General features: G+C 56.3%; 50 protein-coding genes, 3 tRNA genes and 1 pseudogene (1 of these 54 running past the window's edge). 24 read left to right on the plus strand and 30 right to left on the minus strand.

All coding sequences use genetic code 11. The features are described from left to right. Positions 1–490: 490 nt before the first annotated feature. Positions 491–1,255 carry an SDR family oxidoreductase gene (locus JRJ26_06245; protein MBW2057081.1) on the minus strand — a complete coding sequence of 255 codons (765 nt, stop codon included), beginning with the start codon at positions 1,253–1,255 and terminating at the stop codon, positions 491–493. A gap of 1,587 nt (positions 1,256–2,842) precedes the next feature. Between JRJ26_06245 and JRJ26_06250 the strand changes: the two genes are divergently transcribed. Beyond that, a complete protein-coding gene (locus tag JRJ26_06250) occupies positions 2,843–3,943 on the plus strand; it encodes a DSD1 family PLP-dependent enzyme (GenBank protein MBW2057082.1) in 1,101 nt (366 codons plus the stop codon). Between the two features lie 277 nt (positions 3,944–4,220). Here JRJ26_06250 and JRJ26_06255 read toward each other — a convergent pair whose 3' ends face one another. The 5 genes and pseudogenes from JRJ26_06255 to JRJ26_06275 all read right to left on the minus strand — a co-directional run bounded on the left by JRJ26_06255 (position 4,221) and on the right by JRJ26_06275 (position 10,178). After that, positions 4,221–5,600 carry an amidohydrolase gene (locus JRJ26_06255; protein MBW2057083.1) on the minus strand — a complete coding sequence of 460 codons (1,380 nt, stop codon included), beginning with the start codon at positions 5,598–5,600 and terminating at the stop codon, positions 4,221–4,223. A gap of 241 nt (positions 5,601–5,841) precedes the next feature. Then, positions 5,842–6,651: an SDR family oxidoreductase gene (locus JRJ26_06260; protein ID MBW2057084.1), complete on the minus strand. Its 810-nt coding sequence runs from the start codon at positions 6,649–6,651 to the stop codon at positions 5,842–5,844. Positions 6,652–6,715: 64 nt separating this feature from the next. Further along, positions 6,716–7,764, minus strand: a pseudogene (locus JRJ26_06265) (AAA family ATPase). A gap of 141 nt (positions 7,765–7,905) precedes the next feature. Further along, positions 7,906–8,199 (minus strand): hypothetical protein, encoded by a 294-nt coding sequence (locus JRJ26_06270; GenBank protein ID MBW2057085.1) that lies wholly within the window; start codon positions 8,197–8,199, stop codon positions 7,906–7,908. Positions 8,200–8,354: 155 nt separating this feature from the next. Next, on the minus strand, positions 8,355–10,178 hold the full coding sequence (locus JRJ26_06275; GenBank protein MBW2057086.1) for a hypothetical protein: 1,824 nt from the start codon (positions 10,176–10,178) through the stop codon (positions 8,355–8,357). A gap of 347 nt (positions 10,179–10,525) precedes the next feature. On the opposite strand from JRJ26_06275, the gene JRJ26_06280 reads away from it, so the two are divergent. The 3 genes from JRJ26_06280 (at position 10,526) to JRJ26_06290 (ending at position 13,298) form a co-directional block, all read left to right on the plus strand. Next, positions 10,526–11,638, plus strand: a complete 1,113-nt coding sequence (locus JRJ26_06280) for a diguanylate cyclase (GenBank protein MBW2057087.1) — start codon at positions 10,526–10,528, stop codon at positions 11,636–11,638. A gap of 70 nt (positions 11,639–11,708) precedes the next feature. Further along, on the plus strand, positions 11,709–12,920 hold the full coding sequence (locus JRJ26_06285) for a hypothetical protein (protein MBW2057088.1): 1,212 nt from the start codon (positions 11,709–11,711) through the stop codon (positions 12,918–12,920). A 3-nt stretch (positions 12,921–12,923) separates the two neighbouring features. Then, the gene (locus JRJ26_06290) at positions 12,924–13,298 is read left to right on the plus strand and encodes a hypothetical protein (GenBank protein ID MBW2057089.1); all 375 of its coding nucleotides are present in this window, start codon (positions 12,924–12,926) and stop codon (positions 13,296–13,298) included. Between the two features lie 32 nt (positions 13,299–13,330). Here JRJ26_06290 and JRJ26_06295 read toward each other — a convergent pair whose 3' ends face one another. The 15 genes from JRJ26_06295 to JRJ26_06365 form a co-directional block, all read right to left on the minus strand. Next, positions 13,331–14,677: an insulinase family protein gene (locus JRJ26_06295; protein MBW2057090.1), complete on the minus strand. Its 1,347-nt coding sequence runs from the start codon at positions 14,675–14,677 to the stop codon at positions 13,331–13,333. 11 nt (positions 14,678–14,688) lie between these two features. After that, on the minus strand, positions 14,689–16,050 hold the full coding sequence (locus JRJ26_06300; protein ID MBW2057091.1) for an insulinase family protein: 1,362 nt from the start codon (positions 16,048–16,050) through the stop codon (positions 14,689–14,691). A 153-nt stretch (positions 16,051–16,203) separates the two neighbouring features. Next, positions 16,204–16,662 (minus strand): universal stress protein, encoded by a 459-nt coding sequence (locus JRJ26_06305; GenBank protein ID MBW2057092.1) that lies wholly within the window; start codon positions 16,660–16,662, stop codon positions 16,204–16,206. 141 nt (positions 16,663–16,803) lie between these two features. Next, on the minus strand, positions 16,804–17,922 hold the full coding sequence (locus tag JRJ26_06310; GenBank protein ID MBW2057093.1) for a site-2 protease family protein: 1,119 nt from the start codon (positions 17,920–17,922) through the stop codon (positions 16,804–16,806). A 493-nt stretch (positions 17,923–18,415) separates the two neighbouring features. After that, positions 18,416–19,450, minus strand: coding sequence for a hydrogenase expression/formation protein HypE (hypE, locus tag JRJ26_06315; protein ID MBW2057094.1), 1,035 nt, complete (start codon positions 19,448–19,450; stop codon positions 18,416–18,418). A 10-nt stretch (positions 19,451–19,460) separates the two neighbouring features. Continuing rightward, positions 19,461–20,546, minus strand: a complete 1,086-nt coding sequence (gene hypD, locus JRJ26_06320; protein ID MBW2057095.1) for a hydrogenase formation protein HypD — start codon at positions 20,544–20,546, stop codon at positions 19,461–19,463. Next, positions 20,533–20,784 carry a HypC/HybG/HupF family hydrogenase formation chaperone gene (locus JRJ26_06325; protein MBW2057096.1) on the minus strand — a complete coding sequence of 84 codons (252 nt, stop codon included), beginning with the start codon at positions 20,782–20,784 and terminating at the stop codon, positions 20,533–20,535. The genes hypD and JRJ26_06325 overlap by 14 nt, the downstream gene beginning before the upstream one ends. Before the next feature lie 16 nt (positions 20,785–20,800). Beyond that, a complete protein-coding gene (gene hypF, locus JRJ26_06330) occupies positions 20,801–23,077 on the minus strand; it encodes a carbamoyltransferase HypF (protein MBW2057097.1) in 2,277 nt (758 codons plus the stop codon). Further along, positions 23,074–23,724: a hydrogenase nickel incorporation protein HypB gene (hypB, locus tag JRJ26_06335; GenBank protein MBW2057098.1), complete on the minus strand. Its 651-nt coding sequence runs from the start codon at positions 23,722–23,724 to the stop codon at positions 23,074–23,076. The genes hypF and hypB overlap by 4 nt, the downstream gene beginning before the upstream one ends. Before the next feature lie 33 nt (positions 23,725–23,757). After that, the gene (gene hypA, locus JRJ26_06340) at positions 23,758–24,099 is read right to left on the minus strand and encodes a hydrogenase maturation nickel metallochaperone HypA (GenBank protein MBW2057099.1); all 342 of its coding nucleotides are present in this window, start codon (positions 24,097–24,099) and stop codon (positions 23,758–23,760) included. 91 nt (positions 24,100–24,190) lie between these two features. Next, complete coding sequence (locus tag JRJ26_06345) at positions 24,191–24,721, minus strand: HyaD/HybD family hydrogenase maturation endopeptidase (GenBank protein MBW2057100.1); 531 nt, start codon at positions 24,719–24,721, stop codon at positions 24,191–24,193. Then, complete coding sequence (locus JRJ26_06350) at positions 24,721–26,289, minus strand: nickel-dependent hydrogenase large subunit (GenBank protein ID MBW2057101.1); 1,569 nt, start codon at positions 26,287–26,289, stop codon at positions 24,721–24,723. Before JRJ26_06350 ends, JRJ26_06345 begins: the two co-directional genes overlap by 1 nt. 23 nt (positions 26,290–26,312) lie before the next feature. Beyond that, positions 26,313–27,281, minus strand: coding sequence for a hydrogenase small subunit (locus JRJ26_06355; protein MBW2057102.1), 969 nt, complete (start codon positions 27,279–27,281; stop codon positions 26,313–26,315). A gap of 164 nt (positions 27,282–27,445) precedes the next feature. Beyond that, positions 27,446–28,078, minus strand: a complete 633-nt coding sequence (locus JRJ26_06360; GenBank protein MBW2057103.1) for a response regulator transcription factor — start codon at positions 28,076–28,078, stop codon at positions 27,446–27,448. Then, positions 28,053–29,864 (minus strand): HAMP domain-containing protein, encoded by a 1,812-nt coding sequence (locus tag JRJ26_06365; GenBank protein ID MBW2057104.1) that lies wholly within the window; start codon positions 29,862–29,864, stop codon positions 28,053–28,055. The genes JRJ26_06360 and JRJ26_06365 overlap by 26 nt, the downstream gene beginning before the upstream one ends. A 371-nt stretch (positions 29,865–30,235) precedes the next feature. Between JRJ26_06365 and JRJ26_06370 the strand changes: the two genes are divergently transcribed. Both JRJ26_06370 and JRJ26_06375 read left to right on the plus strand, forming a co-directional pair. Next, complete coding sequence (locus JRJ26_06370; protein MBW2057105.1) at positions 30,236–30,745, plus strand: hypothetical protein; 510 nt, start codon at positions 30,236–30,238, stop codon at positions 30,743–30,745. A 270-nt stretch (positions 30,746–31,015) separates the two neighbouring features. After that, positions 31,016–31,591: a PilZ domain-containing protein gene (locus JRJ26_06375; GenBank protein MBW2057106.1), complete on the plus strand. Its 576-nt coding sequence runs from the start codon at positions 31,016–31,018 to the stop codon at positions 31,589–31,591. Positions 31,592–31,747: 156 nt separating this feature from the next. On the opposite strand, the gene JRJ26_06380 is transcribed toward JRJ26_06375, so the two are convergent. Further along, positions 31,748–31,823 (minus strand) — tRNA-Ala (locus tag JRJ26_06380). 164 nt (positions 31,824–31,987) lie between these two features. On the opposite strand from JRJ26_06380, the gene JRJ26_06385 reads away from it, so the two are divergent. Further along, positions 31,988–32,386, plus strand: a complete 399-nt coding sequence (locus tag JRJ26_06385) for an FHA domain-containing protein (GenBank protein ID MBW2057107.1) — start codon at positions 31,988–31,990, stop codon at positions 32,384–32,386. A gap of 49 nt (positions 32,387–32,435) precedes the next feature. Here the strand turns inward: JRJ26_06385 and JRJ26_06390 are convergent, their stop codons facing one another. Then, positions 32,436–32,768, minus strand: a complete 333-nt coding sequence (locus tag JRJ26_06390) for a PilZ domain-containing protein (GenBank protein MBW2057108.1) — start codon at positions 32,766–32,768, stop codon at positions 32,436–32,438. 193 nt (positions 32,769–32,961) lie between these two features. On the opposite strand from JRJ26_06390, the gene JRJ26_06395 reads away from it, so the two are divergent. From JRJ26_06395 to JRJ26_06420, 6 genes are all read left to right on the plus strand, one after another. Continuing rightward, positions 32,962–33,046 (plus strand) — tRNA-Leu (locus JRJ26_06395). Positions 33,047–33,263: 217 nt separating this feature from the next. Then, entirely contained in the window at positions 33,264–33,716 is a 453-nt protein-coding gene (locus tag JRJ26_06400) for a universal stress protein (protein MBW2057109.1), read from the plus strand. A 140-nt stretch (positions 33,717–33,856) separates the two neighbouring features. Further along, entirely contained in the window at positions 33,857–34,120 is a 264-nt protein-coding gene (locus JRJ26_06405) for a KH domain-containing protein (GenBank protein MBW2057110.1), read from the plus strand. Between the two features lie 105 nt (positions 34,121–34,225). Continuing rightward, complete coding sequence (gene sixA / locus JRJ26_06410) at positions 34,226–34,714, plus strand: phosphohistidine phosphatase SixA (GenBank protein ID MBW2057111.1); 489 nt, start codon at positions 34,226–34,228, stop codon at positions 34,712–34,714. Positions 34,715–35,029: 315 nt separating this feature from the next. After that, positions 35,030–35,317 (plus strand): hypothetical protein, encoded by a 288-nt coding sequence (locus JRJ26_06415; GenBank protein MBW2057112.1) that lies wholly within the window; start codon positions 35,030–35,032, stop codon positions 35,315–35,317. Positions 35,318–35,507: 190 nt separating this feature from the next. Continuing rightward, positions 35,508–36,425: a branched-chain amino acid transaminase gene (locus JRJ26_06420; protein ID MBW2057113.1), complete on the plus strand. Its 918-nt coding sequence runs from the start codon at positions 35,508–35,510 to the stop codon at positions 36,423–36,425. Between the two features lie 14 nt (positions 36,426–36,439). Here the strand turns inward: JRJ26_06420 and JRJ26_06425 are convergent, their stop codons facing one another. Both JRJ26_06425 and plsY read right to left on the minus strand, forming a co-directional pair. Beyond that, a complete protein-coding gene (locus JRJ26_06425) occupies positions 36,440–36,967 on the minus strand; it encodes an NYN domain-containing protein (GenBank protein ID MBW2057114.1) in 528 nt (175 codons plus the stop codon). 26 nt (positions 36,968–36,993) lie between these two features. Further along, positions 36,994–37,596: a glycerol-3-phosphate 1-O-acyltransferase PlsY gene (plsY, locus tag JRJ26_06430; GenBank protein ID MBW2057115.1), complete on the minus strand. Its 603-nt coding sequence runs from the start codon at positions 37,594–37,596 to the stop codon at positions 36,994–36,996. A gap of 1,109 nt (positions 37,597–38,705) precedes the next feature. Here plsY and JRJ26_06435 point away from each other — a divergent pair. Next, positions 38,706–40,163 (plus strand): sigma-70 family RNA polymerase sigma factor, encoded by a 1,458-nt coding sequence (locus JRJ26_06435; GenBank protein MBW2057116.1) that lies wholly within the window; start codon positions 38,706–38,708, stop codon positions 40,161–40,163. A gap of 220 nt (positions 40,164–40,383) precedes the next feature. Here the strand turns inward: JRJ26_06435 and JRJ26_06440 are convergent, their stop codons facing one another. From JRJ26_06440 to JRJ26_06460, 5 genes are all read right to left on the minus strand, one after another. Then, a complete protein-coding gene (locus tag JRJ26_06440) occupies positions 40,384–40,650 on the minus strand; it encodes an RNA-binding protein (GenBank protein ID MBW2057117.1) in 267 nt (88 codons plus the stop codon). A 748-nt stretch (positions 40,651–41,398) separates the two neighbouring features. Beyond that, positions 41,399–42,388 carry an aminopeptidase gene (locus JRJ26_06445; GenBank protein ID MBW2057118.1) on the minus strand — a complete coding sequence of 330 codons (990 nt, stop codon included), beginning with the start codon at positions 42,386–42,388 and terminating at the stop codon, positions 41,399–41,401. Beyond that, the gene (locus JRJ26_06450; protein ID MBW2057119.1) at positions 42,385–43,560 is read right to left on the minus strand and encodes a pyridoxal phosphate-dependent aminotransferase; all 1,176 of its coding nucleotides are present in this window, start codon (positions 43,558–43,560) and stop codon (positions 42,385–42,387) included. The genes JRJ26_06445 and JRJ26_06450 overlap by 4 nt, the downstream gene beginning before the upstream one ends. A gap of 395 nt (positions 43,561–43,955) precedes the next feature. Next, the gene (locus JRJ26_06455; GenBank protein MBW2057120.1) at positions 43,956–44,690 is read right to left on the minus strand and encodes a GntR family transcriptional regulator; all 735 of its coding nucleotides are present in this window, start codon (positions 44,688–44,690) and stop codon (positions 43,956–43,958) included. A 371-nt stretch (positions 44,691–45,061) separates the two neighbouring features. Then, positions 45,062–45,135 (minus strand) — tRNA-Pro (locus JRJ26_06460). Between the two features lie 141 nt (positions 45,136–45,276). On the opposite strand from JRJ26_06460, the gene JRJ26_06465 reads away from it, so the two are divergent. The 10 genes from JRJ26_06465 to fliG form a co-directional block, all read left to right on the plus strand. Next, entirely contained in the window at positions 45,277–46,656 is a 1,380-nt protein-coding gene (locus JRJ26_06465) for a sigma-54-dependent Fis family transcriptional regulator (protein MBW2057121.1), read from the plus strand. A gap of 165 nt (positions 46,657–46,821) precedes the next feature. Then, a complete protein-coding gene (locus JRJ26_06470; protein ID MBW2057122.1) occupies positions 46,822–48,201 on the plus strand; it encodes a sigma-54-dependent Fis family transcriptional regulator in 1,380 nt (459 codons plus the stop codon). Positions 48,202–48,499: 298 nt separating this feature from the next. Further along, positions 48,500–51,157, plus strand: coding sequence for a tetratricopeptide repeat protein (locus JRJ26_06475; GenBank protein MBW2057123.1), 2,658 nt, complete (start codon positions 48,500–48,502; stop codon positions 51,155–51,157). An 11-nt stretch (positions 51,158–51,168) separates the two neighbouring features. Beyond that, positions 51,169–52,506, plus strand: coding sequence for a PAS domain-containing protein (locus JRJ26_06480; GenBank protein ID MBW2057124.1), 1,338 nt, complete (start codon positions 51,169–51,171; stop codon positions 52,504–52,506). 2 nt (positions 52,507–52,508) lie between these two features. Further along, positions 52,509–53,885, plus strand: a complete 1,377-nt coding sequence (locus JRJ26_06485) for a sigma-54-dependent Fis family transcriptional regulator (GenBank protein MBW2057125.1) — start codon at positions 52,509–52,511, stop codon at positions 53,883–53,885. Between the two features lie 352 nt (positions 53,886–54,237). Then, positions 54,238–54,642, plus strand: coding sequence for a flagellar basal body rod protein FlgB (flgB, locus tag JRJ26_06490; protein ID MBW2057126.1), 405 nt, complete (start codon positions 54,238–54,240; stop codon positions 54,640–54,642). A gap of 5 nt (positions 54,643–54,647) precedes the next feature. Then, entirely contained in the window at positions 54,648–55,085 is a 438-nt protein-coding gene (flgC, locus tag JRJ26_06495; protein ID MBW2057127.1) for a flagellar basal body rod protein FlgC, read from the plus strand. 23 nt (positions 55,086–55,108) lie between these two features. Then, entirely contained in the window at positions 55,109–55,399 is a 291-nt protein-coding gene (fliE, locus tag JRJ26_06500; protein MBW2057128.1) for a flagellar hook-basal body complex protein FliE, read from the plus strand. A 27-nt stretch (positions 55,400–55,426) separates the two neighbouring features. Further along, positions 55,427–57,013: a flagellar M-ring protein FliF gene (gene fliF, locus JRJ26_06505; GenBank protein MBW2057129.1), complete on the plus strand. Its 1,587-nt coding sequence runs from the start codon at positions 55,427–55,429 to the stop codon at positions 57,011–57,013. Continuing rightward, positions 57,001–57,671 carry the 5' portion of a flagellar motor switch protein FliG gene (fliG, locus tag JRJ26_06510; GenBank protein MBW2057130.1) on the plus strand. The gene runs 316 nt beyond the window's last position, so only the first 671 of its 987 coding nucleotides appear in the window; it begins with the start codon at positions 57,001–57,003; its stop codon lies beyond the right edge, outside the window. The genes fliF and fliG overlap by 13 nt, the downstream gene beginning before the upstream one ends.

A 57,671-nucleotide genomic window follows, 5' to 3' on the forward strand; every position in this document is an offset into this window, starting at 1 on the left:
ACCCGTTCTCTCACCGATAAGGTGCCCCTGACAAACTCTCTGTAACTGACATAGGGCTTCAGCCGGGAACGGTTTTCACGTTCCTCCTTTGTCATCTTAGAACGATACATCATGGCCCCCTTTCTGATATATAACTACTATACCAGAAAAAGGGGAAAAATCAAGCCCCGCTGCCAATACGAATCTGCTCGGTAATTATTCGGAAGAAAAAAGATTATAAAATTGAAAATTTAGGCGTGTTTGAAATTTCAGTTGCGGAACCGCTGCCTCACAACAGATGGGGCTACTCCGCCTCCGCAGTCTTTCGCTCAGTAATTCCCACCACCCCTACATCGAGGGTGAAGATCGGTCGTTTCGATTTCTTCGAGGGCGTACTCTCGCCGAGTGGCCCGTTCATATCCATCGCAAAATATTCCGCAACCACTACCTTTCTGCTACCAGCTGTGGTAAGTGTCATATCCTCAAAAACTCGTCGATTTGAGGGAGAGCTTCAATAGGTTTTCTTTCCGCCACCATCTAATTTGATCACTGCACCGGACATAAAGGAGGAGTCATCCGAGGCCAGGAAAAGCGCTGTTTTTGCAACATCTTCCGGTTGACCGATGCGACCCAAGGGGCGGCTCGAGGAATCTTTCAGGTAGCTTTCCCACGTCACACCGCGGAGCTTGGCATCTTCAAAGAGCATGGGAGTTTCAGTGTCTCCAGGACAGATACAATTTACCCGAACGCCCTGGTGGCCGTGGTCTTTGGCCATCGTCTTCGTAAGAGTGATTACACCGCCTTTTGCAGCACAATAGGCGGCTCCCTTGTCTTCCCCGACCAATCCACAAGCGGAGCTGATATTGATGATGACACCGCTTCCCTTCTCGATCATTAAGGGTAAGGTATATTTTGACATTAAAAAGGTGCCCTTGAGCATTATATCGACCTGCAGGTCCCATTCTTCTTCTGTGCAATCCACCACCGAGTTACGGTAATAAACACCGGCATTGTTGCAAAGAATATCGATGCTCTCAAAGGCATTGACAGTTTCTTCAACGGCGCGGCGGCATTCCTCCGCAAATCGGACATCTGACTTGACAAAAATGGCGCTCCCGCCCGCCTGTTCAATTTCCGAAACGACTTTTCGCCCCCGCTCCTCGTTCCTTCCTGTAACGGCTACCCTGGCTCCCTCTTGTGCAAAGAGTAACGCCATTGCCCGACCGATCCCGGAGGTCCCGCCTGTTATCACAGCTACTCTTCGATTCAAACGCATAAGCTAACCCCCTCTTTCACAATTTTTCTCAGGTACGTCAAGCAGAAATACAGTTAACGTATAAATTTATCATTATATCAGATTTTTGTCAAATTCTAAGATCTGCGGACATTCCCCATATTTTTGATCAGAGGCGGGATAAGTTATTGAAAGAATGGGCGTAGTGGGGAAGATAGAGGAGGCTTTCCAATGTCTCCAGGAGTCTCAACTAGAGGATTGGTCTGACTAAGGCCGAGGTAGGCTATCGAGGCATATGGACAAGTAGGATCTGAGTGGATGGATCAACCAGGCTCGACATCCTTCTCAAAAAGATATTCGAGAACGCAAAGCGGTTCTTTGAAATACCGAAATTTCACCAGCACCCCATGGCCGTCCCACCGCTTCCGCAATGTCGCCCGGGGACAAGGGTGTTCTCCAAAGGTCAGGAAACTCCACTAACCTTGGCCCTTGAACTATCTTGAGAATTTTGGCAATATCCTACTGATGATTTCACGACGTGTGTCTACTTTTGAAGTGGACAATCCGTTTTGAGCTTAAGATGAATGAAGGTGGGCAGAGAACTTCTTAACAGAACACACATTGTCGACATGGCTATATTGGTGATAAAGACAAACCTCAAAGAAATGGTCTAGGAGAGTATAAGGACCTCAATTGTCAATTTTGAGATTCTGCCAGGTATCGAGGTTTCAGATAGGCAGAGCGCCCAGGCGACGGGAATCAGCCAAACGTCGGTCGGTCAGAGAGACTCTCGTTCGATCGAAAAAACCGGGGATGAGCAACCTCAAGGTTAAGTTCCATATGGCGGATCAAGCCTTTCCCAGCGCCGTCAACGAGGCCATGCTTTAAGGGTGCCCACCCAGATTGGAGACACCGGATACAAGGTGAATCTGAGGGGCGGAGGCTGGCCACTGGACAAATCGTGACAGAGGATCCCGGTTTAATCCGCCTACGGCTGATCGTAAAGCGATATTGGACTGGGCAGACGACAATAGCCCTTAAGAAGTAGACAGTATGCAGTAAATAACTGTCAGCAACTGGTTTCTGAGGTGATGTCCTAAAATTGCTGCAAAAATGGTCTTTGGGGGCTGGGCCTTAGCCGGAATGCGATAAGCTCTGCCAGGCAACAAAAACAAAGGAGGCCCCTCTCGATGTAGAGAGTACGACTGCAAGATGATACAAGGAAGAGGATTCGTGAGGTGATCAACCAAGGAACGGCTGGGCCCGAAGATCCCAGAGCGCATTGATTAGGTTAGGCATTTAGAGTTTAGCTGAGGAGGCCTTGGAGGATCTTGTGGTTGAGATGTTCGCCCGGGGATGTTCGACCCAGCACAATGAGCCAATCTTTTGGGGGTCTTTTATTAAGGACAGCGCTCTATGAATTCACCGAGAGGCCTTTGCCACCACCCGAAATCTATCGGAGGCCAAGCCGCTCTATCCGTTTCTGGAAAGGCTTTCAGCAAAGCTCACTCCTAGCTACAGGCGGGAGGCGGTTCTCGTAGTAAAGATGGGATTTGGCCCGTTAACAACGCATAAGTATAGAACGAGGTAGTGTCAAAGATAGAACAATGATTTTTCGAGGAGATTCGAATGATACAACAAATCGGATGTTCTATAAATGAGTTGGACACACCATTTCTTTGGGTCGACCTAGACACTATGGAGAACAACATCTCGTACTTATCAGGGTATTTCAAAGATGCCGGTGTGGCATGGCGGCCACATACAAAGGGAATCAAAGTACCTTTAATAGCTCATAAATTGCTTGAGAATGGAGCCATAGGAGTCACATGTTCAAAGCTAAGCGAAGCCGAAGTTCTGGTATCTGCAGGCATAAAAGATATCTTGATAGCCAACCAAATAATAGGCCAGAGCAAAATCACTCGGCTTGGCCATCTACAATATCGAGCAAATATCATTGTCGCAATAGATAATTTTCAAAACGCCAGGGATATTTCCAAAATTGCTAATGAAATAGGAGTCAGAATAGGAGCCTTGGTTGAGGTCGATATCGGTATGCATCGGTGTGGAAAAGTGCCTGGCGAACCTGCAGCAGAGTTAGCAATGCAGATCAATGATCTGTCTGGAATAGAACTGTTAGGTGTTATGGGCTGGGAGGGACACGTAGTTGATATACTCGATAAAGAACTGAAAGAAAAAACATGTTTGAGAGCCATCGAATCTCTGGTGAATACTGCCGAAATGATCCGTATGAAAGGCATAGACGCTCCTATTGTGAGTTGTGGCGGAAGTGGATCCTATATGGTCACTGCACATATTCCAGGCGTAACTGAAATCCAAGCTGGTGGCGCAATCTTTGGTGATTTGACCTATGTGAAATGGGGAGCTTGTACCGAATGCTCGCTGTTTGTTCAGTCCACAGTTATCAGTCGCCCTACGCCTGCTCGCGCGATCGTAGATGCTGGTTTCAAGGCGATGAATGGTAAGGTGTCCACGGTGTCGATGCCAGAGGTGGCAGACATCTCCGGCGTAAAATTGTTAGGTCTAGATTCCGAGTATGGATATCTGGAAATAGAATATGAAAGACTGCAATTAATGGTAAATGATCGTGTAAACTTTATTGTCGGATATGGGGACGCGACGCTTTTTCTTCATGATTATTTGATTGGTGTTCGCGGTGGAAAAGTGGAAGCTGTTTGGGAAATTCAAGGGCGAGGAAAGCTAACTTGAGAGTGAATTTCTCCATCGGGAAACGAGCTGTCCAGATAGGGACGGTCACAAGAAGCTTGAGCCGCCTGTTCGAACTCCACCCGGATGTCCTGGGGCAGCTTCGATGCCAGATTGGGCATCTGACGAGTCGAAAGCTGGCACCGTGCCCTTAGGCCGACCCTATCGATTTCCCTGCCCTTTGAGTTGAAGGGATGGAGATAAATGTTCGGCAAAAGAGGGCTCAGCACACTGCGCCGGTAACTTGACCAGGAATCGAAGTTTTGGCACTGGCAAGTCTTTACGGATCTTCAGATTTCCATGTCTCCGCCTCGTAAACCTCTGTTCTGAACAATTTTTGCTGACGCTCCAGGTACTCCGGTTTGGTCATAGCGGGCCGATGCTCAGCTAAAATCCCTATAGCCTTTTCGGCATCTCCCCAGAGCAAATCCACCGCCGCCATAGCTAGTGACTTGGCCGGAGCTAGGTACGCCATCTCCTTGTCTGAAATATGCCATTCGGCACTGTGATACGCGCCTTTCGCCCCGCCCATGGAGGCGTGTAGGGCCGGCATCAGCTGTGAGATATCGCCCAAATCAGTTGACCCTGGATCGTGTCCCGCTTCTATATACTCACCCTCTCCGAACAGCTCCACGCAGTTTGCCTGAAACACCCGCTTAAGCCCTGTATCGTTCCTCAACGGCATGTATCCCGGAAACGTTTTTATGACCACCCTTGCCCCTAAAGCCATTGCTCCTGCACGCAGCCCTCGATCCACTTTCGCATTCGCGTCTATAATAGCCTCATTTGTCTTCGCCCGTACATACGTCTCCATCCGTACCTCCGAGGGTACCACGTTCACCAAATCGCCACCACTGCTGATAATCGGATGCACACGGATCGTGTCCCTATCCTGGAAAGTTTCTCGCTGCGCGTGGATTGCCGCGAGCGCCACGTGCGCCGCATTCAGGGCGTTTATCCCCATGTGCGGTGCTGCGCCAGCATGAGCGGCTCGTCCGATGAACCGAATCATCTTCACGACGGCGCCGTTGGAGGATTGGGCAACCGCTGCCTTTTTCAGCTCCGTTTCGCTGTGCGTATGAATCATCATTGCCATATCGATGTCATCGAAATGTCCCAGCCGCACTAGCTCAGGTTTTCCACACAGAAATGCAAGCCTTCCCTCACTCACAAGCCTAGCTCGGTACTCAAGATCCACATATTCCTCTGCGGGTACCGCAAAAAACACCACCGTCCCGGCTAGTTTTTCAGCAACCTTCGCTTCCACCATTCCGATCATTGCCCCCAGCAGCCCTGCTATCTGTGCATTGTGACCGCACGCATGAGCCGCCCCCGTCTCAGGTTTTGCCGCCGGGTGGTCTCGTACGATCAAAGCATCTAGCTCACCCATCAGTGCGACCGTCGGCCCGGGCTTTTTGCCCTCGAGCACCCCTTTAACGCCTGTAATTGCGAGCCCTGTCTGACAGGGGATCCCGAACTCCTTCATCCTGTTCACCACAAGTTCTGCCGTCCTAAACTCTTTGAAACCCAGCTCAGGGTTGGCCATAATATGATCGCCGAATTTCTTGATCTGGCCCTGCCAGCAGTCAATCACTTTGCATATGTGCTGCTTGTATTCCTTTTTTGTTTTCATCCGTACCTCCCAGAAGAGAGCCTGCATTTCCTACTGACGCATTAAGCCATTGGATTGAAGATATTTGATCGTCAGCTTCAGTATACATTTCCGTATAAGCTTGCGAAAGATAAATCAAGTCAAATATCTCTCTCAGACCTTCTTGTTTCAGCAACATATGAACGATCAAATTTTTTTGACCTTAGCAGATCATTTTGTATACGAAATACCAATCTGGATCTATTCTTTTCCTGTAAAATGGATCCCACTTCAGGGACCACTCAATCTATCACTTTATATATTCTTCAATTTCTTCTCTTGAGAACAGGACTCTTCCTTCCATTCCCCCAGCCACAGTAATTGTCTGTCCACTCACGTGTCCTGCCAATTTGTCGGAAGATAAGTACATGATTGCATGTGCAATGTCGGAAGGCGTTGCGACCTTGCGAAGAGGAATTGTCTGCAAGATTCTTGACACATCTGCTTTATTGGATAAATCCTTTTCTGTCATTGGTGTAACGGTCCATCCTGGATTGACCAAATTGACGCGTCCGCGTACGGCAAGACCAACAATTTCGTTCTTCAGGGCCATCATTAGACCTCTCAAACCCGCTTTGGAAGCAGAATAGTCACTATACAATGCTTGGCCAATTTCACCTGCAGTTGAACCCACAAAAACCAGTGATGCGTCATCTCCTGGATATTTCTTTAGGTTAATAAAGAAATATTTTGCACAGAGAAATGCCCCAGTCAGATTTACCGCTATCGTTTCTTGCCATTGTTTCATCGACATCTCATATACAGTTACTCCATCGGCAAAAGCTATTCCGGCGTTTACGACGCTGGCATCTACTCTTCCGAAAACCGCGTTTGCTTCTGAAAAAAGGGAGGCCACTTCAGAATCGTTACGAACGTCAACTTTCACAACGTTCAATCGTTCAGAGTATGAGTCTTTCAGAGTTTCCAAATTACTCGGGTTACTTTTATAGCAAGCTGTGACCCATGCACCTTCTGCAAGGAAGAGTGATATTGACTGAAACCCGATTCCGCTTGATGCACCCGTAACCAGAACATGTTTGCGTTGAAACCCGGTATTCATCTGCAAACTCTCCGTGCTTTTATAATCATACAGCTTTCAAATACCGGCTGGTTCTTAATAAGAGTTACAATATGTGGGTGTGCTTGAAGCATGGTAAGCGGATGAATTCCCACCCCATACGATTCGCAATGATATTCCGATACAAGAACATGGCCCCTCTCCTCTCCGTGGAGCCCCTTCTTAACCCAACCTCAAAACCCGCCGTCCCCAAAAAGCCCGAGGTCATTATACCCGGCCGCTCTTTGGTGTCAAGGGAGACATCAGGTGGAGTTTCCTGACTTTTGGAGTACGCGCTTGTCCCTGAGCGACATTGCGGAAGCGGTGGGGCATCCATTGGGAGTGAGCGGGGAGGGAAAAGCCCGCCCTTTAGAGGCGGGAGGGGGTTGGTGAAGCAGGGGCGAAGCACGATCACCTGGCAGGTGGCTTCCAGCACGGAGAGCCACGCTTTGGCCGTGTTGACAGCCAAGCCCAGATCCCGGGCGACATCCGTCAAATTCAGCAGCTGAGGGCTTCTGGCCGCCAGGGCCCGGAGGAAATTCTGGAACTGGGAGAGGTCCCCGACCCCGCCTGAGTGTACGCAGGTTTCGTTCCAGGTACGTCTGGACGTAATTCGTATGCCACAGGCTTGCATCCCGCCTGGGATGTTCGGCAAGCTCGGGATATCCACCTTTCAGGAATCCTTTCCAAAGCTCACGATACGCGAGGGGGTTTCCCGTGGACGGCTGGTGTTTGGACTCCCACGGTAAAGCGAGCTTTGGCCTTCCCTCGGCCTCCCGCCTTGATAGCGGAAGAAGGCGAAGCATCGCGGCGCGATCTGCCAATGACTCGGTCACGTTCTCCGTGAGCAAAAGGTTGTGCGAGCCGGTCGACAGGAATTGCCCGCTCTTGTGGCGGTTAGGGTCAATCCTCTCTATTGATATAGGGAAGCAGATCCGGAGCGTACTCCATCTCATCGAATATCACGGGAGGTGGATACATTTCCAGGAACGTGCGTGGGTCCACCTCGGCCGACGCCCGAACATCCGGCGGCTCCAGGGAAACATAACGGTAACGCGTTCCGAAGAGGTACTGCAGAAGCGTCGTCTTGCCGGATTGGCGTGCTCCGGTCAGCACTACGGCAGGGAACTAGGCAGCTGCATTACTGAGAACCTCATCATTTCCACTCACAAATTCATCGGCCTCCTGAGACCAAAGCCGCTGGACCAATGGGGTGATCTTAGAACGACCCACCTCTGCCCCAACCACCTCGTATAATCAACACCCCTTGCCTAGCTTCTTCTCACTCCCATCACGCACCTCACCCAGATGCTCCATCTTGCGTGCACACTTTTTGATCAGATCCGATATGTCTACAACCAAAAGCCTCTCCTGCCCAACCCACTCGGCCCGTTGCTCAAGCAAGACCTTGTTAGCCCTCCCCCTGATCGCTCCCTTTGCCAGATTCCGACTGAGACGCTTGTGGGTGTCACGAAGACTGATCCCCTCCTCCAGGGATCGTCCTATCCTCGTCAAAACCACCGAACCACTCGCCCAAATTCCAACGATCATCTCTTCCACAAATCGACAAGCTACCTTGCCCAACCCCGTACAAATTTCCCCCGAAAATCGGTGAATCTGCTCTCGCAATCTGTCCCCAACCAGATGTACCATAACACAGGCAGGTATTCCCCTCAGGCCCTGCCCCATACCCGTACCTGTTCTCCTCAAAGAGGGGATGCCCTTTGTCGGAAAATCCTCGATGAGGATGATTCGACCCTTACTACCATGGCGTCGATGAAGCGGGGGTCGATCTCACCGCCGGGACGAATCCGCCCCATCGACGATTCCAGCTTCCCGGCGAGCACGTCCACCCACCAGTGGAGTTCCTCTTCTTGGTCTCCGGAGAGGCCTCGGCCGCCCTTAATCGACTGGTCCAGGAGGATTTGACGGATTGCCGGTCTCAGCCCTCCCCGGGGTCTTCCCCGGATTCTTCCGACGAAGAGTTCATGGACCCGGCCCAGAGAGTCCCTTTCAAGAGGATCCATGGTGTTTTTTCCATGGAGTACCCTGTTGGCCAGGACGGTCAGACAGATGGTGCTGAGAGTCGGGCTGTGGGGCCAGCACGAGGCCGGGTCCAGTCGATTGATGGCGTCAGCCGGTATGCCCATATATTCGTGGACTATCCTGCCAAGAGCGGCGACTCTCCGGAGCCGTTCCTCGACCAGGGCGAGTTCCTCGAGTCGTTCAAAAGGCCGCAGGTTGCCGCCCTCTTGTTCGGAGTAGAAGAGGGGCCTCTTGCGAAGTAGCCCCTTCATCGTCTCTCTGAGAGGCGAGTCGAGCACCTCGATGCCTCTGGTGATGGCTCGCAACCAGCCCTTGCGGACGATGTGGTCTGCTTTTCTGCGCAACCTGAGGGCGAGGCTGAATCCGGTCTGAAAGATCCTCACCACCGGAACCGTCTTCAAGACACGGAGAGCCTCCTGCCGGTCCTCGTGGCTCAGGTATCTGAGGCCCAGATCGAGGGTCTGGAAGGCCTTGCGCACCGATCGATGGACAGCCCCGAGATCGGCCGGATCGGCCGCGTCGGCCACGAGAACCCGGTTGGCAAGGGCCATGATCTCCCACTGGACCCTCTCGAGTGAGGTCTGGTCGAGGCCTTCCTGGAGGGCGAGGGAGAAGAACCATCCCTGCTTGCCTGCCAATTGGATCTGCACCGGGGGGTAGAAGCTCTGGTTCGGAGGCGGCAGGGCTTCGAATCTCTCCTGCCTCACCCTTTCCGGGTCTATATAGCTGTAGATTTCAAGGGCCTGTTCAAAGTCTGGGAATCCCCTGTCGGCAAGCCTTCCGTTCCTCCACCGGAGAGCCAGGGCCTCGGTCTCTGCCGGGATGTCCCAGAGGATCGATTCCATCAAGGACTGATAGAAGACGAGATCATGGGAACAGAGAAAATCGAGGATCCTTGTCAGCGGCACCTCTGCCCCCTTGTCGAGGAACTCGAGGTAATAGACGCGATCAAACGTGAGAAGACTCTGCCCTCCCGGACCATGGGGTTCCTCCTCCCTGGTTTCCGTCTTTATGACCCTGATGAGCTTGCCAAACAGGGAGACCAGCAGTTCCGGATCGGCTGTCTTGAGAAACTCGGCTATCTTGGCCTCACCACAGGTCTCGAGTATCTCGAGCCAGAGAGCCCCCTTGTCCCTGTCGATCTGGTCCTTGCTCCAGAGTTCGAGATCGAGGATATAGGTGAGTTGGCCCGGTGTCGTCAGCTTGATCAGCTCGACGGCGTCCTGTTCGCCCACCTCCTTGATGGTGAAGAATACCTCGCTTTCGGGCAGGCTCCTGACGACCGCGGCAGGATCGGATGAGCGGATGATCATTTCGAGCCGTTCCTTCCCCCTCAGGGCCAGAGCAGCCCGGGTCTCCTTTTGGACCAAGCCGGTCGTCGATTCCCCGGGCGGCCCGCCCCTGGTGGATCCGGGACCTCTTGCACCCCTCTTCCCCGCCCTTCTCGTTTCCGCACTCCGTGCGTCTTGAAAAGTCCCTTGCAATGTCTACCCTCCCGGGAAGCCCTTCTTTCAACTATAGAATAATCACCCCTCCTTATCGGTTCAAGTGAGAGCATCGAGCTTCCCCCCGGCCGATTCCGAGAGGGCCGCCCCGTGAACTCACGATCGAAACAAACAGGTGTTTCCCCTTGGGAATCGAAAAAAACCACCCCGGAAATCAAGACGGTCGGAGACATCCGCTTCATGAGCCCGCGAGCTCCTGATGGCCCTGTCCGGCGGACAAGGTGGGACGGCGCCTGTGAAAGCCTGGCTTGACAACAGAGGGTCCTGGACTTACTTTTTTTTGAAGGCGGGTGTTTCAGTCAACCGGGATGTGGAGCACTGGAACCATGAAGGGATACTACTATCCGGAGGGGGCCGAAGGGATTCACTCTGACTATGAGATCCTCAAAGACCTGATCGGTCCACTGGAGGATCTCAACAGGGACCTGAAGATCGACCTTGCCAAGTACAAGCGGGCTTACGAGTCGATAGTTCAGCTCCACCGATCACTCAATTCGGCCCTTGTCGTGAGGAGCCTCCTGGAGAGCGTGGCTTCGCTGTTTTTCATCGAGAGCGCGGCAGTGATCCGTTTTGAGCCTGGTGACAGGATGCGCGTGCTCGGGGGACACAACATCTCCAAACAGAGAGTAGAGGAGATATTGGACCAGGCAAAAGGGATGGTGGAGGAAGCCCGGTTTACCCGACGCCCGGTCATCGTGGCGGATGCACTCAAAGAGAGAGGCCGCCACCTCACGGGCCGAGAGCTGCCCTCCATAGCGCTCATACCTATGATCGTGGGCCATGAGGCCATCGGTGCGATCCTGATCAACGACTGGGCTGAGGGGGGACTGTCGGGCTCGGTTCTCGACGTACTCAATCTGATAGCCTCTTCTGCCGCCGTGGCTCTGCGAAACGCCGAGACATACGAGGCGACCAAGAGGTGGACCTTCATAGATCCGGATACGGAGATCTACAACAGGAGATACTTTGAAGACTATACCAGGCACCTCATCGACCAGGCCGGAATCTGCCCGTTAGAAACCTCGATCCTGGTGATCGGACTCCGCAACTTCAGGGAACTGGAAAACACCATGGGCAAGCCTCACGCCACCGGTCTTCTGAAGGGGATCGTGGCTGAGATCGACAGGAGATTGAAAAGACCCCACATCCTGTGCCGGTACAATACCTCCAGTCTCTCCCTCATACTGCCCGGTGTGGATGAATCCGCTATTGCCGGCCTCTGTGCCGAAGTGGAGCAGATCCTGGAGAGCGGGAGGAAAGGGGACCTGCGCACCAGGCTCGAGACCAGGGTTTCAGGGTTCGTTATCCCGCCCTCGTTGAGATCACCCAAGGAGATCATTCGCCTGACCGACCGGAGCCTGAGCCCCCAGCCGAGGAGGGCCAACAGCGTCTTCCACGGCCTGGAGAGCGCCTCTGGAGGTGGGCCTGCCGGGGCTTGAACCGGGTGGTCTGTTCCATAGGAGAAAAGAGAGGCAGGGAAGACCGCCCTCAGGGCCGAAAGTGGAAGAGTTGACGAGCACAGGCCGTTTTCTTGTGGGTATCAATTACTGGCCCAGGGAGACCGCCATGTTCTGGTGGAGGCGGTTCGACCTTGCCTGTGTGAGGCGGGATTTTTCTCTCCTGGCCGACTTCGGCTTCGATCTCGTACGTATTTTCCTTCTCTGGGAGGATTTCCAGCCTGAGATAAGGCGCGTGTCGGTGTCCTGTCTCGACCGCCTGGTCCAGGTGGCAGAGACGGCCCATGAATCGAGGATCAAGATCCTCCCCACCTTCTTCACGGGCTACATGAGCGGGATGAATTGGCTTCCTCCCTGGATGCTCGAGTCGAGCGGCGAAAAGGGGCGGTTCTCCATCTTCTCAGGCGGGCAGGTCCTTCAGGCGGGTATCCGAAACATGTACGGCGAAAAGGAGGTGTTGAAGGCGCAGAAACTTCTCCTCCACGAAACAACGGGTGCACTTCAGGGGCATCCCGCCGTGTGGGGATATGACCTGGGTAATGAACCCTTAAACCTGGTGATCCCTCCCTCAAAAGACCGGGCCAGGGCATGGCTCGAGGAGATGGTTCTCGAGCTGAAGAGGTACGATTCGGATATCCCCGTGACCCTAGGGCTGGGCCAGCAGGATCTGGAAGAGGATAGGGTCCTTGGCCCCGGTGAAGTTGCCTCTGCCTGCGATCTTTTGGCCGTCCATGCCTACCCGTGCTATGCGGCGTGGGCGGAGGGCCCCCTGGATTGGAGGGCATCTCTCTTTGTGGCCCTGCTTGCATCATGGCTCGGGGGGAAGAAGGTACTTCTCGAAGGGTTCGGCGTTCCCACCGACCCGGGCCGGACGGCGCTCCCCGAGGAGGAAAGGGAAAGGCTCGGTGGAGTCGAGCTCGTACCGGAAGAGGATGCGGCACTCTACTACGGAAAGGTCCTGGAGGTTCTCTCCGCGTATGGGTTCCCGGGAGGCATGGCCTGGTGTTTTTCTGATTTTGAACCGAGGCTCTGGGAGGTGAGCCCCCTGAGGGAGCATGTACACGAGAGGTACTTCGGCCTCTTTCGGTGGGACGGTTCGCCCAAGGAGGGGGCCGGCCGGATCGCCGGTGCCGGGCGCGGGCCGGCCTCAACAGAGGCTTCCCTGGATTGGATAGACCTGAGGCCGGATGACTACTACGAGCGCCCTGGAGAACATCTGGAGCGGCTGTACCAGCGGTTCAAAGAGCGCTTTCAGGAGGTCTGAGAAATGGAGGCGGGTGAGTCGAAAAGGGAAGAGGAAGATCTTCTCCACGATCTGGAGGAGGCCGTGAACAGGCGAAACTATCTTCTTGCCGAGGAACTGGCGAGACGTCTCAACCGGCCTGAATCGGAGATACGAGACCTCCAAGAGAAGGCGATCTGCCAGTACGTGCTCGAGTTCCGGAACCCGGAAGGGGCGGTTGCCCTGGCAGATGAATTCAACTTTTCCCAGGAGGACCTGCGCCGGCTTTTCACCGCCGTGCTCGAGGAAGTCAAGGAGAAAGCCGACAAGGAGAAGAGCGTGGTTACGGCCAGGTTCGACGTAAAGGCCATGGGCTACCTGAGCCTGGAACAGTGGTTGAAGAGGTATTTCAAGGTATAGATCAAACCGCGATCTCCCCTGGTATCACAGGATCACTCCATGCCCGCTTCCTTCAGGTCTGCCACCACAACGAGGACGATCCTGTCAGGGTGGAGATGGGTCCGTGCTACCCGGAGTACCTCCCCAGAGGTGACGGATTCGATGAGGGAAGGGTATCTGCTCGCATAGTCGAGTCCGAGGCCGTAGTACTCGGCCTGGGTGAGAAAGGCGGCCAGCTTTCTCTGGGTATCGAGGCGCAAGGGGAAGCTCCCTGTCAGGTATTTTCTGGCCCCTTGGAGTTCTTTTTCCGAGACAGGCTCGCTGCGGATTCGCTCCATTTCGTGAAGAGAGAGGGAGATCGCCTCGCGGGCCGAGGAGTTTTTTGTCTGGAGAGAGATCTGGAATGAACCCGGATACTTCCACGCGTCGAAGAAACTCGCGACAGAGTATGCGAGGCCCCTCTTGTTTCGGACCTCTTCCATGAGGCGTGAGGCGAAGCCCCCGCCTCCGAGGATGTAGTTCATCACCCTGAGGGCGTAGAAGTCCGGGTCGGCGCGGCTCACGCCGCCGTGGCCGAGTATGATATTGGCCTGCGCGATCTTTCGGTCGATCTTGACAACCTTCGCTTCTGTGGCAAGGGGGGGCGTAAACGGCGTTTCAGGTATCCGGGCCTTCCCCCAGCCTGTGAGGCGTGAGAGGACCGCCTTTCGTATCTCCCCGGCCTTCACATCCCCCACGACAGTGAGAATCGAGTCGTTCGGCCGGTAGAAGCTCTTGTAGAATCGGACAAGGCCGTCCCGGGTCACCCGGGGAAGCGAGCGCTCGGTCCCCCTTACCGGATGGCCGTAAGGGTTGTCGCCGAAGAGGGCCCTCCGGAAGGCCTTACGGGCCACCACCCCGGGGTTGTCTTCAGCGGATCGGATGGATGCCAGGGTCCTGTCCACCTGGTGTCGTATCTCCTCCTCGGGGAAGGAGGGCTTGGTGAGAATCTCGAAGAAGAGATCCAGCCCGCGGCCGAGATCCTTCTTCAGTATTTGGAGTTTCAGGGTCGCATAGTCCCTGCCGCATGCAGCACGGAGAACCGCACCCATGAAATCCAGCTCCTCGTCTATCGCGTCTGCGTTCCGCTCCGAGGTTCCTGCGAGAATGCTCTTCGCGGTCAGGTATGCAAGCCCCTCCTCCCCGGGGGGATCCCTCCTCGACCCGCAGTCAACGAGGAGCTCGAGGGTGGCAAAGGGGAGTGAGTGCTGCTCGGAGACGAGGAGGACAAGACCGTTTGCGAGGACGGTCCGCTCGACGGGAGGCATGGCCCGGACGTGGCCTTGCCAGGGCGTTGCCGGCAGTATGAGGAGTACAAAGGCGACGATACTGGAACAGAACCTCTTTTTTGCGAAAGACATGGTACCCCTTCCTATCTGACCGTCTGTTCTCCGGTGCAGGATCCGGGGGGTCGGGCTTTTCCCTCCTCCGGGTGCAGTGGGACGAGGATACCCACTGTACGGTTGTCCTGAATCAGATAGCGCCTGGCAACCCGCTTGATCTCTTGAGGTGTCACACTCCGGATGGAGACGAGATAATCGTCGATCGCCCTCCAGGTGAGGGCTATCTCGTACCATGCCAGGAGCATGGCCTGGAAAAAGGGCGAGTCCTGCCCGAACACGAAAGAGGCTTCGATCTGATTCTTTGCTTTCTCCAGCTCACGGTCTTCCACCGTCTCTGCCTGGAGTCGCTCTATCTCTCTGGCCAGAGCCTCTTCTACCAGGGCGGGTTCCTTGCCCGGAAGAGGCTCGGCCGAAACATAGAAGAGATTCGGATCCCGGGAGAGAAGGGAGTGATCCGTTTCCACACTCAGGGCGAGCCTCTCTTTGCGGACGAGAGTCTGGTAGAGCCTCGAGCTCTTGCCTTCCGAGAGGAGGGCCGAGATGACCTCCAGCACGTAGCTGTCCCGCTCCCGGAGGTTCGGCACGTGATAGGCCATTACGACAAAGGGGGTCCGGGCCTCTCTCTTTGCAATGACTCTCCTCTCCCCGGTCTGTGGAGGATCGATGCCCCTCTCTTGGTCAGGGACGACACCTCCGGGAATGGGTCCAAAGGTATTCTCGATTTTCGGAAGAAGCTCGGCCTTCTCGAAATCTCCCACCACGACCAGGAACGCGTTGGCAGGATTGTAATAGGTCCGGTAGTGCTCCTCGAGATCGGAGAGAGTGAACCGGGTGATGTCCTGCATCCAGCCGATGACCGGCCAGTGGTAGGGCTGTGTCTGAAAGGCCGTGGCTTCGACCTGCTCGAGAAGGTAGGCACGTGGATTGTCCTCGGTGCGGAGTCTCCTCTCCTCCATCACGACCATGCGCTCCGTTTGGAAGTCCTTTTCTCGGAGAATGAGGTTCTGCATCCGGTCCGATTCCAACTCCAGTGCCACCTGGATACGATCAGCACCGAGATTCTCGAAGTAGGCGGTGTAGTCCCGGGATGTAAAGGCATTGGTGTTCCCACCGTTCTCCTGGATGATCCTGGAGAACTCCTCCGGCCCGACCTTCCCCGTCCCCTTGAACATCATGTGCTCGAGCATGTGGGAGAGCCCGGTCTTCCCCCATGCCTCGTTTCTCGATCCCACCCGGTACCAGACCTGGAATGTGACAAGGGGGGCCTTGTGGTTTTCAAGAAGGATCACCTTGAGCCCGTTGGCGAGGACCTCTTCGGAGACTCTCTCCTGGAGGCCCGCCCTGGAGACGGCCGGTGTCAGAAGGCTCCAGAAGAGAAGCAATAGGGCCATACCCCACAGCAATCCGGTCCTGCGCCGCCATCTGATCCTCATCACGCCTCCCTGTGGTTGAATGTTCGGTTTTAGGGGCACGGTTCCGAGCAGAAGCCCCCCGCTCTCACTCTCAGGTGTTGATCGCCTTGGCCTTGGGGCAGTTTCCCCGCGTCAGGCCGGTTCCTCTTTCACGAGAAGAATCGAGCAGGGCATCGTCCTGATCAGTTTCTCCACGTCCCGGCTGAACAGCAGGTGCTCGATCCGGCCCTCCTCGTGGGCCGGAATGACGACCAAGTCGATTTTCTCCTTTGTAACAATCCGTAAAGTCTCCTCGACAGGATCCCCTTCCTTGATGATTTCCCGAATGGGCATCCCCTTGGCCTTCTCGAGTTCTATCAGCGCGTCGAGTTCCGCCTTTGCGACCTGTTCCATCTTCTTATACCCGTCCTGCAGGGACCGGAGATTCGGTATGGGTAGGTTCCATCTGTCCGCCCTGAAGTAGTCATAGATCACGTGGACCACGAACAGTTCGGCTTCATACTTTCTTGCCAGAGAAACACCGTAGTGGAAGGCTTTGCGTGAGGCCCCGGTCGATCGGCTCACAACGAGAATACGCTTGACGTCATCCACAGTTTCTTCCCCCCTTCATCTGTTTTGCCTTGTCCTGTCTGCCCGGACCTCGTCCAGCAAGCGCTCCGGTCTTCTTCTTGACGCCGTTTCCGGGCAAAGGGCCACGCCTCCCAGTGCCCTCCCTTCCCGGGAGACGGCCCCTCATATGCCGAGATCGGACCGGAGCTGCATGAAGTGGAGAATGTCCGTCCTGCAAACGATTCCCAGGATCTTGCCGTCTTTCACTACAGGAAGCTGGCGCACTTTCCTGGTGGTGAGTCGGGCCAGAACCTTGTTGCCGTCGTCCCTGGGAGAGGCGGTCACCAGCTTCTCCCTTGGGGTCATGATCTGGCTGACCATGGTCGAGGCCCACTCGTCTTTGGGAATCTTCTTCACATCTTCAAGACAGACGATACCCTGGAGCTTCCCCTTGTCGGCCACGATAAAGGCGCGTTCTCGGCCCTTGAGGATGAAGTCCTCGACCAGTCGCTCCACAGAGAGGTCACTCGGAACGGTCTCGATCTGTCTCACCATCAGGTCTTCGGCTCTGACATCCTTCAACATCTCTCTCATTATGACCTGATGGTAACCCTGGCCTGCAGCGCTGTGAAGAAACCACCCGATCATCATGATCCAGACCCCGTTGATGAAGTATCCGCGGAACATCATGAGAAACCCCATGGCAATAAAGACAAAGGCAAACCCCTGGCCGAGGGAGGAGGCGATGCGGGTCGCCTTTTTCAGGTCTCCCGTGAACTTCCAGATCAAAGCCCGAAGTATGCGTCCGCCGTCCATGGGAAAACCCGGCAGGAGGTTGAAGACGCCGAGAAGGATGTTTATGAACCGGAGGTATTTGGCAGTTGCGGCGAGAGGTTCGCTGATAGGGAGGAGCAGAAAGGTGAGGAGATAGCAGACAAGGGCTATGGCAAAGCTCGCCAGGGGGCCGACAACGGCCATGTAGAATTCCTTCGAGGCCTCCTTGGGCTCTTCGGATATCTGGGCCACTCCTCCGAGGATAAAGAGGGTGATCCGCCTGACCTTCTCTCCCTGTTTGACGGCCACCAGGGAGTGTGCCAACTCATGGGCCAGGACCGAGGCAAAGAAGAGCAGCGACGTGAGCACTCCCACCGCCCAATACTCCCACCTGGGCCAGTCGGGATAGCCGCCGGGGAAATAGTAGGACGCCATGATCCATGTCAAAAGCCCGAAGATGACGAGCCAGCTTGCGTCCACACAGATGTCTATACCGAGGATACTACCGATTTTCCATGATACCTTCATGATGACTCCGTCTCGGTTCTTGGAAGTGGCTCCCTCCGCCTTCTCGCCTGGAGAGCCCTGTCTATCTCCTCATAACTAATAACAATAAGACGCGCTTTTGGCCAGTCTTTTCTTCCTGGTGCTCCTGAGTTTTAGAGAACACCCATAACCTGAGTGGAACCGGGGAGGACGTGTACGAGTACATCGCAGAATGCCCCGACTTTCGGTTAGGGATGGACGGGACGGAGCAGCGTTCGAGCAACCGGTGTTCGCCGGCAAACATCCAGGTGCGATTCTGAGCGAAGCGAAGAATCCCGGAAGAGAAGAATCCAGATACGATCGAAGTTCCGGCTCTGACCGGTCGATTTCGGAAAGGGGTAAGGGTGCCCTCCTTTCAAGGGTGGATCGAAGCTAGACCCGGAAAGACCCTGACTCGGGAGGCCCGGCATGTGGGAAGAGACTCCCGGATTCCTTCACACCAGGGGCTCTTGGCGGATTGGGAAGACCATGAATGCTAGCAGATTCTCGGAAGCTGCTCGCCGAGGGGCATGTCGATGATGCGTGTTCCCCCTGCACGGGTTCGCATGACCACCCGGCCGGGGTGGTCCGCCACAACCTCGCCTATGATCCGGCCATCCCGGCCGTAACGGTTCAGGCGTATCTTCTCAAGAACACCCGAGGCGTCTCGGGAGTCCAGGATGACCAGGAGTTTTCCCTCGTTGGCCACGTACAAGGGGTCGAGCCCGAGTATCTCGCACGCTGACCTGACCCCGTCCTTCACCGGAATGGCCGCCTCGTCGATCCGGATACCTACACCGGACTGGGTCGCAATCTCGTTCAGGGTGGCCGCGACGCCTCCTCTGGTTGGATCCCTCATGGTATGGATCCCGTCCGTCGTCGAGAGAATCTCGCGGACCAGCCCGTTGAGGGGCGCAGAATCGCTCTTCAGGTCCGTATCAAAGTTCAATCCCTCTCGCCTGGAAAGCACGGCAATACCATGATCCCCTATGGACCCGGTAAGGATCACTGCGTCCCCGGGCCTTGCTCCGGTTCCGGAGACATAGATGCCCTCCTCGATCAGCCCGATCCCGGTGGTGTTGATATAGATCTTGTCGCCCTTTCCTTTGGGCACAACCTTTGTATCCCCGGTTACAATGGAGACGCCGGCCTCCCGTGCGGCGGACGCCATGGAACCGAGAACGATCTCCAGGTCACGGATTTCGAATCCTTCTTCGAGGATGAAAGCGGCGGACAGGAACAGGGGACTGGCACCCTGGGCCGAGAGATCGTTGACGGTCCCGTTGACGGCAAGAGCACCGATATCGCCGCCTGGGAAGAAGATCGGATCGACCACATAGGAATCGGTGGTCATGGCCAGCCGCCGGCCGGGAAAATCGACGACCGCGCTGTCGTCCATCTTTTCGAGAATTTTGTTGAGGAATCTTGGAAGGAAGTAGCGGTGGACGAGCTCCCGGGAGGCTCTGCCTCCTCCTCCGTGGTCAAGTGTCACCCTCCCGGTCTTCACGTGGGGCATCGCTCTGTCAGCCATTCCCGTCTCCTCAGCGCCGGTAGTACTTGTAATAGGCGGCACAGGTCCCTTCGGAGGAGACCATGCATGCCCCGACGGGACTGTCCGGCCTGCAGGTGGTTTGGAACAACGGGCAGTCCGGAGGCTGCCTCAGTCCCCTGAGGATATCCCCGCAGATGCATCCCTCCGGTTCCCTCGGGTTCACGGGGGCTATCTCGTACTTGCGGGTAGCGTCGAAGTCGGCGTATGAGTCGGAGATCCTGAGGCCGCTCTTGGGGAGCAATCCGAAGCCCCGCCAAACCGAGTCACAGGGTTCGAAGACCTCCTCCATGACGGCCCTGGCTTTCGGATTCCCATCGGGTGAGACCCCTCTCCGATATTGGATCTCGACCCTTGCCTCTCCCATTTCGATCTGCCGCACAAGCAGGCCCACGGCCTCGAGCACATCGAGGGGCTCGAAGCCGGCGACCACACAGGGGACGTGGAAATCATCGGCTATGGTTTCGTACGGCTCGATACCGATGATCGTGGTTACATGGCCGGGACAGATGAAACCGTCGATGCCGAGCTGCGGCGATTCGACCAGGGCCATGAGGGCCGGGGGCAGAACCTTGTGCATGGACAGTACCGCGAAGTTGCGGACGCCTGTCTCTTTTGCGCGGCGAATCACCGCCGCCACGGTAGGGGCGGTAGTCTCGAATCCGATGCCGAGAAAGACCACCTGGCGCCCCCCGTCCTCCTGGGCCAGGTGCAAGGCGTCATAGGCGGAATAGACGATCCTTATGTCGGCACCCTCGCCCCGTTGTCTAAGCAGAGTGGTCTCCGATCCGGGCACCCGGATCAGATCGCCGAAGGTGGCTATGGTCACGTCCTGTTTCTGTGCCAGGGCGACAGCCCGGTCGATCGCTTCGACGGGAGTGACACAGACCGGGCAGCCGGGTCCGGAAATAAGGCTGATGTGGCGCGGCAGAATCTCTCTGATGCCGTTTCGACCGATTGTTACGGTGTGGGTGCCGCACACCTCCATCAGCTTGGCCTGCTTGCGGGAGATCGCTCTGATCTGCGCAACCAGGCGCTCAATGCTCTCGGGGTCCCTGTACCTGTCAATGTACTCCATGGTCGGTCCCGGAGTCGAGATCGAGAATCCCGGCTTCCCTGAAAAGGTCAAGGGTCTCTCCGGCCTCTCTCTCGTCTATCTTGTGGATCGCGAACCCCGCGTGTACGATCACGTAGTCGCCGACCCGGACCTCCTCACCGAGAATATCCAGATACACGGGGCGTGTGGTCCCGCTGAGGGCCGCCTCTGCCACGTTCCCATCGATTCTGCGGATTTGCATGGGAATACCAAGACACATGGAATTCACTCCGTTTCTATTGTAGCCCGTCCAGCACCGCGTTTGCCACCATGACCTGGCCCAGGGAGATTCCGCCGTCGTTGGCAGGCACAAGGCTGTGGGTGTAGACTTCAAAACCCAGGTCCAGGAGAATCCTCTCGAGCCCCTCGAGGAGAAAGGCGTTTTGAAAAACACCGCCGCTGAGGGCGACCCGGTTCAGCCCGCGGCTTTCTCGAACCAGGATGCAGGTGTCGGCAAGGACCTGGACCAGGGTGTTGTGGAACCTCCGGCTGATGATTCTCGGATCGATGCCGTCGAGCAGATCCGAAACCACGGCCCGAATAATTGGGACCTGGGGAACCGTCAGCCCATGCCTCTTCTCCCTCACCTCCACCGGGTAGCAGCCCCCGTCGTCGCCCATCTGCGCTTCGAGTTCAACGGCAGCCTGTCCCCTGTAGGAGACTCTCTGCCTCAAGCCCAACAGGGCGGCCACCCCGTCGAAGAGCCTGCCGCAGGATGAGGTTTGGGGAGTATTGACTCCTCTTTCGATCATGAGGAGAATCGTGCGCGCCCGATCCGGATCGAGGCGCCTGACAAACTCTATGGGCAGATCGAAGAGGCCCTCTCCAAATGCCTGTTGCAGATAGGCGAGGGCCATACGCCAGGGCTCGTGAACGGCGGCGTCGCCCCCGGGAAGGGAGATCTTCTCGAGGTGGCCGATTCGCTCGAACCTATGAAAATCGGCCACAAGGATTTCTCCCCCCCAGACCGTGCCGTCGGTCCCGTACCCGGTTCCGTCCAGGGCAAGACCGATCACATCACCCGAAATTCCGTTCTCTGCCATGCAACTGGCGATATGGGCATGGTGGTGTTGGACCCCCACCTTTTGGGAGACTCCCCGGCTCATCCCATAGCGGGTGCTCAGATAGTCTGGATGGAGGTCGTAGGCCACCACTTCGGGATCGATCTTGAAAAGCCCCTTGATGTGTTCGATGGTACTCTGGAAGGATTCGAAGGTCTCGAGGTTTTCCAGATCTCCGAGATGCTGGCTGAGAAAGGCCCTGTCTCCCTTGCCGAGACAGACGGTGTTGGCCAGAAACGGCCCGCAGCCGAGGGTGGGCCTGATGGTCCGATCCAGGGGAACGGGCAGGGGTACATAGCCCCTGGACCGGCGTATGATCCTCACTTTTTCCCCGACGACCCTGACCACCGAATCGTCGTTCCGCACGTGGATGTCCCGGTTGTGAACCAGAAAATAGTCTGCAATATCGCCCAGACGGGCGAAGGCCTCGCCGTTGTCTATGGCGATCGGCTCTTCGCTCATGTTGCCGCTTGTCAGAACCAGTGCGAGAAAACCCTCCTGGAGTATGAGGTAGTGAAGGGGGGTGTATGGAAGCATCACACCGAAACAGCGGTTCCGGGGGGCGACCTGCGAGGCGATAGGGTTGGGAGTCTTCTTCCTGAGGAGCACTATGGGGCGCTCCGGCGACTTCAGGACCTCGGCTTCAAGGTCACTCACGTGGGCGTACTCGAGGACCCGCTCGAGGTTGGGGGAAGCCAGGGCCAGGGGTTTCTCCTCGCGGTGTTTTTGCTGCCTCAGGCGTTCCACCGCCCTTTCATTGGTTGCGTCGACAGCCAGATGAAATCCCCCGAGACCCTTGATGGCGACTATCTTGCCGGATTTGAGCAGACGGACCACCTCCGAGACCGCTTCGGCCCCTTCAACGGGCCGGCCCGAACTATCGCAGAGGAGAAGACCGGGCCCGCACTCCCGGCATGCTATGGGTTGGGCATGAAACCTCCTGTCAAGAGGATCCTCGTACTCCTTCCGGCACCTCTCACACATGGAGAAGGATGCCATGCACGTCTTTTCCCGGTCATAGGGAACATCCTTGATGATGGTGTAACGGGGGCCGCAGTTCGTGCAGTTGATAAAGGGGTAGCGATATCGCCTGTCAAGGGGATCGTTCATCTCCCGCAGGCAGTCGTCGCAGACGCTCACGTCAGGTGAGACGAGAACCGACCGTTCGGCCTCGGTCCGACTCTTTCGAATGACAAAGTCCCGATAACTCAGAGGGGGGAGATACCGCCACTCCATGCGGATGATCCTGGCCAGAGGAGGCTTCCTGGTTCGGATCTCCTGGAAGAAGCTCTCGATCCTTCCGGGTTCTCCCTCCACCTCTATGTCCACCCCGGAGCTCGTGTTCGCGATGTATCCCCCCAGCCTCTTCTTCTGGGCAAGGTGGTAGATGAAAGGGCGGAAGCCAACACCCTGGACGATGCCGTCGATGGTCGCCTTTGCCCTCTGGATCATCTCTTTTTCACCCTGCTCGTCAGCCAATCGAACCAGGGTTGGAGCCCTTCCCCGGTCTTGCAGGAGATCTCGAGAATCCCGAGGCGGGGATTGAGCTTGAGGGACTCGTTCCGGATCTTCTCGACGTCGCATTCCAGGTGGGGCAACAGATCGATCTTGTTGATGAGGAGCAGACTCGATTCGTGGAAGATGAGGGGGTACTTGAGCGGTTTGTCATCCCCCTCAGGCAGGCTGAGAAGCATCACCTTGAAGTCCTCGCCCACATCGAATTCGGCGGGGCACACCAGGTTTCCCACGTTCTCCACCACGAGAATGTCGAGGGAGCCGAGGTCGAGCTGTTCGAGAGCCTCCCGGATCATGTTGCCGTCGAGGTGACACGCGCCCCCGGTGTTGATCTGCACCACCGGCACCCCGGTGGAGGCGATCTTTTCGGCGTCCCGGGTCGATTGTATGTCCCCTTCGATGACTCCGAAGCGGTATCGATCTTTCAACCCATCGATGGTCTTTTCGAGGAGGCTCGTCTTTCCCGCTCCGGGCCCGCTCAGGAGGTTGATGGCGAGAACTCCCGCCTCCTCGAAGAGGCGCCTGTTCTCGTCTGCGATCCGCTGGTTTGCTTCAAGCACCTTTTGGACAAGGGGTATCTTCATAGAACATTCCTCTTTCTTGAGAGAATCATACGGTTAATCCCCTTCTACGGCAACGATATCCAACTCCTTGCCGGAGACAATCTCGATCAGGGCGGCTCCGCAGAAGGGGCAGTCGTCCGTCCAGTTGTTCAAGGTGAACCGCTTTCCGCACTCGGTACACCTGCCTCCCATGGGGACCTCTTCTATCTGGAGTCGCGCTCCTTCCAGGGGCGATCCGGCTGTCAGTACGTCGAAGCTGAAACTCAGAGAGTCGGTCTGCACACTCCTCATTGCGCCGATCCTCAGCCTGACCGTCTCGATCTTCGAGAGTCCGTGGATTCTCATCTGGTCCTGGAGGATCTGGACAATGCTCTGGGCGATCGAGAACTCGTGCATATCTCTTTGGAGGCGATGTTGCTGGACGAATTAATGGGAAAACAGGCGCAACCGGCCTCGCGGGCGTCGATTCCGCACTGCGCGGGTCTTTCTATGCCGATACTACCCTGTTTTCTGGGAAATGATCAAGGGAGGCGGCGACCACCTCTTGAACGGTCCTGATAACCTTTGGGATCTCTGCTTCGACCTCGGGGGAGAGCTCCATTCCCATGCTCGTGGATTTGGGCTCCACACCGATGATGGTGGTCTGGGGGGTGGAGCCGATCAGTCCGGAAAGATGGATGACCTCCAGTATGGAGATCTGATGGACAGAAGTCTTGAAGACGTCCGGAGCAGTCGGACAGTCTTCCACGTCGAACCGGTAGACGGAACCGGGCGGTCCCCCTCCTTTTACTGCGTCGACGAGGATGAGTCGGTCAGCCTCCAGGATTACATGCATCAGACCGAACCCGTCTGTCCCCCCTTCCATGACTTCGACCCCGGGAGGAAGTTCCATTTCCATCATCCTCTCGGCCACGTGGACCCCCACCCCTTCGTCGCTCAGCAGCAGGTTGCCCACCCCGAGGATCAGGATCTTCTTCCTTCCCCTGTCCGGAACTTCCTCCCTCCTCCCCTGTAGCATCACTCGACCATGAACCTCCGTATCTCGTTTGTCTTGGGGTCGATGAGATGAACGGCACAGGCCAGACAGGGATCGAAAGAACGGATGACCCTGACCACGTTGATCGGGTTTTCGGGGTCGGGCACCGGCACGCCGATGAGAGACTCCTCGTACTGGCCTCGCACTCCCCGCTCGTCCCTGGGCGAGGCGTTCCATGTCGAGGGAACCACGGCCTGGTAATTGGCTATTTTGTGGTTCTTTATCCGAATCCAATGACCGAGGGCACCGCGCGGAGGTTCGAAGAAGCCTGCCCCTTCCGACTCGGCGGGGGGATCCCAGTGATCGGTGTCGTGGATCCTGAAGCCGGGTTTGGTCATGATCCTGGTCAGTTCGTCGCACCACTGGTACATGGCCTCGACGACCTTCTTGGTTTCGATCGCCCGGGCCGCGTGGCGGGCCACCGCTCCCGGTCTAACCCCGTGGTTGTTGATAAGGCTCAAGAGGGTCGGATCCCCGTCCACCAGTCCCCGTGCAAGGGGGCCGACCTCCATGGGGACATTCTCGTATCTCGGGGCCTTGACAAAGGAGTATGCCTCCGGCCGTTGAAGATCAAAAACCTGGGATCCCTCGTAGGGGTGTTTCGGCGTCTCTTTCTTGTACCAACTGTACCGCACCGATTCGGTTATCTTTTCGGGCTTGAAAGGTTCGACCCTCTGAGGCTTGGTTCCGACAAGTCCGAAGATCGCACCTGGTTTGAACACGAGCTTGTCGCCCGACTCGTTGAGTTCGAAAGCCCCGTAGGAGAGGTAGTTCCGGTGGCCCCCGCCTACTCCCGCTCTTGCCAGGGGAAGGAGCGGGCCGGTCCCGAAGGCCACGACATCAGGGATATAGACCTCCTCGACAAAGGCAGCCACTTCGTCCAGCATGGAACGAAACCGGGCGACCTGGTTGATGTCGGGCAGCTGTGTGAACCCCCCAACGACGATGCTCTGGTAATGGGGAGCCCTTCCTCCGAAGATCACTCCCATGTTTTTTGCCTTGATCTGCATGTTCAAGGCGTCCAGGTAGTGTTTTACCGCACTTATGACCACGTCCGGGTCGTTGACACAGAACTCGTCGGGTTTGTACCGGGGGGTAAGGGGAAAGGTATCACCCCTCTTGACCAGGCCGACCACCTTGTCCTTGACCTTGTTCAGTTCAGGATCCTTCCCCTTGTAGTCGGCAACGGCCATGATGTCGATATAGTCCAGGGCACTGAGCTGGTAGAAATGGACCAGATGATCGTATATGTACTCGGCACCCATGACGAGATTTCTGAGAAGAGTTCCTCCCCAGGGAACGCGGGCGCCGAAGGCCGCATCGAGGGCGCGGGCCGAAGCCATCTGGTGGACGCTGAAGCAGACCCCGCAAAACCGGCTGGTCACGTAGCTGGCGTCCCGCGGGTCTTTCCCCAAAAGAAGGGCCTCGAATCCCCTGGCCATTGTGCCGCTGCTCCAGGCGTTCTTGACCTTCCCGTTTTCGATCTCCACCTCGATCTTGAGGTGCCCCTCTATTCTCGTCATCGGATCGATGGTGATTCGTTTTGCCATGGATCTCGCCCTCCTCTTTTCTTCTATGCATTATCCTTTCTGGGTATCAGGCCTGCTGCCTTCTTTGCCAGAATCCTGTCGGTGACAGGCCCCATGGCATAGAGGGGGCTCTGCTCAACGTAGAATTCAGGCTCCGAGCATCCCTGGCAGGGAGCTCCTGCATCGATGCAGAAGCTGATCCCGTTGTTCCACCTCCGGATAGGGCAGTCCGAGTAAGTCTCAGGCCCCTTGCAGCCCTTCTCGAGGAGACACCACTCTTTCTGCTTCGGGTCGTTCCAATCCGTCAGGAACTCCTCCTCGTCAAAATGAGCACGGCGCCGGCAGTTGTCGTGAACCGACGTACCGAAGTACATCAAGGGCCGCCCCAGCTTGTCCAGGGGTGGCGCCTTGTGGGTTACCAGGAAGTAGACGATGGTGCCCATGAGATGGTCCATGTGGACAGGACACGTGGAGAGGTTGATGACCGTCTTGCCCGGGAGGATCTTGCTTACCGGAAGTCCCTTTGTGGGGGTTCCTTTCGGGATGCCCCCGAAGGCCGCACAGGCTCCGACGGCGACGATGGCTGCGGCCCTGTCCGCGGTCTCCTTGACGATCTCTCGGAAGGGGCGCCCGCCGACCATGCAGAAGCGGTCGTCCGCACCCGGGATGGAGCCCTCCACGACGAGCAGGTAGCCTCCCTGCCTGATCGCCTCCTCGCGGGCCTCTTCTGCGATACGGCCCGATGCCGCCATGATCGTCTCATGATACCTGATCGATATCTTGTCGAGGATCAAGCTGGCCGGTGAAGGGTTCTCTATGCTGATGAGAGAGATGGTGCATCCCGCACAATCCTGCCCCTCCAGCCAGATCACGGGGGGCTTCCCAGCAGCAGCCTGCAAGGCTTGGGCGATTTTGTCGGCGGTAAAGATCTCCGAAAGGCCCAATGCTGCAGCCGTCCCGGCACAAAACTTCAAGAAGTCCCGCCTGGATAGACCATGGAATATCTCAGCCATAACGTACCTCCTCTCCTGTGTTGTCTTCCACGAGCCTCCTCCTACAGAGTGAATACAGAATGAGACCCTGCTGGGGAATAAGTCTTTGACTGATTTTTTTGTGGGTCTTTTGCCTACACGGCGGGGAGGGTATCGGACCGCCACCCGGGGTGCTGTCCGTCTTCTCAGTCGACGAGGCGGTTCTTTATGGCGTAGTGGGTCAGTTCCGCGTTGCTTTTCATCTTCATCTTCTCGAGAATCCGCGACCGGTATGTACTGATGGTTTTTGTACTGAGGGAGAGTTCCTCTGCGATCTTCCTCACCCTTTTCCCCGAAGCGATAAGGCACAGAACCTGGAACTCCCGGTCGGAGAGACCCTCGTGGGGCGGCTTTTCCACCCCTTCTTCCAATTCCCCTGCGAGCCTTTCGGCGAGGGAAGGGGTGATGTACTTCCCGCCCCGGAAGACTTTCCTGATCGCATCGAGGACCTGGTCTGTGCTGCTGCCCTTTGTCAAGTAACCCGACGCCCCTGCCCTCAGTACCCGGATCGCATATTGTTCTTCAGGATGGTAGCTCAAGACAACAACCGGCATTTTTGGCTTTTCGATTCTTATCTGTTTCAACACGTCGAGGCCGCCCATGCCGGGCATGGTAATGTCCAGGATGACGACGTCGAACTCCTTCTCTCTTATCTTACGGAGTGTCTCATGGCCGTCGTTCGCCTCATCGGTGACTGTCATGTCAGGAGCATCTGCAATGATCTGCTTCAGTCCCGTACGGACGATGGGATGATCATCGGCTATGATGACTCGTATCATGGTGATCCGTCTCCTCGTCGAAGGGCATCGTCACCGTGACTCTGGTTCCTTCTCCCCTGGCGCCGGTGATCTTCACCTTCCCGCCCCATGGATGGACCCGTTCCCGCATCCCGATAAACCCGAATGAGCCCGGAGCCGTGACCTCCTCTTCGGTGATCCCCTTGCCGTTGTCTTTGACGTCCAGAATCAGCCTGTTGTCTTCCTGTCTCAGGGTAACTTCGACCTCGGTTGCCCTTGCGTGGCGAAAGACGTTTGTCAGACTCTCCTGAAAGACACGGAAGACGGCTGTCGATTGTTCCCTGTTCAGGTTCGTTTTCTCACCGTCGACATTGACTTTGCATCTTATCCCTGTCCGCTCCTGGAACTCTCCAGCCTGCCATTCGATTGCAGCAGGTAGACCGAAGTCGTCCAGAATTCCCGGCCGCAGCTCGGCCGAAAGCCTCTGCACCCTTTTGGTGGTCTTGTCGATGAGGGATGACATGGATTCGAGCTTTTCCAGTACCGGTCTCTGGTTCCTGGGCACCCTCTTTTTCAGCCAAGACACGTCCATCTTGAGAGCCGTAAGGACCTGGCCCAAGTCGTCGTGAATCTCCCGGGAGATGCGGGTCCTCTCCTCCTCGGTGGCTGCCTGGAGGTGGTTTGACAGCTCGCGCAACTGCTCCCGTGACTTTTCGAGCTGCTCCTGGACGCGGCGGCCTTCAACCTCCCGCTTCTGGAGGGCCGAGGCCATTTCGTCGAAAGCGAGGGCCAACTGGTTGAGTTCGCCCCGCCCGTGGGCCACACCGCTGCGGGCGTCGAGGTGGCCTGCGGCGAGTTTTCGAGTCGCATCGACCAGGGTTCTCAAGCGGCGCAGAATAAGCAGGTCCCCTCCAAACCAGACCCCCACGAGGGCCAGAAACACGACGATTCCCAGAGCTGCCAGGTTTCCTCTCAGGACTCTGTTGGCGGCGGCAAAGGCCGCCTCCTTACGGATACTGAGAATCAGGTATACTTCTCTGCCCTTGAGGGAAGGGCGGACAGGAGCGAAGGCGTGCAACCAGGTGGTGCCGTCCGGGGCGGAAACCTCGACAAGCCCCCTCTGCTTTTCCAGAACGGCCTTGACGATCTCCCCCTCGTCCAGTCTTTGCCCGGGCCCGTTCTCTGAATCGGGGTGCCTGGCCAGTATGACCCCCGTGTGATCGATCTGGACCAGGCTCGTTCCTCTGGGCAGTTGCTCCTCCACATCGAACTCGAATCGGTTGAGCCACTTGAGATCAAGGGCCGCAAAGACCACGGCGACTATCCGCCCCCCGGGACAGAGAACAGGGTACGCGGCAATGAGCACCGGCTCCCCGGCGACAGGCTCGATCTGATATCCCCCGAGGGTGAACTGGTGTGTTTCGACGGCACGCCTAAACCAGGACCGGTCGGCCACCTTGACGGGATGGTCGAGGGGCAGGGCGCTGCAGAGTATCTCTCCATCGGAATTGATTGCCCCGAAGTTGACGTAATGGCGATAGCGTTTCAGAAGGCTGGCAAAGAAGCCATTGCATGCCGGGCGGTCTCCCAGGTGGAGGTACACGAACCGACCCAGGGCTATCAGGGTCTGGCGGCTTCCCTCGATCCACTGTTCTTCGTCCCTGGCGGCGAGGTTGGCCAGCCGGCGTACGTCACTCTGAAACTCGGCAATGGCAAGTCTTCTTTCTCCCAAGGCTCCGTAAAGCATTGCCACCCACGCCGGGATGACGGCAATGAGAACCAGGAGGATCAAACGGACACGAAGACTGGAAAAACCCGAGCGTTTCACTGGTCACCTCCGGGTGAACTCCCGCCGGCCTTTTCCCCTGGGATTGAGCGGCGGCCGCCAAAGAGCGTCTTGTTTCATTAAAACGAAACAGGAATAGAAGTCAAGGGTATGGCTCTGGCGACAACAAAAATGACTCGGGCCAAGAAACCTTTCCTGGCTCCCTGAAGGGATTTTACTCACCCCGGGACAGATATGGGGTGCAGAGCGGTTTCAGCCGTGTAACAGAGCGTCCGTTTTTGTAAGTACCGGGAGGGGGCAAATCACCTCTGAGAAAGGGATTCTGTTACGATCAGAGCATGTTACGATTTGGAATATTCTGGTATCCGTCTTGCTGAGGGTCTCTGAGAATCCATGCTGAGGAGGTATTGAAAATGAAGAGAGTGCTCCTTGTTTTGTGTGTACTTGCATTTGTTGCTGCAGGGTTTGCTTCCGGTGAAGATCTCATCCCCCCTGAAAGATTGGAACCTGTAGGGATTGAAATCGACCTCGATGACGCCCCCCTCGGTTCGTATTTTCTCGGGAGCGGCCCGGGCTTTTCAGGGGTATCAGAATGCCCTCTCCCACCGGGGGAGGGGGAATTCTCGGAAGGAGACTATTTTGAAGGTTCGCTGGGTTTGACACCTGTGAGCGGGGTCAACCCCGCCGGAAAACCCTCCACGGATACTGACGGGGACGGTCTGACCGATTCGTTCGAGGAAGGACTCAACGATTCCCTGGGATTCATCTACTTTGACCCGGAAGTCTGGGATACCGACGGGGACGGAACCCCGGATGGAAGAGAAATCTGCCTGTTTTATGAGATCATCCACCACAAAAGAGCCTTTTTCAGGGTGATATTCGGCGAGAACCAGGACTGCGAGGGCGGCACCTCTCCCCTATGACCAAGGAATCAGGGAGGGCAAGTCTCGCGTTGAGTCTTGTTCTCCCTTTGTTTTGTAAGTGCACTTACTTGAGTTCCATTCCGTTTCCTCCTTACCTCCCCATAACCAAACCTCCCCATCACCTCAACCCTCACCAGGGGGATACCATGTCTATTCCGAGTCCCGCTGTTCGAGTCTTTTTCCCTTGACAATCCCTCCGAACCTGTTAGATTGAGAATACCCCGTAAGGGGCCGCTGCCATGCATGTGGGAAGATCGAAGAGGGGAGTCTATGGAGAGGGGAGTCGGGTATCAGGAACGGAGGAATTCGGTTAGGCGGAGAATGGTCTACCCGGCCATCTACACGCGGCTCGATGAGAGGGGTAGGCCATATGACGAAAAGCCCTCCAGGTCGATCGATGTCAGTATGGGGGGAATGAGACTTCAGAGCCCTTTCCCGGTCGATCAGGGAGAGAGACTCGATATTGACGTTGCCCTGGCCGACCGCCTGATCAGCTGTCGGGGAGAGGTCGTCTACGTGGTCCGGGATGGGTGCGTGGATTTCGAACTGGGCATTTCGATCAGCGAGATCGCAGAGAGAGACAGGCTGGCCTTGGGCCAAGTCGAGAAGGACCCTTTCGATCTATCCGGTTCCGACCAAGAGGGATTGATCATCCGGCAGGGACAGATCATGTGCCCGAACTGTGGAGAGGCAATAGGAAGCGTGGGTACGATCAAAGCAATGATTGCCTATTGCAAGGAGTTTCTTGGCCAGTGCAGTTGCGGGCTGAAGTATGATATCAGGATTTCTTCCCGTGGACGGGCAAACATCTCTTTCCCAGCCAGACGGATCGAGTTGATCTGCTGAGGTTCCTCCAGGGGTAAGGGCCCTCAAGTGAAGCTCTCCGCGCAAGACACGGGCAACCGGGTGAAGGCGAGTGGAGGGTGTGCAGGACAACGGGGGCAGGGAATTGTCTTAGCCGGAGGGCAGCGGAGTTCACCCGCTGCCCTCCGGCATAATCTATGGTGGAGCTGATGGGGATCGAACCCACGACCTTATGACTGCCAGTCATACGCTCTCCCAGCTGAGCTACAGCCCCAAGTCCAGAAATCAGTTTAGCACAGTAGAATAGACTTATCAAGACGGAGGCGGATCTGTTCGGTTCGGGCGGCTTGTTTCACAATCTGCCTCCCATGACCGGTGGTCTCTTTTTTGCATAGGCGGTATTCGGGAGGTCGAGGTCTCCAGGGAAGGGGAGAGATCATGAAGAGAGTCCAAAGACCCGCCAATATCGATGACACCCGCACCCACCCCATCCCCGGCCGCAGAGACCGTATATCCAGAAAGGGGCCCAGGAAGCGTCGGGTTGGGAAACTGGTTATCATCGCCGGCAAGAACGCAGGCAAGGAATACCAGTGCTATTCCCAGACAACGCTGATCGGCCGAACCAGAGAAAATCACATCGCCATTAGAGATACGGCGACTTCACGGAGACACGCCCGCATAGAGCGAAGAGACGACGACTTCATCGTGGAAGACCTGAACAGCACAAACGGGACCCTTCTCAACGGGAACGCGATTACACGGGAGATTCTCCACCACGGAGACAAGATTCAAATCGGGGAGACGGTTCTTCAGTTTATCCTAGAGGAAAAGGTTTGACACCGGGGCAGCCCATCAGGCAAGGGCTTTCCGGAAAAGAGGAATTTGCTCAAACCCGGTGTTCCATGATTGAAGACAGGTACTGCCCGAGAGATAGGCTGTCTTCCGAGGACAGACCTTCAAAGCGGACTCCGGCTCGTGACCTCTCACCGTCGGAATCGAGGACATAGATAACCCTTCCCCTGCATTTGATGACCTCGGGCTGTATGGCGATGGAGATTTCGAGCCCCTCTGACTTCATCAGGGCCGAACGGGTTTCAATCCTCGCCCCGCCCAGACTCAGGTCGAGGGTGGATCCGACCTTTGGCCTGGGATAGACGTCGCTGTAGTAGAGAACAGGGTGATAGGCCTCAATTCTGTGGTATCTTCTTCTCTCAGCCATGTGCATTCCTGCCTTTGTTCTCGTTTTTCGAACAGTTCTATTGTAGCAATCCAATTGAAAAAATCAACAAAAAAAATCTCCGGTTTTTCTTGGCCCTAGGCCTCCTGGAAGAGTAAGGCGAGATTGGCAGGCTGTTGACAGCGAGGCGTCGAGGTGGCTAATATTGTCGTTTGAAGCCTTCTACTAATGAAGGGCCTGAGTGGCGGAACTGGTAGACGCAAGGGACTTAAAATCCCTTGGGGCCTGTCCCCGTGCCGGTTCGATCCCGGCCTCAGGCATCGAAGAGGTCGGGAATCACCCAGTGAGGGTCGGTAAGGGTGTACCGGCCTTTTTTGCTTTCCGGCTGATTCCTGCACGAAGGGGAGAGATGCGGGCCTGGAGGCCTCACTGCCTGGGGCTCACAAATACCTTGACTTCCCAACAGGATTTGTTTTAATGACTTGAGAAAGTCTTGACAAGCGAAGAGCGATCTTTGACCCGGGAGCTTCCGGTAGGATGGATTTTGCGGGAGGAACGAACGTGAGGATAGGTAAGATCTTGGTTGCAATAGACGGCTCGGAGCATGCACAGAGGGCCCTTGATCATGCGTTGAGCCTGGCTCTGAAATACAGGGCAGTGGTTTATCTGGTCCATGTGCTCTCCCCGTTGCCCCTTATGACAGAACAGGCGGAAGTCGGGGAAGAGATCGAGGAAAAGCGCCGGGCTCTTGCAGAGGAATTCCTTGAGCAGGCCGTGCGGCAGGTCGAGAAGAGGGGGGTCAGGAATTTCCAATCCACCTTGCTTCTCGGCGCTCCGGAAAGGATGATAGTCGATTTTGCCGGGAGGAACGGGATCGATATGATCGTCATGGGCAGCCGCGGTGCAGGGGCTGTTGAGAACCTTCTGCTCGGCAGCGTTTCCCACAAGGTTTGCCAGCTGGCTCCCTGTACCTGCGTTACGGTGAAGTAGGGGGACTCTTGAAGGCGGGAATGGGAAAAGGGATTACGAGGGAAGGACGGGCGGCGACAGATTTCTTGCAGGCTTCGCAGCCCTGGGCGAATAGTTCTCTGCACCGATATACGCGTGCTTCTACGTGACAGGGAGGCGTCATGCAGATAAAAGAGCTGGTGGAGAAATTGGTCCAGGCGCTTGTAGACTCTCCAGAAGACGTGAGAGTGGTGGAGACTGAAGGGACGAACATGACGCTCTTGCAGATCAAGGTGTCCAGACAGGACGTAGGGAAACTCATAGGGAAAAAGGGCAAGAATATCAATGCAGTGAGGACAATCGTGGCTGGGGCCGGCAAGGGCAAGAGATACATCGTGGAAGTGGTCGGAGAGAGCGGATCCGGTCAGGGGACCGGGAGCCCCTAGCCCTTACAGGCTGGAGTTGATTGTCTTCTCGGTGACAGCCGAGCGTGCCTCACGATCGGGGAAGAAAGAAAAGGGGGCGGATCCGGGTGCGAGGAGGTGATCGGAATGGAGATCTATCTCATGCAACACGGCCAGGCTTTCTCCGAGGAAGCAGATCCGGAACGGAGCCTGACTCCTGAGGGAGAGGACCAGATCTTGACCAGCGCTCGGGCTTTGGTGAAAATGGGGATCCTGTTCGACCTCGTCGTTTCGAGTCCGAAGAAACGGGCCCTGCAGACTGCCCGGCTTACGGCAGGTACGTTGAATTATCCTCTCGATGGGATCAAGGTCACGGAGACGTTGAATCCAACCGCACTGCCTGTGGAAGCGATCGGTTTTCTCAAGGCCTATGAGGACAAGACGAGAGTCCTCCTGGCGGGTCATCTTCCTTCCCTGGGAGAGATCGCCTCGGAGCTGTTGACCGAGGGTCCCAGAGTATTCATACATTTTGAGATGGGCGGTCTCTGCCGGATCGATGTTGACTTTCCGCGGGGAGAGCCGGGAGAGCTGAAATGGTCTCTTCTCCCGGAACACTTGAGACTTATTGCCGGATAGGGATTGCCTTTGGGGCTGGTGCAAGACGGATGAGACGGAAACCCTGTCAAGACCTCACAGGTATCAGCTGCGAGCAGATCCTCCCCGCTAATGGTGAAGACGCCGTGTTTTTCAGCCGGGGAAGGCGCCGGGAGTTCCTCTCGAGAATCGAGAGATACCCTTAGAAATCAAGGCATCTGGGCATACGTGCTCCGGAAAATAACGGAGCTCAGAGGGAGGGGTATGTTGATTTTTCCACGGGGGGTATTAGATTGGTTTGTCTTTGAGGGAATCGATTCTTTCCTGTCATGGCAGATGCCGGAAAGGGTTTGAGCCTTGACAAGGCGGGAGCCGTACAGGCGTTGGTCGGTCTATCTGAGGGATGTGGCGATCTGGCTGCTTCTCACTGTGGGGATTTCGATCGCCACGCTTGCAGGCATCTCCAAGGGGATTTTTCTGGCCATGGATTACTTTCTCAAAGATGACCGGTTCTACTCGGGCGTGGCCGCTTCTGCCGGAATATCCGCGTGCGGAACGGTCATTCTCTTCACGGTCATCTTTCTTTTCATTCAAAAGGTCGGGAGGTATCCGAGAAGAAGATTCCGAGGCTTGAAGGGGATATAGCCCGGTTGCGGAGAGCATCTCTTTACGAAAGGCGGTTGTGGGGGGAAGAAGACTAACCTCGGCCCGGAGGGGGCTCTCTCGGTGTGGGATCGAAGACCCCCGGCGAATCGGATGAAGTGGAAGGGCTGGGAGGCTCGTTTGCAACAGGAACCGATGATTTTGTGACCCTCTGGGTCCGGGAGGAATCTGCATGGTCGAGAAGATGGAAAAGATATGGATGGACGGAGAGCTCATCAACTGGGATGAAGCCCGGGTTCACATTCTCACTCACACCTTTCATTACGGTCTGGGTGTCTTCGAGGGGATTCGTTGCTACCGGTGCCACGACGGTTCTTCGGCTGTTTTCAGACTCAAGGACCACGTTGATCGCCTCTTCGACTCCGCCCTTATTGCTGGAATATCGATTCCCTTTTCGAGGGAGGCGATAGTCGAGGCCTGCAAAGAGACCCTCCGGGCGAACGCGCTGGCCGAGGGCTATATCCGGCCGATTGTCTTTATCGGGGAAGGGGTTATGGGAGTCCATCCGGGGGATAACCCCATCAGGGTGAGCATTATTACATGGCCGTGGGGAGCCTATCTGGGCAAGGAGGCGTTGAACCGGGGAATCCGTGTCAAGACATCGTCTTTCACGCGGCATCACGTCAACGTCATGATGACGAAGGCCAAGATTTGTGGCAACTACGTCAATTCGGTCCTTGCAAAGACCGAGGTGGTCAGGGCCGGGTACGACGAAGCCATCATGCTGGACACCGAGGGATACGTGTCCGAGGGAAGTGGAGAAAACGTCTTTTTCGTCAAGGACGGACAGCTGAAGACGACACCTCTCACCTCGGTGCTGGCAGGAATCACCCGGAATTCTGTCATACGATTGGCCAATGACATCGGCATGGAGGTCAGTGAGAAGAGATTTACAAGAGACGAACTATATACGGCGGAAGAGGCCTTTTTCACGGGAACTGCAGCGGAGATAACGCCTATCCGGGAATTGGATGATCGCACGATAGGGACCGGGGTATCGGGGCCTGTAACACGCAGGCTTCAGGGACTGTTCTTCGACGTGGTGAGGGGAAGAGAGAAAAAATACGAGGAGTGGTTGGATCGAATCTAGTCGGCCTTGGGAGCCTAAAGGCGGTTGGTCCGTCGTTTCAGCCTTCTCATGTGCCTTGGGAGTCGCCTCGAAGGGCCCTTTTTGCGGGTTCCTCTCGGTTCAGGGGGAACGTGAGGGAAGGGAGGCTCGGCTTCCTCTAGGTCCATATGGAAGGCCATCTCCATCTTGATTTCGAACTCTTCGGACCCTATAACCGTGGCATGGCAACGTTCCACCTCTGCTCGGATTCCTCTGTCCGAGGTTACGACTATCGCCTTCTCGCCCATCTCTCTGGCCCTTTGGATGATGACTTGGTCGGCTTTTCGACCTCTCGGGGAGAAGATCACCCTGATTCCCTTCTCCATCTTGCTGGAGCCGGATAGAGTGCCCTGATCCCATCCGTCAAAAACCACGGTGATCGGAAGAGACCTGGCCCGCTTGTAGGAAGCAAGCCGCCGGATGAGCTCTTCTCTGCCCTTTTCGAGGTCCTGCCTGTCCAGAATACTGAGCGACGGAGACCGGCGAATCAGATTGTAGCCGTCAACAACGAGATGGAGAGGCATAGGTCAAAACCGAAACATACAAGGGCTCAGGATTTCTTTCCGAGACGCAGGTCTATTCTATTTTCCCGGCCCTTGAGGAGTCTCTCTATATTGGCTCTGTGCCGGTAAACGATCAGGATGGCAACCGAGGTGCTCATGACCACATATGGCTGTGACCCGGTAAAGATCCACAGGAGAACCGGCATCAGGGATGCGGCAGACATGGAACCGACGGAAACGATTCTTCCCGTGACAAGAACTCCGGCGAAAAGAAAAAAGTCGATTGCCACGGCCAAGGGGCAGATGGCGAGGAAGACACCCAGGGCGGTGGCCACTCCTTTGCCACCTTTGAAACGGAGAAAGACGGGAAAGAGGTGCCCCAGGAATGCAGCCAAGGCGGCAAGGCTGATCCAGACCTCGGAGAGATGCCAAGCCATACCCAAGGAAACAGGAATGAAACCCTTGAGGGCGTCTCCGGTCAAAGTAAGGAGAGCAAGAACCCTCCCTGCTGTGCGGAGGACGTTGGTTGCTCCGATGTTGCCGCTTCCCACCTGCCGCGGGTCCTGTTTGGAAAAGGCCTTGGACAGGACGAGCCCCACGGGAATGGAGCCGAGAAGATACGAGAATAGAATAAGAAAAAAAAGGTACATTCCCCTTTCTCCATGTGTGGAGGTGACCGATTTTCGGGGTCGCAAGACGTGGGTTTCGGACCGAGTGTTTCTTTACCATATCGGGATGGTACCGGTCAATCCTGGTTTTGTGCCTGAAGGGTCCCGGTTACGTGGCCAGGAGGAGTAAGAGTCCGGCAGTCTGTCTGTCTGGAGTTTGGCGAGGTTGAGAGAACGCCGCTCACCCCGAGTGAAGTTGTGGAATAGGCGAGGGGAACGGTTGCCGCGTTAGCGACTTGTGAGAATCCGTGAAAGAGAAGTCGACGAACTCCAGGGAATCGGAATCTTTCCGGTTCTTGACAGATAGGGAATAAATGGATATACTAATACAGCGTTTGTAGTTAGTAGATCTCCCTGGACGGGAAACCGGAAAAAGAAAGCCGCGGGGCTTTTGAAGCTTGGGCGGCTTTTTGTTAAATCCCGGTGATCGTTGTTGGCCAAGAGGGCTTCGGAGGGACAGGTCTGAGTTTAAAGGGTTGGATCGCTCGGATTCAGAAAGCCGGGAAAGGCTCTTTGCCCGGTCTCGAGAGAGGGGGAGTTTATTTATACCGAACGGATGATACAGAATTTCGTATCCCCGGGAGATCGGGGGTGAAGAGGCGAGCCGCGTGAGCGGAGTTGCCAGAGCCCGGATAGCGTATTTTGGGCCCCGGGATGAGAGATCCCGGGGTCTCTTCTTGGCAGCGGCTCTTTGTCGCATTTGTGGAGGCGAGACAGAAGCCGCTGGAAAAGTCGGAAACCCGTCGGCGATGGGCTCTTCCATATAGAGTTTATGCCTGTACCAAGGGAAACGGGGAAACGGGTTCAACATACCTATCTCCCGTGGAGGTGGTATAGGGCGGACGGATTCAGGTGTAAACCTGCGGCGGAAATCCAGGTTGGCGCTCTTGTGGTGGTTGAAGGCGATACGCCGACCGGGGACGGGGTTTTCCTTTTGAAGGGATTTTGAGGAATGGCGGATGCGGGGTCGAGGGCTGGTCGACCCGGCCGGGATCTCGTGGAGACAGGTCGGTCCTGGAGAAGGACTCGCACGGAGCGTTTTTTTCTAAACCAAGAGTCTTTTTCGACTCGATGTGACGGTGAAGGGTGAGATGAAAGCATATACCCATCAATTGATTAGCCAGGTTGACAGCCTGGAGGTGTTTGAAGAGGAGGAACTCGAGTTTGACCGGGAGGAGCCCGAAGAGGGCTGGGATGAGAAATACCCGGATGACGGAGATAACGAGCCGAGTCCGTCCAAGGGTTCTTCTGATTTCACCTTTTCTTCCACTGCTGTCTATTTTCGGGAGGTAGGGCATGTGCCCCTCCTGACTCGGGAGGAGGAGTGTGAGCTTGCCAAGAGAATCGAGACGGGGGAGAAAAGGATAAAGGCCCTCCTGCTGCAGAGCCCTGTGGGTATAGAATGGATGAGCAGGGCTGTTGACGAGGTTTCAAGGGGAGAGATACGTCCGGAAGACATCCTGGAGACCCACCGGCAGTCGCTGGCCGAAGCGGACCATGATCGCCTTGAGTTGAGAGACCGTTTTCTGTCTACTGCGAGCCGGGCCCTTGACCTTTTCTGTGAAAATCTGAGTTTCGGGAGAGGAATGGACGATCTGGGGAGAGACGACCCCTCGGCTATGGAGGAACTGACCCGGAATCAGATGACTATCGAGGCACTTCTCGACCAGATACCCGTGAAGAAGGAAATCCTGGAGGAGTTGGAGGATGCACTACGGCAAAGGGTCGATCTCATGGACCGGGAGGGAGCAGGGCTCTGGCCTGTCAACATTCGACAGAAGCTGAAGAACATCCTCGCGGCAGTACGGCAGAATCGAGAGCAGGTCAAGGAGGCCAAGGACCATTTTGTAAGTGCGAATCTGCGGCTTGTCATCAACATTGCCAAGAAGTACATGAATCGAGGGCTTTCCCTTCCTGATCTGATCCAGGAGGGTAATATCGGTCTGATGAAGGCGGTGGACCGGTTCGTCTACCGCAAGGGGTACCGATTCGCCACCTATGCCTCATGGTGGATCTTGCAGGGGATCACCAGGGCTATTGCGGAACAGGCTAGAACGATCCGGGTTCCGGTCCACGCGATTGAGAATGAAACAAAGGTGGTGAGAACCTTTGGGACTCTCTTCAACCAGTTGGGCAGAAAACCGACTGCGTTGGAGATAGCCGAGGCGGCGAACATGCCTGTGGAGAAGGTGAACAGGGCTTTCCGCGTTGCCATGGGAGAACCCGTCTCGCTGCAAACGCCGGTGGGGGACAGCGGAAGGGAATTTGGGGATTTCATTGCCGACAAGAATGCGCCTTCGCCTTTAGAAATGACCATACAGACCAAGCTCACTATGGAGATTCGGAAAGCCTTGGTTTTCCTGAGTCCAAGGGAGGCCAAGATTCTGAGAATGCGTTTTGGAATCGATGAGAAGAGGGAGTATACCCTTGAGGAGATTGGTCGTCAGTTCGGCATCAGCAGAGAGCGGATCAGGCAGATTGAGAACGCTGCTCTGAGGAAACTGAAAGAGGCCAAGGAGAAATGCGATCTCATGTGTTACTGTGAATAGAGACGCGACCCGAACGCTCTCTCCCTTCTGCTGGGAGAGAAGGATCCAGCCCGTGCTGTTTCCACTTGGGCCGTTGGCCCGTGGTAAAAGAATCTATCTCCGGTTTCTAATAAGCGAGGCCGGGTGACCGAGGCAGCGGCCCCCGGCCGTCTCTTCTTAGAGCAGCAACCCCCTTCTTGCTCACGACCTGTCAGGGGGAAGGGGCGGTGAGTGCCGGCTGCTAGTATCTCCGGTAGTCTCTTCTCTGCCGGCTTCTCGGTGGTCGGGCCTCGTCTACTCTCAGAGTCCTTCCCTCGAACTCCGTCCCGTTGAGTGCCTCTCTTGCCTTCTCAGCCTCGGATGAATTCGACATCTCGACAAACCCGAAACCCCTGTACTCGATTATGTTGACGTGCCTGACTTCACCGTAGCGAGAGAACAAGGTCTCCAACTGCTCGTTCGTTATTGCATAATTGAGATTTCCTACGTAGAGTTTGCTACCCTGCATCTAATCCTCCTTATTTTTCTCTCCCTGTCCAATAACGGAGCCCGTCGAGGTAGACGCAAAGCAGCAAATCTAACCCCGGAATCACATTATTAAACACAAGAGAACTCTCATAGAGAACCGGTCCCAAAATTTGGCTCGACTCTTCCTATCCCCTCCTTTCGCCTCTTGCTGGCAGCCCCGACATGGCTGAAACCGGCCGGCTTTCCCCTGCGCCTCCTGTGCCTTCACCTGTCACATGGAGAGCGGTCTCCTCTTTCACCTGGCAGGCACAGGAATGTTTTCTTCTGTTTATCTGAAAGGGCAGGTTCTTCAAGATCGTCTCAAAGCACAGAATCGGACATTGTCACCTGAGGCATTTTCTGGCTGAGGATTCCGTAGGAGGCAAGGGCTGATCAGAAGAAGCAATCCTCCCCTCTTACTTAGGCTTACTGATTTTTATTCTATGTCGCAAAAGCAGCATTGTCAACTCAAACCTCCGGTCTGCCCGGGGTTTCCAGCACAAATGGTGATGGCTCCCGAAGATCACCTGCCGCTTCTGCGGAATGGAGTAACTGCGATCGGATATGTTACCGGCCCCGGGGCTACAACCGCCGAGAGTTTCATTCTTGGCCCTTGCCTGCTCATACCCCTCCGCGCGAATCCAACCTTCGAGACCTGTGGCCGGTGCCCCTTCCGCCACGGCAAGGTTGCCGAGCATGAAGTGAATGCCTGTTAAGGCTCTCTTGCCTCTGTCCATGGTTTTCCCCCGTCATTCCATGGGAAAGATCAGATCTCCCTCCTTTTGGATGGTCTCTCCGTCGATGGCGATGGTGGGCTTTTTTATTACAAGGTCGATGTGACTCTTGGCTCTGACGGTCCCTCCATAGGCCCTGTTGTCCCCGATACCTATGTGGAATGTTCCGTAGGCTCCCTCGTCTTCCATCATACTTCCGGAAATTCCGGAGTGAGGGTTGAGCCCGATACCGAGCTCTGCGATATTGTAAATGTGGGGGTCCTTCATCTCACTGAGCAGGTGGCGGAGGATGCGCGCCTGGGCCTTCCCTTGGATATCGGTGATCCTTCCGGCCTTTACCCGGATCGTTATGACATCTGTGATAACGCCCAGAGCAGGATGGGGGATACTCCCGTCAACTACGAGGACTCCTTCTGCAGACCCTTCGACCGGACTCACATTGGCCTCGACATCGGGTGGTGCCGCGATACTGCCGGGATCATGAGCCAGAGAAGACTCTGCAGAACCCCTCCGCCCGGAGATATCCATGCGGATCTCCGTGCCTCCCGGGCAGGTCACTTCGGCGATCCTGCCCTGGGTCAGTACATCTGCTACACGGCGTACAACCTTTTCCAGCTTGGGGAAATCAGCCTCAATGCCGCCCCGCTCGAGCATGCGCCCGTTGAAGTCTCCCATGCTCAGTACCCGGGCGCCATGGTTGCGTGCTTTCTTGGTGGCAGAGGAGTGGGTCATCGAGAACCTCAAGGGCATGATCACTACGTCTGATTGTCTCATGGCTGCAGCGACATGGGCCGGCGGATCGTCGCCATGGCCCCTCCGCGGCGTTATCACCGCGAGGACCGTGTCGTCTGTGATCTCCAGGGCTGCAATGGCGAGCAACTCCCCCACTTCCAGGGTCTCTGTGTCTGTCAAGACGAGCACTTTCTCACCGGCCTGCACGCGGGCACAGATCCTGACGATCTTTTCCGCCCCGGCCAATCTCTTGGCATCTGAAATCCCGGTCATGCCAGCTCTCCCCTGAAGAAAGCTTCCATTCGGCGGAAAGCCTCGTGAATCTGATCGGGAGAAGTGGCATAGGAAAGGCGCACATGTCCCTCACCGCACTCACCGAAGGCCGCCCCAGGCACGGTTGCGACATGGGTCTGCTCCAGCAGTGCCTTTGAGAGCTCAACCGAAGGTCTCCTCGAACGATACGAAGGGAAGCAGTAGAATGTCCCTTGCGGTGCCCTCCGGCACTCGAAGAACTCGGATTCATCGATCAACCCCACCATCAGGGCCCGTCTTTCCCTGTATCCCTCAAGCATCTGTCTGGCGGCTCGCTTTGACGCCTCGCTTCGCAGCGCCTCTATCGCCCCGGCCTGGGCAAAAGCGGTCACACAACTGACAGAGTGCTGGTAGATCTTGATCATTCCCTCCAAGACCTGCTTGGGACCGGTCACATACCCGAGCCTCCAGCCTGTCATGGCATGGCTCTTGGAGAATCCGTTCACAGTAATCACATTGTCAAACTCCGATCCAGGGCTGTAGTGTTCCCCCTCATAGATTATGTACTCGTAGATTTCGTCCGAGAGTAAGAGGGCTCCATGGTCCCTGGCGATTTCGGCGATCTCGTGAATGGTGGATCTATTGAAGACTGTGCCGGTTGGATTGCAGGGTGAATTGATAACCACTATCCTGAAGGATCGATCCATCTCCTGCCGGATACGCTCCGGATCGGGTTCAAACCCATCACTCTCACTGGTGGGAATCCTCACTACATCACCCCCTGCCATTCTTGCGGCGGGCTCGTAGGTGACCCACGCGGGGTCGAGTATCGCCACTCTGTCACCCGGTTCAAGCACGGCCTGGAAAGCCAGATAGATTGCGAACTTCCCTCCCGGCGTGACGATGATTTCGTCGACACCAGCCTCGATGTGGTTTTTCTCCTTCAACTTCCTGCTAATTTCCTCTCGTAGGTCGTAGTCGCCGGCCGTGGGGTGATACTTGGTTCTGCCCGAACGGAGTGCCGTACAAGCGGCATCGACTATGTTTTCGGGCGTATCGAAACAGGGTTCTCCGGCTCCGAGGGAGACTATATCCGTGACTCCTCTCTGGCGCATCTCCTTTACGGAATTGTCGATCTCCCCGGTGGCCGATGGCTCGAGTCGGGCAATCCTTTCGGAGAGGAAACCTCTCATCGTGATTCTGTCTCCCGCAAGTGGTTTGTATGGATGAACGGGTGATTAGATTGTGTAGAGCATGGACTCCAATTCCCTTTTCACGGGTCGGATCTTCGGCCGCCTCTTATCGCTCGACGTCACAGGAATGTCTTGTCCTTGAGAGCAGCGGTGTCGCTTGGAAGACGCGCACCAAATGCAAGAGGACTCTCCGGATCGAGGGACGAGGTGGCTGGTACCGAACGGGTGAACAGGTAAAACCGGCTGAGCGTTCGTCTTCGGAGGAAACCAGGGTGGGTCCCGGGACCTTCCTCGATCATGGAAACTCGGCGCCTGGCCGTATCAACGATGAGAACAGATCCGGTGAGACTTTTGAAACTTTCCACAGTCGGGGCTCTTGCGAGTGGCGGCTGACCTCAGATGTCCGCTGGGACCGACTCGGCATCGCCATGTTGAGACCTTAGCCTGTCTTCGATGGCTTGAATGGTCCTGACCTCGGCGTTTCTCAGATGACGGCGCACTCTGTTTTCGGCTTCATGTGGTTTCTCGTCCAAGATCGCCTCCATTATCGCCAGGTGCTCCCGGGTGATGGTATGGATCCTCGGGTCCGGCCGGTTCTTGTAACCCGCTTCTGCGAATGTTCTTATCCGCAGCGAACGGTAACCCACAAACATCAGTACCTCTGAAAGGAGCAGGTTGCCTCCGGCCATCATGAGCATCTCGTTCAGCCTGAGATCGATTTGTAGATACTCATCGTACGGGACAAGGTCCAGTCTCTTCCGGCAAATCGCTTCAGCCCTCGCTTTGAGGGATTGCAAATCCTTCATGAGCCGGGGATTCCCGGCGATGGATCCAGCCGCCAGTCGGGCCGCATAGGGTTCCAGCAACATCCGGACCTCATAGACCTGGCGGACGTTCTCTTCTGTGAGCGTGGCGACACGCACCCTCTTGTGGGCTTCATAGCTCACCAGCCCGTCGGCACTCAATCTGGAAATCGCCTCCCGAACAGGGGTCTGGCTGATCCCCAACTCTCTTGCCAGGGCGGTGATCGATAGAACCTCGTCAGGCTGCATCTCATTGTGCAAGATGGAGTCCTTGATCGCCTGATAGGCCTTTTCGCTTAGGGTCTCAGCCTCTATGTGGTCCACCATTGTCACATCCGGTACGAGTCAGTCCCTGCTGGAAGATGCTATTCCCCTCTTTATACGTCCTTTTCACGCCTTTCAAAGCCCGCTTGGCTTCAAGCAGTGAGCCTTTGCCCTCTCGGGGGAGGCTCCTCCCGGCGAGACGAGTCACCTCCAGAAACCCCGCCATGTTGGCCCTCGACCCTTTTCGACCGCCGGCGAGTCAACCTGGGGATGATTTAGAATACCACATATAGTATACAGTCTGTCAAATACCAGTCTCTCCGCCCCGAGCGGCATCATCCAACCCGTCGTCGAGTTCCATAGAGACACCCCAACAGGAAAGCCGCCCCCTTTCAGAGCGGCCCTCCCGTCTTGGATCAGTCTCGGCTTCCAAATCGGGGAGAGGGGATTTGAACCCCCGCCCTCTTGCTCCCGAAGCAAGCGCGCTACCCGGCTGCGCCACTCCCCGAAGAGTTCTCCATTAGGATACCGGAAGAGGCGGGCAAAGTCCAGGGAATTTCTCCTTTAGATTCGTCGCCGCCTTCCGATGTATAGCATAGGGTTGAGGCCGTAAAAGAAAGGTTTGCGGAAGGGGAGGTGCAAGTCCGAAGTGAAGGAGGCGAGGAAGGGATCGATTCTCGTTGTGGACGACGACGTTGATGTGAAGGATGTCATACGCGATACCCTGGCCTTTGCAGGATTCACCGTGGACACCGCGGAGGACGGCGTAGAGGCGATGGAAAAGATCCAGGAGACCCCCTTTGATCTCATCCTCTCCGATCTTATGATGCCCCGAATGGACGGGATGGAACTCCTGAGGCGGGTAAAGGAAATCCGGCCGTATATCAATGTCATCATCATGACGGGATATGGGACCATCGAGTCGGCCGTGGAGGCCATGAAAATCGGAGCGGCGGACTTCATTACCAAGCCTGCCAACAGCGGAGAACTCCTGGTCAGGGTTTCCAAGGCTTTGACGGTCAAGGCCCTTATGGAGGAGAATGTGCAGCTCCGCCAGGAGGTGAAGCGGAGATACAGCTTCTGCAACATAATCGGTCAGAGCCAGGCCATGCAGGCCGTCTTCTCACTCATCGAAAAGGTTTCGAGAAGCAAGAGCACGGTGACTATCTATGGTTCAAGCGGTACGGGCAAGGAGTTGGTCGCCAGGGCGATCCATTTCAACAGTCCCAGAAGAAACAAGCCCTTCCTGGCTTTCAACTGCAGTGCCATTCCTGACAGCCTCGTTGAGAGTGAGCTCTTTGGTCATGTCAAAGGGTCCTTCACCGGCGCGTACCATCACAAGATCGGCATGTTTGAGGAGGCCAGGGGTGGGACCTTTTTCATCGACGAAATCGGGAATACATCCATGGCCCTCCAGGCAAAACTCTTGAGAGTCCTTCAGGAAAAGGAGATTCGGAGGGTGGGATCCAATGAGATGGTCAAGATAGATGTGCGCCTCATAGCGGCTACGAATGAGGACCTGGAGCAGAAGGTCCGGCAGGGACAGTTCAGGGAGGACCTGTTCTACCGCCTTCATGTGATCCCGATTTTCCTGCCCGATCTGAGAGACCGGCCCGAGGATGTTCCTCTTCTGGCCCAGCATTTTCTGAAGATGTATGCCAGACAGGAGGGCAGGGAAATCCACGGATTTACCGCCGAAGCGATGAAGCTCTTGACCGAGTATGACTGGCCGGGAAACGTGCGGGAACTGGAGAACGCTGTGGAGCGCGCAGTGGTAATCACACAGAACAGCCTTATCGACAAGGAAGACCTCCCTGTCAAGATCGTCGAGGGCCGGCATCACCTGATCAAGCGGGCCTTCAACGACATGATCACACTGGAGGAACTGAAAAACCAGTACACCCTGATGGTGTTGGAAAAGACCAAGGGTAACAAGAAGATGGCAGCCCAAATCCTGGGGATCAACCCCAGGACGCTTTACCGCAAGAAGAAACAGGGGATTATTGCCTACCCCGCCGGCGCCAATTGAAGAGAGAGACCGGAGAGAACCCACCTTAGAGACCCGGCCGTTCTATTTCCCTCAGGTCCCTGATGGTCAATTTTTTGACGAATTCGTCCATCTCTGTCTTGACAAAGACGGGGAACGTCACTATTCTAACATTCAGCGGAAAAGCATCCTGGACAGGGGAGATTCATGGGATCTGAGAGAGTGCTGGTAGTTGATGATGAAGAGAGGAATCGAGAGTTTCTGAAGGAGTTTCTGGAGGTCGAGGGCTTCGACGTGGAGACGGCCGACGACGGGCAGGAGGCCCTTGAACTCCTCGAAGAGATGGATTTCGATCTGGTCTTGACAGATCTGAAGATGCCAAGGGCCGACGGCCTGGCGGTTCTTGAAGGTCTCCGGCGGATCAACCCTCAAACGGTCGCCATTGTTTTTACGGGGTACGGTTCCATCGACACGGCGGTGAAGGCGGTCAAGCTGGGGGCTTACGACTACATTACCAAACCCCTGAAGATCGAGGAGATCAGCATCGTCGTCCACAGAGCCTTGGAACATCGAAAACTCGCCCTGGAGAACGAGATGCTTCGCCGCCAGCTGAAACGGAAGTACAGATTCGACAACATCGTCGGGGACAGCGAGAAGATGCAGGAAGTCTTCCGTCTGGTGGAGAAGATCGCCGCTACGGACAGCACCGTTCTGATTTACGGAGAGAGCGGGACCGGGAAGGAGTTGATCGCCCGGGCCATTCATTTCAACAGCGACAGGCGGGAAAGACCGCTGATTCCTGTCAACTGCGGTGCCATCCCCGAAGAACTTCTCGAGAGCGAGCTTTTCGGCCACGAACAGGGTGCCTTCACCGGAGCGACGAGGACACGGATCGGCCGATTCGAACTTGGAAACGGGGGAACAATCTTTCTGGACGAGATCGGTGACATGAGCCCCTCCCTACAGGTCAAGGTGCTGAGAGTGCTCCAAGAGCATGAATTCGAAAGGGTGGGGGGGATGAAGACCATCAAGGTGGACATTCGGGTAATCGCGGCCACCAATAAGGACTTGGAGAAGAACGTGGCCGAAGGGAAGTTCAGGGAAGACCTATTTTACAGGCTCAACGTAATCCCGATCCAACTTCCCCCGTTGAGGGAGCGGAAGTCTGATATCCCCCTTTTGGTCAACCACTTCCTCCAGATGTACAATGCCAAGAATAGACACAACATCACAGGGGTCTCTCCTGAAGCCATGGAGCTTCTCCAGAACTATGACTGGCCCGGAAATGTGAGGGAGTTGGAGAACATGATCGAACGGATCGTGATCCTCAAGGGTGAGGGGATCACCGAGCCTGCCGACCTGTCCGAGAAGGTGCTGGCGTCGACTCCGAGGTCCCTCCATCCCAGGATCCAGATCCCCGAAAACGGTATATCTTTCAATACGGCGATCACGGAATTTGAGCGGGAGCTTATCCTTCAGGCCCTCAACAGAACCAACTGGGTAAAGAACAAGGCGGCCAAGCTTCTCAACCTGAACCGGACCACCCTGGTGGAGAAGATGAAGAAGATCAATCTCACCCGTGCCTAGTTCTTGAATGACATTTTTTGGCTTTTTCTGCCGATAATTGGCAGTTTTCCGTCTGGACATCGGGTTTCTCACCTACTTTGCGTCTTTTCTATCGTTTTTCTCCAATTTTCCTGTCAAACAAATGACTGAAGTAATGTGAGAATTTGACGGGACCCCCTGGCCCGCGGGACCGGCACAGATTCAAAAGGTCTTGATTTCAATGGATTGTGGCGCAAAGAGAGGGGGCCTTCCGTGGCACTGTTTTTGCTCGATTAGGCCCGTGTCGCCCGGCAGAAAGCCGTGTGAAAGGGGCCTTCCAGTGGGAAGATTCAACGGAGAGAGACACCGTGGTTTATTGATGGTTGCGCTTTTGCTGGGTTTTCTCCTCTTCCTTGGAGGAGAGGGAGGATCCGGGCAGGCGGAATCCGCTCCTCTTCGGGCTCAGATTCGGGTGGAAAACCGGCGGGATTTCACCCGGATTGTCTTCCCCTGTGCCGAACCCAAGAAGGCAGCGGTGGTCCCGGATCTCCAAAGGAGTCGGTTCGTCGTCCGATTGCCTGGATCCGTGGAGGGATTCGCGGTCCCGCCCCCGGCCGAGGGAAAGGGGCTGATCAGCGGAGTGGAGGTTCTGCCCGGAAAAGGCAGGGAGGTTCAGGTGGAGATCCGCCTGGCGACCCCGTCTGTCGACTGGGTTTTCTATCGATATGAAACACCGCCGAGAGCGGTTCTCTACCTCCGGGGAAAGTCGGTCTCCCCGCTTCCGCACAGGAGCGTCTCTACTTCTGCCAAGGTGAGAAAAAAAGGGACCGGAGAATCGAAGAAGGTCGAGCGGGGTCCGGAGGCTCGACGGGGAGAGTCCGCCCGTGGCATGCGGGGAGGACAGAAGAAGGGCCAGCCTGCCGGGAAGGATGAAGGGAGTGGAGGACTTCTGCGTGCCTCGGCACAGGATATTCCGGATTTTGTCCGGATAGGGCCGGTCTATCCCCCCGATTTCAGTGAGATGAAAGCCGACGAGCGGAGCCTTTACTTCAGGGCTCTGGAGAGTCTGAAAAAGGGTGACTTTTCACGGGCTGAGCGGATCCTCTCAGGTATTGCGCCCAAAGATCCGCTGTCTCCCCTCGCTGAAACCCTCGCCTTTGTCAAGGCCGATTGTAGCTTCGGCAAGGCGGAGAGGAAGGGGGGCAAAGCGTACCTCCATGCCGTTCAGGCGTACCGAGACGCGGTGGGGAGTTTTCCGGGGTCGAGCTTTGTGCCCCATGCCCTTCTCAGAATCGCCACTGCGTACCGGAGGGTGAGGTTTTTCCATGAAGCAGCGGTCCAGTACAGGCTTTTTCTATCCAAATACCCCGACCACCCCGCAGCTCCGGAGGCCCTTTTCTGGCAGGGGGAGTGTCTCTTCCAGACGGGCAAGTATAAGGAGGCTAAGAAGATCTTCCAGGAGTTCGTCAGGAGACAGCCTGGTTCGATCCATGGTCGCATCGCCTCTCTCAGAGTGGGAGACTGCCTGTACAAGATGGGCGACCTGAAAGGGGCTCGTCTCCAATACGGTGCGGTTCTTTCGGAGTCACCCGATCTGTCTTTCTACCCGACGGACAGTCTGTTTCTTGCGGGTCGGACTTTCGTGGAAAACGGAGAATTCCGGAGGGGCAGGGGGATTCTCTTCAAGGCCTTGAATCTCGATCCGAAGGGCAAAGAAGCGCGGGCCATGATGCGGCTCATTGCCAAGTCCTATCTCAACGAAGACCGATACGGTGAGGCCCTCAGGGTGAACCTGCTCCTGTGGGAGAACTACGGCCGAGACGATCCCCATGGCATGGAGCGTGTGTACCTTGCGGACTTGAGACTCAGCCAGCCCGGGTTGAAATGGCCTCCACTCTGTGAGGAGGCTTACAAGGACCCAGTGGGTGTGTACCAGGACTTCCTGGATCACTGCAAGGATATGAAACTTGCCGACCAGGTGACGTATCGACAGGCCCTGGCCCTTGTGAGAGGGGGGAATCCGGCACGGGCCGTGGCCGGGCTCAAGAGAATCATGTCCCAGAGAGAGCCGGATGAGCTCAGGCGGAGGGTGTCACTGCTTCTTTCGTACTGTCTGAACTCCCTCATCAAGGACCACTATGGCGGAGGTGAGTATCTTGGAGTGATTCGATTGTACCGGAAACACATGGATTTCCTGGACAGCGAGGAAAACAGGGACAAGAGGGGACTCCTCCTGGTGGCAGAGAGCTATCGCAAGCTCGGTCTTCTGGAAGATGCCCTCGGTGTCTACCGTCGTGTGAGAAAGGCGGACCGTGTGGCCGGGGATCATGTTCTTTTCCAGATGGGTCGGATCCTCTTCGAAAAAGGTGATAGGCAGGCCGCCCTGAGGGTACTTGAACCCTTCCCGAAGGCTTTTCCGAAAAGCCCCTATCTCCCCCGGGTGGAGAGGCTTTTGGGCGATCTCTGCCTGGGAGCCGGGGATTACAGCAGCGCCGTCAGGTGGTATCGCCTCGCTCTTGCAGCCGGAGGCGGGCCTGACACGGGGAGGGTATATGCCAACATGGGAAAGGCCCTTATGGCCGTGGGAAATGAGAAGAAGGCCATCGAAGCCTACAAGAGAGCAGTCAGCTCCATGTGGCCCTTCAGAGAGCAGGTCTGGGCAAAGGGACCACTCGGAGAGAGTCTGGCTCGCCTGGCCACCTACTATGAGGACCGTGGGAGGATGTCCACGGCGACGCAATACTATCGGAAGATCGTGGCCCTTTCATCCCCTGAGGGAAGGGCCGACTGGGCGCTCTACCGGTTGGGCGAGACCCTCCGAAAGAGGGGCGACCTGGATATGATGAGGCAGGTCTTCGAGGACCTGAAAAAGAGATCAGCCGATTCTCTCTGGGCGAGACTGGCCGACTGGGCTGCAGGAGAGGCGGATTTTGAGGCAAAGGACGGCCCTTACCTGGCGCGGCTCGGCCAGGCTGTGGCTCCGGCGGGAAAGAAGTGAAGGGACAGGTAGTGGAGGCACTCGAGAGAGAAGAGAAAACCGGAAGAGCCCTGGGGCGGTCAGCAGCTCCGGTTGAAGGGATCCGGCTCCTCAAGGCGGCCTTTTCCGCCTTCAACACGGCAACGGCACGACTCGAAAGGTCCTATCAGGATCTGGAGGAGAGGGTCCGCTCCCTGAACCGAGCCCTGGAAGAGAAAAACAGAGAACTCGAGAGAAACCTCGAAGAGACGGAAAAGGTGAGGGGTTATCTCCATAACATCCTGGAGAGTCTCGATTCCGGGGTCATCGTTCTGGATCGATCGGGCACGGTAACCAGAGGAAACGGCGCGGTTCGGATCATCACCGGCTATGATACGAGCGAAATCATGGGCAGGGATCTGTCCGAGCTCGGCGTTTTCAACGATTCATTCAGGAAATTCCTCAGAAGGATCATGGCCAATCCGGCACAGCGGTGCAACTGTGAGACCGAAATCACACAAAAGGACGGCACACCGTTACAGATCAGTTTCTCCTCCTCGCCCATGAGATCCTCACAGGGTGCGATATCGGGACGGGTGATCGTGCTTCAGGATATCGAGCGGCTCAAGGCCCTGGAGGAGCAAGCACAGCGTACAAGTCGTTTGAATGCAATGGGCGAAATGGCGGCCCGGATCGCCCACGAGATTCGAAATCCCTTGGGTAGCATCGAACTGTTCGCATCCATCCTGAGAAGGGAGTTGGAGGGTGAGCGGAAGAATATGGCCGAACACCTGATAAACGGGGTGAAAACACTCAACACGGTTCTCACCAACCTTCTCTACTTCTTTCGTGGACCCCTTGAACCTGCCTGGACCGATATCGATCTCCACGAGTTTCTTTCGGATTTTCTGGATGAGATGAGTGAGGTGATGGAGAAGAACGGGATAGAACTCAAGAAGGACTTCTCCACGGGGCCCATCTTCCTGAGGGGAGACCCGGAGCTGTTGAAACAGCTCTTTCTGAACCTTCAGCTCAACGCGATCCAGGCCATGCCTCACGGGGGGGCCATGGAGGTCTCTACGCGGTTGATCAGAGGGAAGGTAGAGATCCTGACGCCCGAACCGAGCGATTCTCCCCCCGCCGATATCCTTGAAGTGCGAGTTTCAGATACGGGCCCCGGTATTCCGGAAGCGCTTCAGTCCCGGATCTTCGATCCCTTTTTCACAACCCGCGACCGAGGGGCCGGCCTCGGCCTGGCAATTGTCCATAACATCATGGAAGCCCACGGGGGGACGGTTCGTGTTGCCCCAGGCAAGCATGGGGGGGCGAACTTCGTAATGACTTTCCCTTTGAGCGGGAGAGACGCAGAAGCGGATAGAGGAGCTGTGTGAATATGGAAAAAAACCAGATTCTCGTTGTGGATGACGAAGGAAGCATGAGGCTGGCCCTTTCCGAGGCGCTGAGACGGGGGGGATACGCCGTCGATACTGCGGCGGACGGCTTTGATGCTCTTCAGAAGTTCAGGACGGACCGGTTCCATATGGTCATCACGGACGTGAAGATGCCGAAAATGAACGGTCTCGATGTTCTCAGGGAGATAAAGCGGATATCTCCGAGAACACCGGTCATCATGGTGACGGCTTACGGAACGATTCAGAACGCCGTAGATGCGATGAAGGAGGGTGCCTCGGACTACATCCTCAAACCCTTCTCCTATGAAGACCTGGAGTCGGCTGTGAAACGGGTGATGACCACTCAGGGACGGGGAGCGGAACAGGGGCGTGGCACACTCGGTTCGGTCCGGTCAAAGAGCCGGACTATTGTGACTCAGAACCGAGAGATGCAGAAGCTCCTGGAATTGGCCAGAAACATCGCTCCCAGCAACGCCACCGTTCTGATTCAAGGGGAGAGCGGGACTGGAAAGGAACTCCTGGCCAGATTCATCTTCGAAAACAGTCCCAGACGCGACAAGCCCTTTGTGGCGATAAACTGTGCGGCCGTTCCCGAGAACCTTCTTGAGAGTGAACTCTTCGGTCACGAGAAGGGCTCCTTTACCGGAGCGGTGAGCCAGAGAATCGGAAAGTTTGAGATGGCCCACCACGGGACCATCCTTCTCGATGAAATCGGGGAGATGAGCCTTCAACTCCAGGCAAAGCTCTTGAGAGTCCTTCAGGAGTTCGAGCTGGATCGCATCGGTGGAAAGGGACCTATCAGTATCGATGTCCGTGTGATCGCCACCACCAACGAGGATCTCCACCGGGCCGTAGCGGAAGGCAGGTTTAGAGAGGACCTCTTCTACCGGCTCAACGTGATCCCCTTGACTCTTCCACCTCTCAGGGAGAGGAAGGAGGACATCCCCCTGCTGGTGGATCACTTTTTGAAGAAGATAGCCGAGAGGGGCGGGCCGAGGAGAGAGGTCGTCATATCCCAGGAGGGCCGGGCTCTGCTGCTCAAATACGATTGGAAGGGCAACGTGAGGGAGTTGGAGAATTTTGTTGAACGGGCGGCTCTCGTCTGCGAAGACGGGGTTATCTACCCGAGACACTTTTTTCTCGACGGGACCGTGAAACCGCGGACAGAGTCGCGTGGGGTACCGGTGGGTTCGACACTAAAGGAGATGGAGAGACAGCTCATCCTCAAGACCCTGGAGGAGGTGGAAGGCAACCGGACTCGTGCGGCAAAAGTTCTGGGTATCAGCATCAGGACGCTGAGAAACAAGCTGAACGAATACAGGGCCGAGGCAGGTGAGAAGGGGGAAAAATTTGCCTAGCCTAAGGTGGAGAAGACCCCAGAAGGAGCCGGGTCGGAGCCTACAGGAATCTGGGGACGGGCGATCCGTTGCGGGGGAGGAAGGCCGGTAGACCACGGGCGGAATCGTCGTAGAAGAAGATTAGTCTTAAATTGCAAATGGTTACACTTATAGATGTTGTAGAGCGGCCCCTGGGGCCTACGGCGCGTGGAGCCGCCCTTGGAAGTCGTTGTCGTGAGTTGACCGCCGGCCGTCTTGGTATGTCGATTGCTATCCCGGAAGTGGGGATTTCCGGACCCGCGGAACACCGGATCCAGGAGGAGGCACGAGGTATGCATCGAGAACCGGGACGGATAGGTACACGGAGAAAGAGATGGATATTTTTGACAACACCATCTTACTTCTGAGAGAGGCTCTCAATCTGCGGTCGGCCCGCCATGAGATACTTGCCGCCAATATCGCCAACGGAGACACCCCAGGCTACAGGGCTCTGGACCTGGCCTTTGAGAAGGAACTCCGCGAGGCATGGGTCTCCTCAAAGGGGATTGCACTTGTCAAGACCAATCCGAGGCATATCTCCTCTGCCCTGTCTCCCCTGTCCGTGGCCGGTCGAATCGAAGTCGGAAGGCCGGTGTCCATGGGGATGGATCAGAACTCCGTCGATATGGACCGGGAGATGGTGAAGCTGGCCGAGAACAGCCTGATGTATGAGGCCACGGTTCAGATGTTGATAAAGAAGTTTCGATATCTCAAAGATGCCATCCGAGAGGGGAGGTAGAAGCAATGGACTTCTTTGATTCCCTGGACATCAGCGCGTCTGGTCTTGTTGCCCAGAGGGTTAGGATGAACGTGATAGCCTCGAACCTCGCCAACGTGGAGACGACCCGGACCGCTCAGGGGGGGCCGTACAGGAGGCAGGACGTGGTCTTCCGGGCTGTTCCCCTGTCCCCTTCGTTCGGTGAAGCGTTCAGGCATGCCCTGGACGGGCGGCTATCCGAGGTCGAGGTAGTCGACATTGTGACGGACCGGAGACCACCCAAGAGGCTGTATGCCCCGAGCCACCCCGATGCGGACGCCTCGGGGTACGTGGCCGTTCCAAACATCAATGTCATCGAAGAGATGGTCAACATGCTATCGGCCACCCGGTCCTATGAGGCCAACGTGACGGCCATCCAGTCGGCCAAGAGCATGGCCTTGAGGGCCCTGGAGATAGCAAGATAGGGGAGTGGAGCGTCATGAAGGAGATGAGGATTCATCCCTCCCAGACAGTGGCTGGAAAGCCCCTGAAAAGGGGGCAGGAACCTGCCAGAGGAGAGAAGTCCTTCGGGCAGATTCTCAAGGAGTCGATCGAGGAGGTCAATCGGCTCCAGGGAGCCGCGGACCATGCAATCGAGGAACTGACCGTGGGAGGGACCAAGAACATCCATGAGACCATGATCGCCCTGGAAAAGGCCGAGATCTCTTTCAAGCTCATGCTCCAGGTGCGGAACAAGATCCTCGAAGCCTACCACGAGGTGATGCGGATGAACGTGTAAGGAGGCGCCTGAAGGCGGGACCGGACGATGGCTTCACCAGGGCAGTTCTTCAGTCGATTGACCCATGGCTTCAAGGGCCTTTCTCCTATCCAGAGGGTGATCTTCGTCCTCGTGGTAGGTGGAGGATTGATCGGTGTGATTCTCCTGGGTGTCTGGGCCAATAGGCCGGAATATGGTCTTCTCTATTCCAAGCTTTCCGAGAAGGACGCGGCCAGTGTGGTCTCAAAGCTGAAGGAGATGAAGATCCCGTATCGTTTGGAAGGGGGCGGCCATTCGATTCTTGTTCCCTCGGACAAGATCTATGAAACCCGGCTCCAGCTCGCGGCCGGCGGGCTCCCCGAGGGAGGAGGGGTCGGCTTTGAGATCTTTGACAAGACGAACTTCGGGATGACCGAGTTTGTTCAGCGGCTGAACTACCAGCGGGCTCTCCAGGGAGAACTCTCCAGGACGATCACCGAGTTCCCGGAGGTTGAGACATGCAGGGTCCATCTCTCCATTCCCAAGAAGTCCCTCTTTGTGGAAGACCAGGAAGATGCCAGAGCCTCGGTGATCCTCAAACTCAAACAGGGGAGAAGTCTCAATCTCAACCAGGTCAGGGGGATCATACATCTCGTCGCGAGCAGTGCCGAGCGGCTCAGGCCGGAAAACATCACCGTTGTCGACACCGAGGGGCGTGTCCTCTCGGAGGGAGGAGACTCGGACCCTCTGGCCCGGTTGGGCCAGTCCCAACTGGAGTTTCAGAACAACCTGGAGCGTGCCCTCGAGAAGAGGGTCCAGTCCATGCTGGAGAAAGCCTTGGGGCCGAATCGGGCCATTGTCAGGGCTTCGGTGGATCTTGATTTCAAACAGATAGAGGAGACCGAAGAGACCTTCGACCCGGAGGCGCCTGTGGTGAGAAGCGAACAGCGGTCAGAGGAGAAGACCAGGGGTGGATATCCGGGGTCATCGGGAATTCCGGGTGTGCGCTCAAACGTCCCCCCTGGGCAGGGACCTGTCCGGACGGCGGGCTCCTCAAGCTTCCAGAAAATCAACGAGACCATAAACTACGAGATCAACCGCAAGACCCGACGGATTGTTCAACCCACCGGCCGGATCAAGAAGCTCTCCGTTGCTGTCCTGCTCGACGGATCATATCAGAAGGTGAAAGGGAAGGACGGCAGCATCGTTTCCAAGTATGTTCCCCGGACGGCCGAGGAGATGAAACGTTACGAGAGCATCGTGAAGAAAGCCGTGGGATACAATGCGGACCGGGGCGACCAAGTGGAGGTGGCCAATATCTCCTTTCAAAGGATGACCACAGGGGATGAGCAGCCGGACCCCTGGGTCGGGCTGGAGAGACAGCGATTCCTGTCGGGCCTCATCCGCCACGTTGTTACGCTCCTCTCTCTGGTGCTCTTCTTCGTTCTGATCCTGAGACCCATGGTGAGGTGGCTCACCGAAAGGCAAGGGGAGCTTGAAGCACGGCAGATGCTTCCCCACCGGGTTGAAGAACTCCAGGCCGGTGTTCCCCGTCTTGCCGGCCCGGAGGAATCCCCGAATCGTCAAAAACTGATCGAACTGGCCACGGCTGACCAAGAGAGATTTGCACGGATGGTGGAGGCATGGCTGGAGTAGAAAAGGGGTCCGGCCTCTCCAAGGAAGAAAAGGTGGCCATTCTGGTCTCTTCCCTGGGAGAGGATCTGGCAGGGCAGATTCTTGCAAATATGAGCTCCGCCAGTGCCAAGAAGCTCCAGGACCTGCTTGCTGCTCTCGGCCCTGTCAGCAGAGAACTCGTCGACAGGGTAACCGGGGAGTTCGTCCACTTCGTGGTTAACAGAGAGAGGCGTGGCAGGGCCTTGCCGGAAGGGGAGGGACAGGGCAGAGATGACGAGCAGGCACGTCAGGAGAAGAAAGAGAGGTCGTTGTTCGAGGTTCTCGAAAAGATGGAACCCAAGGTTCTGGCCGATTTCACCAGGGGAGAGCATCCCCAGACAATAGCCCTGATCCTTGCTCACCTGGAACCGGAAAAGGCCGGGCAGGTTCTTTCAGACCTTCCCGAGGAGCTGCAATCGGACGTTGTCTTGAGGCTGGCCCATCTGGAGACCGTGCCTTCCGCCGCGGTAAAGGAAGTTGCGGAAGCCCTGGAGGACCAGGTGGAGTCCGTGGGTACCGTCGAGAAGCGGATAGGGGGGATCAAGGTGGTGGCGGACATCCTCAACCAGGCCGGCAGAGGCGTGGAGAAGAACATCCTGTCTCGGATAGAAGAGACCGACGCGGAGCTGTCCGAACGGAT

The sequence above is a fragment of the Deltaproteobacteria bacterium genome (assembly GCA_019308905.1).
In the GTDB taxonomy this organism is placed as follows: domain Bacteria; phylum Desulfobacterota; class BSN033; order WVXP01; family WVXP01; genus JAFDHF01.

Bases quoted from the DNA above. Each gene is read 5' to 3' on its own strand.
- JRJ26_06245 (MBW2057081.1), bottom strand. From the start codon at position 1,255: ATGCGTTTGAATCGAAGAGTAGCTGTGATAACAGGCGGGACCTCCGGG.
- JRJ26_06250 (MBW2057082.1), top strand. From the start codon at position 2,843: ATGATACAACAAATCGGATGTTCTATAAATGAGTTGGACACACCATTT.
- JRJ26_06255 (MBW2057083.1), bottom strand. From the start codon at position 5,600: ATGCAGGCTCTCTTCTGGGAGGTACGGATGAAAACAAAAAAGGAATAC.
- JRJ26_06260 (MBW2057084.1), bottom strand. From the start codon at position 6,651: ATGAATACCGGGTTTCAACGCAAACATGTTCTGGTTACGGGTGCATCA.
- JRJ26_06270 (MBW2057085.1), bottom strand. From the start codon at position 8,199: ATGATCGTTGGAATTTGGGCGAGTGGTTCGGTGGTTTTGACGAGGATA.
- JRJ26_06280 (MBW2057087.1), top strand. From the start codon at position 10,526: ATGAAGGGATACTACTATCCGGAGGGGGCCGAAGGGATTCACTCTGAC.
- JRJ26_06290 (MBW2057089.1), top strand. From the start codon at position 12,924: ATGGAGGCGGGTGAGTCGAAAAGGGAAGAGGAAGATCTTCTCCACGAT.
- JRJ26_06295 (MBW2057090.1), bottom strand. From the start codon at position 14,677: ATGTCTTTCGCAAAAAAGAGGTTCTGTTCCAGTATCGTCGCCTTTGTA.
- JRJ26_06300 (MBW2057091.1), bottom strand. From the start codon at position 16,050: ATGGCCCTATTGCTTCTCTTCTGGAGCCTTCTGACACCGGCCGTCTCC.
- JRJ26_06310 (MBW2057093.1), bottom strand. From the start codon at position 17,922: ATGAAGGTATCATGGAAAATCGGTAGTATCCTCGGTATAGACATCTGT.
- hypE (MBW2057094.1), bottom strand. From the start codon at position 19,450: ATGGCTGACAGAGCGATGCCCCACGTGAAGACCGGGAGGGTGACACTT.
- hypD (MBW2057095.1), bottom strand. From the start codon at position 20,546: ATGGAGTACATTGACAGGTACAGGGACCCCGAGAGCATTGAGCGCCTG.
- JRJ26_06325 (MBW2057096.1), bottom strand. From the start codon at position 20,784: ATGTGTCTTGGTATTCCCATGCAAATCCGCAGAATCGATGGGAACGTG.
- hypF (MBW2057097.1), bottom strand. From the start codon at position 23,077: ATGATCCAGAGGGCAAAGGCGACCATCGACGGCATCGTCCAGGGTGTT.
- hypB (MBW2057098.1), bottom strand. From the start codon at position 23,724: ATGAAGATACCCCTTGTCCAAAAGGTGCTTGAAGCAAACCAGCGGATC.
- hypA (MBW2057099.1), bottom strand. From the start codon at position 24,099: ATGCACGAGTTCTCGATCGCCCAGAGCATTGTCCAGATCCTCCAGGAC.
- JRJ26_06345 (MBW2057100.1), bottom strand. From the start codon at position 24,721: ATGCTACAGGGGAGGAGGGAGGAAGTTCCGGACAGGGGAAGGAAGAAG.
- JRJ26_06350 (MBW2057101.1), bottom strand. From the start codon at position 26,289: ATGGCAAAACGAATCACCATCGATCCGATGACGAGAATAGAGGGGCAC.
- JRJ26_06355 (MBW2057102.1), bottom strand. From the start codon at position 27,281: ATGGCTGAGATATTCCATGGTCTATCCAGGCGGGACTTCTTGAAGTTT.
- JRJ26_06360 (MBW2057103.1), bottom strand. From the start codon at position 28,078: ATGATACGAGTCATCATAGCCGATGATCATCCCATCGTCCGTACGGGA.
- JRJ26_06370 (MBW2057105.1), top strand. From the start codon at position 30,236: ATGAAGAGAGTGCTCCTTGTTTTGTGTGTACTTGCATTTGTTGCTGCA.
- JRJ26_06375 (MBW2057106.1), top strand. From the start codon at position 31,016: ATGGAGAGGGGAGTCGGGTATCAGGAACGGAGGAATTCGGTTAGGCGG.
- JRJ26_06385 (MBW2057107.1), top strand. From the start codon at position 31,988: ATGAAGAGAGTCCAAAGACCCGCCAATATCGATGACACCCGCACCCAC.
- JRJ26_06390 (MBW2057108.1), bottom strand. From the start codon at position 32,768: ATGGCTGAGAGAAGAAGATACCACAGAATTGAGGCCTATCACCCTGTT.
- JRJ26_06400 (MBW2057109.1), top strand. From the start codon at position 33,264: ATGGATTTTGCGGGAGGAACGAACGTGAGGATAGGTAAGATCTTGGTT.
- JRJ26_06405 (MBW2057110.1), top strand. From the start codon at position 33,857: ATGCAGATAAAAGAGCTGGTGGAGAAATTGGTCCAGGCGCTTGTAGAC.
- sixA (MBW2057111.1), top strand. From the start codon at position 34,226: ATGGAGATCTATCTCATGCAACACGGCCAGGCTTTCTCCGAGGAAGCA.
- JRJ26_06420 (MBW2057113.1), top strand. From the start codon at position 35,508: ATGGTCGAGAAGATGGAAAAGATATGGATGGACGGAGAGCTCATCAAC.
- JRJ26_06425 (MBW2057114.1), bottom strand. From the start codon at position 36,967: ATGCCTCTCCATCTCGTTGTTGACGGCTACAATCTGATTCGCCGGTCT.
- plsY (MBW2057115.1), bottom strand. From the start codon at position 37,596: ATGTACCTTTTTTTTCTTATTCTATTCTCGTATCTTCTCGGCTCCATT.
- JRJ26_06435 (MBW2057116.1), top strand. From the start codon at position 38,706: ATGAAAGCATATACCCATCAATTGATTAGCCAGGTTGACAGCCTGGAG.
- JRJ26_06440 (MBW2057117.1), bottom strand. From the start codon at position 40,650: ATGCAGGGTAGCAAACTCTACGTAGGAAATCTCAATTATGCAATAACG.
- JRJ26_06445 (MBW2057118.1), bottom strand. From the start codon at position 42,388: ATGACCGGGATTTCAGATGCCAAGAGATTGGCCGGGGCGGAAAAGATC.
- JRJ26_06450 (MBW2057119.1), bottom strand. From the start codon at position 43,560: ATGAGAGGTTTCCTCTCCGAAAGGATTGCCCGACTCGAGCCATCGGCC.
- JRJ26_06455 (MBW2057120.1), bottom strand. From the start codon at position 44,690: ATGGTGGACCACATAGAGGCTGAGACCCTAAGCGAAAAGGCCTATCAG.
- JRJ26_06470 (MBW2057122.1), top strand. From the start codon at position 46,822: ATGGGATCTGAGAGAGTGCTGGTAGTTGATGATGAAGAGAGGAATCGA.
- JRJ26_06485 (MBW2057125.1), top strand. From the start codon at position 52,509: ATGGAAAAAAACCAGATTCTCGTTGTGGATGACGAAGGAAGCATGAGG.
- flgB (MBW2057126.1), top strand. From the start codon at position 54,238: ATGGATATTTTTGACAACACCATCTTACTTCTGAGAGAGGCTCTCAAT.
- flgC (MBW2057127.1), top strand. From the start codon at position 54,648: ATGGACTTCTTTGATTCCCTGGACATCAGCGCGTCTGGTCTTGTTGCC.
- fliE (MBW2057128.1), top strand. From the start codon at position 55,109: ATGAGGATTCATCCCTCCCAGACAGTGGCTGGAAAGCCCCTGAAAAGG.
- fliF (MBW2057129.1), top strand. From the start codon at position 55,427: ATGGCTTCACCAGGGCAGTTCTTCAGTCGATTGACCCATGGCTTCAAG.